36 protein-coding genes (1 of these 36 cut by a window edge) are annotated in these 57671 nt (G+C 72.7%); 20 read left to right on the forward strand and 16 right to left on the reverse strand.

All coding sequences use genetic code 11. The features are described from left to right. Window positions 1-76: 76 nt before the first annotated feature. Both GTY47_RS26465 and GTY47_RS26470 read right to left on the reverse strand, forming a co-directional pair. Window positions 77-1441 (reverse strand): HEXXH motif-containing putative peptide modification protein, encoded by a 1365-nt coding sequence (locus GTY47_RS26465; RefSeq protein ID WP_010044818.1) that lies wholly within the window; start codon window positions 1439-1441, stop codon window positions 77-79. After that, window positions 1438-2670, reverse strand: a complete 1233-nt coding sequence (locus GTY47_RS26470) for an FxsB family cyclophane-forming radical SAM/SPASM peptide maturase (RefSeq protein WP_010044820.1) — start codon at window positions 2668-2670, stop codon at window positions 1438-1440. Before GTY47_RS26470 ends, GTY47_RS26465 begins: the two co-directional genes overlap by 4 nt. 258 nt (window positions 2671-2928) lie before the next feature. Between GTY47_RS26470 and fxsA the strand changes: the two genes are divergently transcribed. The 3 genes from fxsA to GTY47_RS26485 all read left to right on the forward strand — a co-directional run bounded on the left by fxsA (window position 2929) and on the right by GTY47_RS26485 (window position 7980). Beyond that, a complete protein-coding gene (fxsA, locus tag GTY47_RS26475) occupies window positions 2929-3123 on the forward strand; it encodes an FxSxx-COOH cyclophane-containing RiPP peptide (protein WP_010044821.1) in 195 nt (64 codons plus the stop codon). A 124-nt stretch (window positions 3124-3247) separates the two neighbouring features. Continuing rightward, on the forward strand, window positions 3248-6907 hold the full coding sequence (fxsT, locus tag GTY47_RS26480; protein ID WP_010044823.1) for an FxSxx-COOH system tetratricopeptide repeat protein: 3660 nt from the start codon (window positions 3248-3250) through the stop codon (window positions 6905-6907). A 77-nt stretch (window positions 6908-6984) separates the two neighbouring features. Continuing rightward, window positions 6985-7980 carry a hypothetical protein gene (locus GTY47_RS26485; RefSeq protein ID WP_010044834.1) on the forward strand — a complete coding sequence of 332 codons (996 nt, stop codon included), beginning with the start codon at window positions 6985-6987 and terminating at the stop codon, window positions 7978-7980. Here the strand turns inward: GTY47_RS26485 and GTY47_RS26490 are convergent. The 5 genes from GTY47_RS26490 to GTY47_RS26510 form a co-directional block, all read right to left on the reverse strand. After that, window positions 7958-10228 carry a hypothetical protein gene (locus GTY47_RS26490; RefSeq protein ID WP_010044837.1) on the reverse strand — a complete coding sequence of 757 codons (2271 nt, stop codon included), beginning with the start codon at window positions 10226-10228 and terminating at the stop codon, window positions 7958-7960. The genes GTY47_RS26485 and GTY47_RS26490 overlap by 23 nt on opposite strands. Before the next feature lie 53 nt (window positions 10229-10281). Beyond that, window positions 10282-11379 (reverse strand): ATP-binding protein, encoded by a 1098-nt coding sequence (locus tag GTY47_RS26495; RefSeq protein WP_010044839.1) that lies wholly within the window; start codon window positions 11377-11379, stop codon window positions 10282-10284. Then, window positions 11376-12251, reverse strand: coding sequence for a hypothetical protein (locus GTY47_RS26500; protein WP_158688449.1), 876 nt, complete (start codon window positions 12249-12251; stop codon window positions 11376-11378). Before GTY47_RS26500 ends, GTY47_RS26495 begins: the two co-directional genes overlap by 4 nt. A 56-nt stretch (window positions 12252-12307) precedes the next feature. Further along, the gene (locus GTY47_RS26505; RefSeq protein ID WP_010044846.1) at window positions 12308-13561 is read right to left on the reverse strand and encodes a cation:proton antiporter; all 1254 of its coding nucleotides are present in this window, start codon (window positions 13559-13561) and stop codon (window positions 12308-12310) included. 511 nt (window positions 13562-14072) lie between these two features. After that, entirely contained in the window at window positions 14073-15158 is a 1086-nt protein-coding gene (locus GTY47_RS26510; protein WP_010044848.1) for a M12 family metallopeptidase, read from the reverse strand. A 95-nt stretch (window positions 15159-15253) separates the two neighbouring features. On the opposite strand from GTY47_RS26510, the gene GTY47_RS26515 reads away from it, so the two are divergent. Continuing rightward, a complete protein-coding gene (locus GTY47_RS26515) occupies window positions 15254-16978 on the forward strand; it encodes a LuxR C-terminal-related transcriptional regulator (RefSeq protein ID WP_010044851.1) in 1725 nt (574 codons plus the stop codon). Window positions 16979-17021: 43 nt separating this feature from the next. On the opposite strand, the gene GTY47_RS26520 is transcribed toward GTY47_RS26515, so the two are convergent. Next, on the reverse strand, window positions 17022-19589 hold the full coding sequence (locus GTY47_RS26520; RefSeq protein ID WP_050810305.1) for a CHAT domain-containing tetratricopeptide repeat protein: 2568 nt from the start codon (window positions 19587-19589) through the stop codon (window positions 17022-17024). A 178-nt stretch (window positions 19590-19767) separates the two neighbouring features. On the opposite strand from GTY47_RS26520, the gene GTY47_RS26525 reads away from it, so the two are divergent. The 3 genes from GTY47_RS26525 (at window position 19768) to GTY47_RS26535 (ending at window position 22318) form a co-directional block, all read left to right on the forward strand. After that, on the forward strand, window positions 19768-21198 hold the full coding sequence (locus GTY47_RS26525; protein ID WP_010044854.1) for a S8/S53 family peptidase: 1431 nt from the start codon (window positions 19768-19770) through the stop codon (window positions 21196-21198). A 62-nt stretch (window positions 21199-21260) separates the two neighbouring features. Continuing rightward, entirely contained in the window at window positions 21261-21836 is a 576-nt protein-coding gene (locus GTY47_RS26530) for a sigma-70 family RNA polymerase sigma factor (protein ID WP_010044855.1), read from the forward strand. 5 nt (window positions 21837-21841) lie between these two features. Continuing rightward, window positions 21842-22318, forward strand: a complete 477-nt coding sequence (locus GTY47_RS26535; protein ID WP_040903808.1) for a hypothetical protein — start codon at window positions 21842-21844, stop codon at window positions 22316-22318. Window positions 22319-22346: 28 nt separating this feature from the next. Here GTY47_RS26535 and GTY47_RS26540 read toward each other — a convergent pair whose 3' ends face one another. The 4 genes from GTY47_RS26540 to GTY47_RS26555 all read right to left on the reverse strand — a co-directional run bounded on the left by GTY47_RS26540 (window position 22347) and on the right by GTY47_RS26555 (window position 28453). After that, on the reverse strand, window positions 22347-23135 hold the full coding sequence (locus GTY47_RS26540; RefSeq protein WP_010044859.1) for an N-formylglutamate amidohydrolase: 789 nt from the start codon (window positions 23133-23135) through the stop codon (window positions 22347-22349). Between the two features lie 127 nt (window positions 23136-23262). Continuing rightward, window positions 23263-25482, reverse strand: a complete 2220-nt coding sequence (locus tag GTY47_RS26545) for an NADP-dependent isocitrate dehydrogenase (protein ID WP_010044861.1) — start codon at window positions 25480-25482, stop codon at window positions 23263-23265. Between the two features lie 743 nt (window positions 25483-26225). Further along, on the reverse strand, window positions 26226-27323 hold the full coding sequence (locus GTY47_RS26550) for a mechanosensitive ion channel family protein (RefSeq protein WP_010044862.1): 1098 nt from the start codon (window positions 27321-27323) through the stop codon (window positions 26226-26228). Window positions 27324-27553: 230 nt separating this feature from the next. Then, on the reverse strand, window positions 27554-28453 hold the full coding sequence (locus GTY47_RS26555) for a lysylphosphatidylglycerol synthase transmembrane domain-containing protein (RefSeq protein ID WP_029181522.1): 900 nt from the start codon (window positions 28451-28453) through the stop codon (window positions 27554-27556). Between the two features lie 296 nt (window positions 28454-28749). Between GTY47_RS26555 and GTY47_RS26560 the strand changes: the two genes are divergently transcribed. Continuing rightward, window positions 28750-30636 carry an ABC transporter ATP-binding protein gene (locus GTY47_RS26560; RefSeq protein WP_010044867.1) on the forward strand — a complete coding sequence of 629 codons (1887 nt, stop codon included), beginning with the start codon at window positions 28750-28752 and terminating at the stop codon, window positions 30634-30636. 159 nt (window positions 30637-30795) lie between these two features. Beyond that, a complete protein-coding gene (locus GTY47_RS26565) occupies window positions 30796-31242 on the forward strand; it encodes a hypothetical protein (protein WP_173937360.1) in 447 nt (148 codons plus the stop codon). Between the two features lie 2 nt (window positions 31243-31244). On the opposite strand, the gene GTY47_RS26570 is transcribed toward GTY47_RS26565, so the two are convergent. Further along, complete coding sequence (locus tag GTY47_RS26570) at window positions 31245-32228, reverse strand: tripartite tricarboxylate transporter substrate binding protein (protein WP_010044872.1); 984 nt, start codon at window positions 32226-32228, stop codon at window positions 31245-31247. 97 nt (window positions 32229-32325) lie between these two features. Between GTY47_RS26570 and GTY47_RS26575 the strand changes: the two genes are divergently transcribed. Both GTY47_RS26575 and GTY47_RS26580 read left to right on the forward strand, forming a co-directional pair. Beyond that, window positions 32326-33954: an ATP-binding protein gene (locus GTY47_RS26575; RefSeq protein WP_010044874.1), complete on the forward strand. Its 1629-nt coding sequence runs from the start codon at window positions 32326-32328 to the stop codon at window positions 33952-33954. Next, window positions 33951-34652 carry a response regulator gene (locus GTY47_RS26580; protein ID WP_010044876.1) on the forward strand — a complete coding sequence of 234 codons (702 nt, stop codon included), beginning with the start codon at window positions 33951-33953 and terminating at the stop codon, window positions 34650-34652. Before GTY47_RS26575 ends, GTY47_RS26580 begins: the two co-directional genes overlap by 4 nt. Window positions 34653-34659: 7 nt before the next feature. On the opposite strand, the gene GTY47_RS26585 is transcribed toward GTY47_RS26580, so the two are convergent. Continuing rightward, on the reverse strand, window positions 34660-34941 hold the full coding sequence (locus GTY47_RS26585) for a hypothetical protein (RefSeq protein ID WP_010044878.1): 282 nt from the start codon (window positions 34939-34941) through the stop codon (window positions 34660-34662). Window positions 34942-35075: 134 nt separating this feature from the next. Beyond that, window positions 35076-36023: a methionyl-tRNA formyltransferase gene (locus GTY47_RS26590; RefSeq protein ID WP_010044880.1), complete on the reverse strand. Its 948-nt coding sequence runs from the start codon at window positions 36021-36023 to the stop codon at window positions 35076-35078. A gap of 261 nt (window positions 36024-36284) precedes the next feature. Between GTY47_RS26590 and GTY47_RS26595 the strand changes: the two genes are divergently transcribed. From GTY47_RS26595 to GTY47_RS26630, 8 genes are all read left to right on the forward strand, one after another. Continuing rightward, the gene (locus tag GTY47_RS26595) at window positions 36285-37643 is read left to right on the forward strand and encodes a lysine N(6)-hydroxylase/L-ornithine N(5)-oxygenase family protein (protein ID WP_029181524.1); all 1359 of its coding nucleotides are present in this window, start codon (window positions 36285-36287) and stop codon (window positions 37641-37643) included. Window positions 37644-37757: 114 nt separating this feature from the next. After that, window positions 37758-38816 carry an iron ABC transporter permease gene (locus tag GTY47_RS26600; RefSeq protein WP_029181525.1) on the forward strand — a complete coding sequence of 353 codons (1059 nt, stop codon included), beginning with the start codon at window positions 37758-37760 and terminating at the stop codon, window positions 38814-38816. Then, entirely contained in the window at window positions 38813-39874 is a 1062-nt protein-coding gene (locus GTY47_RS26605; protein WP_010044884.1) for an iron chelate uptake ABC transporter family permease subunit, read from the forward strand. Before GTY47_RS26600 ends, GTY47_RS26605 begins: the two co-directional genes overlap by 4 nt. 38 nt (window positions 39875-39912) lie before the next feature. After that, window positions 39913-40752 carry an ABC transporter ATP-binding protein gene (locus GTY47_RS26610; protein ID WP_010044885.1) on the forward strand — a complete coding sequence of 280 codons (840 nt, stop codon included), beginning with the start codon at window positions 39913-39915 and terminating at the stop codon, window positions 40750-40752. A 114-nt stretch (window positions 40753-40866) separates the two neighbouring features. Continuing rightward, window positions 40867-41925, forward strand: a complete 1059-nt coding sequence (locus GTY47_RS26615; protein ID WP_010044887.1) for an iron-siderophore ABC transporter substrate-binding protein — start codon at window positions 40867-40869, stop codon at window positions 41923-41925. Between the two features lie 46 nt (window positions 41926-41971). Beyond that, complete coding sequence (locus GTY47_RS26620; RefSeq protein ID WP_010044888.1) at window positions 41972-43759, forward strand: ABC transporter ATP-binding protein; 1788 nt, start codon at window positions 41972-41974, stop codon at window positions 43757-43759. A 58-nt stretch (window positions 43760-43817) separates the two neighbouring features. Further along, window positions 43818-54740, forward strand: a complete 10923-nt coding sequence (locus GTY47_RS26625) for a non-ribosomal peptide synthetase (RefSeq protein WP_010044890.1) — start codon at window positions 43818-43820, stop codon at window positions 54738-54740. Further along, window positions 54727-56427 carry an ABC transporter ATP-binding protein gene (locus GTY47_RS26630; protein ID WP_029181526.1) on the forward strand — a complete coding sequence of 567 codons (1701 nt, stop codon included), beginning with the start codon at window positions 54727-54729 and terminating at the stop codon, window positions 56425-56427. Before GTY47_RS26625 ends, GTY47_RS26630 begins: the two co-directional genes overlap by 14 nt. Before the next feature lie 45 nt (window positions 56428-56472). Here GTY47_RS26630 and GTY47_RS26635 read toward each other — a convergent pair whose 3' ends face one another. Beyond that, window positions 56473-57570, reverse strand: coding sequence for an alpha/beta hydrolase-fold protein (locus GTY47_RS26635; protein ID WP_010044894.1), 1098 nt, complete (start codon window positions 57568-57570; stop codon window positions 56473-56475). An 87-nt stretch (window positions 57571-57657) separates the two neighbouring features. On the opposite strand from GTY47_RS26635, the gene GTY47_RS26640 reads away from it, so the two are divergent. Continuing rightward, a protein-coding gene (locus tag GTY47_RS26640) for an MbtH family protein (protein WP_010044896.1) crosses the window boundary here: on the forward strand, window positions 57658-57671 show its start. The gene runs 199 nt beyond the window's last position; only the first 14 of its 213 coding nucleotides appear in the window; it begins with the start codon at window positions 57658-57660; its stop codon lies off the right edge, out of view.

Here is a 57671-nt window from a genome sequence, read left to right on the forward strand (position 1 = left end):
TCCCGACGTGTGAGGCAGCAGATCAGAGGCCGTACCGGAGCTTTCCGGTGCGGCCTCTTGGTCGTTCCCGCGTCCGTCAGATCAGCAGCGCCTCCGGCACCCCGTTCCTGCGCACCCACTCCACCCGGTGCTCGGCGGCCAGGGCCAGGCCCCGGCGGCCGGCCTCGGCGGGCACCGGGAGCCGGCACAGGGCGTCGAGCGTGCGCAGCATCGTCTCGGCGAAGTGCCGCCCCAGTGCCGTGAGGCGGCCCGAGGACAGCAGGACCTCCGTGGCCTCCCGGGCGCCCGCGCGCCAGCGGGCGAACTGGGCGTGCGCCCGGGCGAGTTCCTCGGGATCCTGCTCCACGGCCCGGTGCCGGTTCCAGAACTGCGCCACCCCGAGGTGCGCGTACGCCCCGTGGAACAGGCCGAGCAGGGGCCGGGGGTCCGGGCGCCAGGGCGCGTAGTACCGCTCCTCGCCGCCGGGCTCGAACAGGTCGAAGAGGTGCAGGACGGCGGCGAACTTGCTGTGCTGCAACTCATGGGCGAGGGACAGGGCGAGAGCCCGACCGGTGCGCGGCCGGGACAGTGCCATGGAGCCGAACGCCTCCGCGCTGCTGCCGCTGAAGCTGCCCGTGCGGCCGAGGGGCACCAAGGTGCGTGGACCGGCGGCGAGTTCGGCGCAGGTCTCCGGATGGTGAGCCAGCAGCAGCCGGCAGGCCTCCCGGGCCGTCACCTCCCACCAGTGCAGATCGTCCGCCGTCAGACCCAGCGGCCGCTCGGGCACGCCGGGGAAGCGCAGCGGGTCCACGTCGTCCAGGAGCAGGGGCGCGCCGGTGTCCAGCACGACGAGCCGGTGCGCCGCCCGCCACCGTCCCGATGACTCGTACGGCGCCTTCGGCACGGCCACCGGGCCTGGAACGGAGCCCCGCCCTGCGACTCGGACCCTGGCCTCACCGGCGGCATCGATCTCCACCTCCGCCAGGTCGCCGGGCCCGGCACCGCGGAAGCGGGCGCCGCCGAGCGAGGGCAGGAAGACCTGGTCCGACGTCAGGGGCCACCGCACCCGTGCGGGTACGCCCGCGCGGACCGCGGCCGCCGCGGCGAGGGAGCTGAACGAGTGGACCGGCGGCTCACCCACCGCCCCGGCCTCACCCTCGACGACGCGGTCCAGCCGGGCCAGCAGGCCGACCAGCGCTGTCCCCGCCGACGGTTGCGCGAGGACCGCCGACACCGCCCGGGGATCGGCCCGATGGGCGGCCGCGAGGAGCTCCCAGGCCTGCCCGGCCGCCTCGGCCACGCCGCCGCCGATCTCACGGGCGGCCTCCGTGACCGCGTGCGCGCAGGCCAGGCGGCGGCTGTACTCGGCGCGGCCGAGCAGGCCCAGGGCCTCGGCCCCGCCGCCGCCCGTGGCGAGCGCGGTGAAGACCCTGCCGGGCACCCGGATCGGCCCGGGCCTCATGCCGCTTCCGCCGGGGCACCGCGCAGCCGGTCCAGGTCCCCGGCGAGCCGCTCCCTGACCCGCACGATCAGCGCGGCCAGGTCGGCACAGTAGACACTGGGGTTGGCGAAACCGGTGGCAGGGCGGTAGCGGTTGGCGTAGTGGCCGCCTCCGCACACCCGCCGCAGCCGGCAGTCGCGGCACTGCGCGGACAGACCGTCGGCGCCCCACTGGCGGGCCGCGACGCCCGGATGGCGCAGCAGCGCGTCGAAGGAGTCACGCTCGGCATGCAGGCCGGTCCGCGCGGCGCCGGGATAGGCCGTGCGCAGCGTGTCGTCCTGGGCGAGAGCGCCGTCCGTCTCCACCACGGCGTACCGCACGGGCGCCAGGCCCAGCGCCTCCGTCTCCGGGGTGCCGCCGAGCAGCAGCGTCATCATGTCCTCGAGCAGCCGCACCCGCGTGAGACGCCGTGGGGCCCCGTACCACCGCTCGAACACCCGCCACAGCCAGTCCGCGTACGGCGTGCCGGGCAGTCCGGGCCGCAGTCCGGGCGGGGGAGTGTGCCAGTTGCCCTGCGGCAGCAGGAAGTCCACCGCGGGCGGACGGTACGTCAGCAGGTGCTCGTAGCAGCGCACCGGATCGTTGCGGAGGTCGATGGTGCACAACAGGCCCGCGAACAGCTCGCGATGGGGCCCGTCGGCCAGCCGGTGCAGGGCGGCGGCGACCCGGGCGTGGCTGCCGCGTCCGTCGGCACCACGGCGGTGCCGGTCGTGTGCGGCGCGGTCGCCGTCCAGGCTGACCGAGACCCGGATGCCGTGCGCGGCACACAGGTCGAGCCAGCGTTCGGTCAGCCGTACGCCGTTGGTCTGGAGCGTGAGGTGCAGTCGTACGCCCGGACCGGCCGCGGCGCGCAGTACCGAGGCGGCCCGGCCGACGGCGGCCTCCCCGGCGAGCAGCGGCTCGCCCCCGTGCAGCACCACCCCGGCCTCGCGCACCCCGTGCGCCGCCAGGTGTTCGGCGATGCGCTCGGCCGTGCGGTCGAGCGTCTCCGGGGCCATGGTGCGCGGCTGTTCGCGCCAACTGCTGTCGTGCGAGCGGTACATGTAGCAGTACTGGCAGGCGAGGTCGCAGCGGCTGTGCACCTTCAGCACGAAGGAGTGGAACGGAACGGGCGTCCATCCGGCCGCTTCCCGCGCCGCGACGTCGGCCGCGACCGGCCACGGTGGCTCCGCATGGCGCAGTCGATTCATACGTACCCCCCGGTTCGCATGCCGACCGGCCCGGTGCCCGCCCGGCCGGCCCACGCCATTTGGCCCAGTATTCGGCGCCGGTGACAGACCGTCAACATCGAGATTCCGTCGTCCGGGCCGCCACCGCCCGAAAGTAGCCGTTTTCCCGGGCCGCCCCGTGGGGACGTCAACACTGGACACCACGTCCCCGGACACGGACGCGCAGGCGTGCGGGGCCGCCGCGAACGGCGGTCCGTCGGGCACCGCGGAGGATGGGCCATGGCAGAGCTCGAGGAAGCGGGTGCCGAGCAGGGCGAGGCGACCCTGGAGTCCGTCGTGCTGGACCTCACCGACGTGCCGCTGGACGACGTCGCCGCACTGCCGTCCTCGGTGCTCGGGGAGACCCTGCGCCGGCTGCGGACGGGGCGCACACCGGGCGACCCCTTCGTCACCGGGTTCAGCGAGAGCCAGTGACCGGCTCCGGGCACCGACGCCACCCTCGCGCGAAACCGCCTGATCAGGGGCAACCCGCCCTATACTGACCGTCCCTGACTGTCGTGCCCCACCGTCCAGCACCTGCCGTCGAAGCGGAGTGGCCATGCCCGACACCCACGCAGCCGACCGCCCGGGACGGTTCGCCCTCTTCTGCTCCACCGCGGAGAACCTCGGCGTCAGCACGACCGTGCGCAACGTCGCTGACCTGCTGGCCGCGGGCAACCGCAGCGTCCTGATCGTGGACGGCCGCGCCCCGGGCACACCGGCGCCCGATGCCGCCGGGGGTGTGCCGGCGGGAACCCCGACGCCCGTGCCGGAGCCCGAGCCCGGGCGGATCGCCCTCGTGGCACGACCGGACGCGGCCTCCCTCCTCGCCCTCGCCTCAGACACCGCCGCGCTGCGCTACGACCATGTGCTCGTCGAGGCGCCGCTGCCCGACGCGCCCGGCGCGCCGCCGGAGGGCAGGCTCGGCTCGTCGGCCGACTCGCTGGTGCTCTGCTTCGCGATGACGGCCTGGTCCATCGACGGCGCCGCCGCCCTGGCCGAGCAGATGAGCGGCGCCCGCTCCGGCCGGCCCGTGCGCCTCATGGCCCTCGGCCTGAAGAGCAACGTCGAGTCGCACGACCGGCTGCGCGGCGCCCGCGAACGGGTGCGCCGCAAGTTCGGCCCCCTCACCCGGACCTCCCACACGTCAGAGCTCGCCTTCCTGGAGATCCCGTACCACCCGCTCTACCTGGACACCCGGCAGCTCGCCGTGGAGAGCGAGCCGGAAGGCTCCGTGACCGGCCTGCGCCCCTACTACGAGCGGCTCGCCGACTGGCTGCGCAACCGGCGGCCGGTGCCGCTCAGCCGGGTCACCATCGTCCACTCCCAGCGCCACGCCCCCTGGGCCGCCTGGCTGGAGGACCAGTTCCGGCGCGGCGGCATCCGCACCGAACTGCGCGCCCAGGACGCCTACTCCGGCGACCGGCCCGCTCCCGGCACGGCCCTGCTGTTCCTCTCCCCGGCGGACATGGACCACACCGCGCTGGCCCAGCTCGCCGCGCTGTCCCACCCCGACGTCCGGATCGTGCTGGCCGACGAGCCCTTCCCGGACCCGGGGGCCGCACACCACGAGCGCATCGACCTGCGCGGGACCGACGAGGACGAGGCCGTGCGGCGGCTGTGGTCCGGACTCGGCCTCGGCACCCCGCCCCCGGCGGACGGCACGCCCGGCCCCCGGTTCCCGCGGCTGCCCGCCGTGACCAACGTGGCCCCCCGCTACAGCGGGTTCGTCGGCAGGGACGACGTCCTCGGCGCTCTCCTGGAGGAACTGCACGCGGCCGGCCGGGACCGCACCCCGCTGGTCGTGCACGCCGCGAGCGGCTGGGGCAAGAGCGAGACCGTGCGGGAGCTGTGCCACCGATTCGGCTCCGCCTACGACGTGGTCTGGTGGGTGCGCTCCTGGGAGATCCCGCGCGCCCGCCGCGGCCTGAAGCGGCTCGCCGGCCGGCTGGACCTGGTCACGACGGGCGACGGCGCCTCCCCGGAACTGTTCGACCACCTCTCCCGCACCGACACCCGGAGCTGGCTGCTCGTCTACGACGGCGCCGAAAGCCCGGACGGCCTGCGGGAGTTGCTGCCCACCCCGCACGCCCGCGGGCACGTCCTGATCACCAGTCGCACCGCCCCGGCCACGGCCGGCATGGCGGCGTTCGCCCTGCCACCGATGTCGCCCGCCGAATGCCGGGCCGTGCTGGGGGAGCAGCTCCCGGAGATCGACGAGGACCAGGCCGAGCGCGTCGGACAGGTCGTGGGCTTCGTCCCGCTCGCCGTGCGCATCGCCGCCCTCTGTCTCGCCGAGCGCGCCGCGGCGCACCGGCGCGACGACAGCATGGGCGACCGGGCCGCCGCCCGGGCGGCCGTCGGCTATCTCCTCGCCGAGTACCGCACCGCCCAGCAGGCCCTGCTCGAACGCGAGGGCACCGCCCCGCCCGTCGCGGTCATGGTGCGGGTGGCCCGGCAGACGGTGCTGCACACGCCGGGCGCCGCCGCCTGGCGTGCCGAGAGCCGCACCAGCGACGCCCTCGGCTGGCTGCTGAACGCGGCGTCCCTGCTCACCGGGCGCGGCATGGGGCTGGAACTGCTGCGTTCGAGACGCATCCTCGCCGAGCTGGCCGGCGACGGTACGACGGCCCGGAACCCCGGCGCGGCCCGGCCCCCGGCCGACCCGCGGCTGCCCGACGAGCACATGGTGAGCGTCGCCCTGTGGGCCCTGTCCCGGGTCGGGCTGCTGGACGTCGACTTCGACCGGCCCGACCAGCCCCTCGGACAGCACCACGCCGTACGGGACGCCGTCCGCGCCGGCATGGAACCGGCCGAGCGCGCCCACATCGAGCAGGTGCTGCGCGGCACCCTCGCCGAGTTCACCCCGGACGAGGACCGCGGCCTGTCCGCCGACTGGGCGCGCGAGGTGTACTCGCTGCGGCTGTGGGAGGACCACCGGCCCCGGGTCCGGCGCTCGCTGCTGCGCCACCTCAACGCCCTGAGCCAGCGCGGCGAGACCGCCGACCTGGCCCGACTGCTCGACATCTCCGACCGAGCCCGGGCGGCCTGGTGCCCGGAGGGCGACGACCCGTCACCGGAGTACCTGCGCCTGCTCAACCTCACCGCCCGGGCCCACCGCCTCGACGGCGCCTACGAACAGGCCCGCCAGCTGGCCGAACAGGCCCTGCGCGGCCACCGCAGACTGCTGGGCCCGCTGCACCCGAGAACGCTGCTGTCCGCCGACTCCTACGGCGCCGTCCTGCGCTCCCTCGGCAGGTTCTCCGACGCGCTGTTCCAGGCCCGCCCCGTGCTGGAGGGCCTGACGCTGCTGCTCGGCCCGCAGCACAGCGCGACCGTGCAGGCCGAGCACAACCTCGCGTTCACGGAGGCACTGAGCGGCCGGGCCCCCGACGCGCTGGCCCGGCTCCTCGCCCGGTTCCGCTACCGCCAGGCCGTCGGCGGCGAGGACGACCCGGCCGTCTGGCGGTCCGCCGACCTGCTCGCCTGGGTCTACCGGACGCTGGGCCGCGACGCGGAGTCCCAGGACCTGCTGCGGCAGTGGCTGCACCGGCACGGCGGCGTCGCGACGGGCACCCGGCTGAGCATCGAACGCGGCCTGGCCGTCAGCGAACGACGCATCACCTACAACTCCGCACGCTCGCACGAGACCGTCTACGGCTACGAGAAGGCCCTGGAGCGCGACCGGCGGCTGCTCGCCGAGTCCACCAGCCGGTTCGGCGCCGACCAGCTCGAGACCGTGCGCTGCCGCTTCAGCCTGGCGGCCGACCTGCACGCGCTGGGCAAGCACGACGAGGCCGAACACGAGGCCCGCCAGTGCAGCCGCGCGCTGGAAAACACACTCGGCGGCTGGCACCCCTACGCCGGACTGGCCGGGGTCCGGCACGGGGTGTACCTGCGGGCCACGGGCGCCGTCGAGGAGGCCGAGGCCACCGGCAGGGCCGCGCTCAATCTCCTGGAGGACCGGCTCGGCGACAGTCATGCCTGGGTGTCCGCCGCGGAGAACTCCCTCGCTGCGACCCTCGCGGCGGCCGGGCGGACCGAGGAGGCGGTCGTACTCGCCGAGCGCGCCCTGCGCCGTTTGCGGGACCTGGACATGGGGCATCGGCCCGACGGGCGGCGGGTGGGTGCGCACCACACCTGGCTCACCTCCCGGAGCACCGGATCCGCCCCACCGGCCAGGGACTTCGACATCGATCTGGAACTGCCCGGCATCTGAGCCCGACACCCGGGCGAAGGATCCAGGCCCGGCGCCGTCGCCCGGACGACGGTTCCCCGACGGAAAGGTGAGCGTACGTGGCAGCAGCCCCGCACCCGGAGACCGAGCTCTTCACCGAGTCCCACTGGTCCCCGGAGGCCCACGGCCGAATAACCGAGCTGTGCCAAGGGGCCTTCGCCGGCGTCCCCGCCCTCAGGTCGGTGTCCCACTACAGCAACGGAATCATCGACTTCGTCGTCCGCAGGGGCGACTGTCCCCCGCTGAGCAGTCTGGTCACCGAGCGCGGCGAGGACATCGCGAACGAGTCCCTGCCCGGCAGTCGGCTCCTGCTGTGCACCCAGGACCTGAACGCCCTGATGCGGCCGCTGGGCACGGGTGAGCTGATGCGCGTCGTGCTCGCCAACGCGCGCGGCGGCCTGTGGGGCGGTCGCGTCAAGGCGGGGGAGTACCTGTCCGCCCTCACCGACACGCCCGGCGGGATGCCCGCCGCGGACGAGGCCATGAACGGCCTCGTCTCCGCCATTCGCACCCGGGTGCACCACCTTCCCGACGAACTGCCCGGCGGCCTGGCGGGCCCTCCTGAACCGCTGCCGGAACACAAGGAGCGGCTGCGCATCGACTTCGGGACGGCGACGGCCGGACACGACGGACTGTCCGAGATGCGGCTGCGGGCCCTGTGGGGCGGCCACGTCAACAGCCTCGACCTCCAGTACGCCGCCTTCTACCGGGACTGGAAACTCGTCTGCGCGGGCGACGTCTTCGAGAACCCCGAGCTCGGCCCCCGCTTCCTCGACGTCAGCGTGCGCTCACGCCGTACCGGGTACCGCGACCTCGCCCAGAACCTGCGCGGCCATCTCGCCCGGCTCACCGACGCCCTGCGGCTGGTCGTGCAGCCGCCCGCCGATCGCCTGGTCCTGGACGTCCAGGAGGGCGCCGTGTTCGTGACCTGGCTGTCGCCGCGGGACTACGTCCTCGGGGTGACGCTGGACCAGCGGCAGGTCGGCCACGCGGAGAGCCGCCTGCACGAGCTGGCGGACGCCCTGCGCGAGCTCACGACGACCGAAGGGAACTGACCAGCGCGCCCCACACCTCGTCGGCGAGCGCCTCCACGGCGCGCGCCGCCGTGGGCCGGTGCGCCGGACCGGGGCTGCCGAGGGACTGGACGGGCAGCACCTCCACCGCCGTCTCGTACTCCCGGCAGACCCGGCGCAGCCGTGCCCACTGCTCCTCGGTCGGCGCGCCGGGCGCGGCCGAGCGGAACCAGGCGTCCGCGCCCGTACGGAACCGCTCCGTCAGCTGCCGGACCAGGGTGGCGCACCCCAGCGCCGTCAGATCGGCCCGCCCCGGCCGCGGCGGCGGTGCCTCGCCCGCCTCGGCCGGGCGGCCGGCCAGCCGCTCCACGGCCGCGTCGAGCAGCGCGAACACCTCCTCGAACCGCCCCTCGACGGGCTCCGGCAGCGCCGAACGCGCCGGACCGGGCGCAACCGCGACCAGATCGCGTCGGGCCAGATCGCTCACCGTCTGGCGCAGCTGGCCCAGTTGGGCGCTGTGCTCCCCGAGCGCACCGCGCAACTCACTGGTCAGATCCGCGAGATCGGCCTCCTGGCGCAGCTCCGTGAGACGGGCCCGCAACCGGTCCAGGGCCTCGTTCACGGCCCTCGGGAAGTCGCCCGGACGGTACAGCAGGGGCTGCGAGCCGAGCGAGCGCGCCAGCCGGTCCCGCATGGTCCGCGACACATGGCCGTTGACCACGAGCAGCACCTCGGCCTGGGCCGGATGCAGCGCGCTGCGCAGCGCCCGCACGCGCGCCGTGATGCGTTCCTGGTCGTCCGCGACGAGCACCGAACCGGTGACCACGATCGCGATGTAGGCGTTCGGGACGGGCTCCAGCCAGTACGCCACCACCAGCGACCCGTCGTCGGACGACGCCCGCGTCGGCACGGGGTCGCGCGACGCGATGCGCCACTGCCCGAGGGCCAGCGCGTCGTGGATCGTGGAGAGCACCTGGTCCTCGGACACGTTGTCGTGCAGCCCGCGTACGGCCCTCAGCACGGTCGCGGCGGTCACCTCCCGGACCGCGCCGCCGCGGTCCTCGCTCAACTGCCAGGCGTGGTGGCAGGTCTTGAGGATCTCTCGGGGCACTCCGCCGGTGAGTTCCTGAAGGATCGCCACCGACTCGGCGCCGAACGGCGCGGGCCACCGCTCGATCGCGTCCGTGCCCTGGGCGGAGACGGGACGAGCCCCCGAACCGACGTACTCGGCGACGAGTTCGGCGGTGAGCTCCGCGGTGAAGCGGGTCGGCCACAGCTGCACCACACGCTCGTGCAGGCTCGGGCGGAACGCGTTGAGCCCGCGCGGCGAGGTGCAGAACACCAGCAGACCGCCCCGGCTCACATAGACGTTGACCAGGCGCTCGAAGGCGTCGACGAACGTACGCCGGGACTCCTCAGGCCAGTCCAGCACCTTCTCCAGCGAGTCGATCAGCAGGACGTACGGTTTGCCGACCCTGCCGTGCAGGAAGCCCTGGACGGCCAGCGCGTCGAAGACCGGATCGATGCCCGTGACGGCGTCCTTGATGCCGCGTTCCTTCAGCTGCTGGGCGGGCTCGTCCCCGGTCAGCCACGCCCACACCATCGAGGTGAACCGCGGGTCCTGGAGCAGGGCGAGCGCGGTGGCGAACCTCCGGTGCTCCGTCACCTCGCCGAGCGTGACCCGCAGATCGGCGTGCAGCACCTCGGGGTCGTAGCGCAGGGCCGAGACGACCTTGTCCGGGTCGAGCACGCGGTCACGCAGCCCGGTGGCGATGTCGTCGAGGGCGATGTCGTCGAGCGGGACGTCGTCCGCCCGGCCGGGCCGCGGTCCGGAGCTCTGCTCGCCGACCCGGACCGCCGTCACATAGGCGTAGTAGTCCCGGACGAGTTCCTCGAACGCGGCGCGGCCCTCCGGGGTGTCCGCGGGACCGCGCAGCCGGTCGCGGTACATACGGCCGAAGTCCTGCGCCGGTTCGTCCACGATCCACATGGCCGGGCCGTCCGGACGGGCCAGCCCGTTGCACACCTCCCGTGCCGCGTGGCTCTTGCCGAGACCGAACTCGCCCACCACGGCGATGGCCCGGCCGCGCCGGCCGCCCCGGGGCCGGTCCCGGAGGTAGTCGCGCACCAGGTCCTGGAGTTCGTCCAGGATCCGGGTGGGGACGTGGGCGTTGCCCGAGTCCGCGGCCTCGACCGGGGCGTCACCGAGATCGGCCGAGGGGCCGAGCCGCACGACCGGCACCAGGGGGAAAGGGTTGCTGTACCAGGTGTCTGCGCTGCTTGCGGCCACGATGGCACTCCTTGCGGGTCCTGTCAGGCGCGGTCGGGGTGGCGTGGCGGGCGTCAGCCGCCGGGGCGGGGCCGGATCGGAGCACGGAGCAGGGCGTCGCGGCCCGTCCGCCGCGGCTCCCAGTGGGGTCTGAGCGCGTCGGCGTCGATCGGCCAGGGGTACGGGGCGCTGCGGAGCGCGTCCGCCGCCGAGTGGAAGACCTTCCGCAGTTCGCGGACGTCGCGGGGGTTCCATTCGCGGTGCGCTGCCATCAGAGAGCTCCTGTCCGGCTCGACCAGGACGTGCGGTGCGCCGTGGCCCGGCCGGGCGCTGCGGCTGAACCGCCAGATGTCCTCGCAGTTCAGCTCGCCCAGCGCGAGATGGGTGACCGCCGTCGATCCGCTGAGCCCGGCGGCCACTTCCTTCGCCGTCTCCGCCGCGCCCTGGCTCACTTCGACGAACAGTACGATCCTCGGGTGCGCATGGCTCAGACAGGTGCGCAGAAACGCCGCCCTGAGGTGTGCGTCGTTCCACCGTATGTGCGGGATCACGGCGAAGAGCAGCGCGTTGCGCTGGACCAGCAGATCGCTCATCTCGCCGTAGGCCAGGTACGGGTCCTCTTCGTCGATGATCGCCTTGACGCGGGACTCGGGGAAGTCGTGGAGCCGGAGCCTCTTCGCGACTTCGCGGCGTATGCGGGCGTTGATCAGCCGGGTCGGCGCGAACGACTCGCCGTCCGGGTCGACACTGATCCGGCGGCCGTCGTTCTCCAGCCCCGCCGTCGGCACGAACACGGGGAGCGGGTTCCCCACCGCGGCCCCGGCCGCCGCGACACGCTGCTTCACCTCGTAGAGGCACCGGTGGATGAGTGTCGTCTTGCCCATGCCCGGCGGGCCGCTGACGATCACGACACGGCCGTACCCCACGTTCGAGTCGAGGAGTTCACCGAGCTCGGGCCAGCTCCTGCCGAAGCGGTCCAGTGCCTCCCGGGAGTGGTCCACGTCCACCCACTGGTGCACGTGGTCCGGCTCCTTCCACGGCACCAGGGGATGGTCGGCGCTCAGCACGGCGGCACCGTTCGCGCCGTCCTCACCGCCGTGACCGTGGTTCATGCCGTTCGATCCGTACGGTTTGCGCACTCCGTAGGGGTTCGCCCAGTCGGAGCTGGTCATCCGTGGTGTCCTCCGGGGCTTGTGGGACGGCCGTTGCCGCGTATCCTCCGCAGCCACCACAGGGGCGCGGGGCGCAGCAGTTCCCCCACGTCCCGTGTCTGCCGGTCCAAGGTGGTGCGCACGGCACTCGCCTCGCTCTTTCTCTCGTGCGGTCCCAGGAGTCGCCCGTCCCGGCTGCCCGGCAGTGCCTCCGCCAGAGGCAGACGGTCGGCCAGCCGGCGGGCCGCTTCGCTGCGCGGAGCCGGGCCGGGCACCAGGGCCAGCAGGCCGGAGAGCGCCTCCCTGGCCCGGAGCGCCTCGGCGTGGTCCGCATCGGGATCCTGCTCGTACGCCGCGAGATACAGCCATGCGATCCTCCGGAATTCCCGCACCGCCGCCGCCAGTTGCCGGCTGCGCGTGCGCCGCTCCGCCGAGATCCGTTCCGTCATCTGCCCGACGAGGGTGAGCGCGGCTCCCGCCACGAGCAGGTACGCCCCGTCGAGGAAGCCGCTCTGACCTGAGCCGCCCTGGTCCGCCGACGCCCCCGGCGGATCGCCCGCGGCGGCCAGCAGCGCGTCGCAGACCCGCTCGAAGTCGCCCCGGTGCCGCTCGGCCCACTCGTCCAGCGACAGCACGCCGCCCTTCCGCCCGGGAACCTCGACGGCCTCGACACCGCCGCCGGTCCCCGGGGGCCGCCGCACCACACCGATCCGCAGCGCCGCGTCCCTGAGCTCGCCCCGGTGCTCGCCGGCCAGGCAGTACACCAGCCGGACATCGCTCCTGCCGGTGTCCGCGACGGCCGGCCCGGCGGTGACGGGAAGCAGCAGCAGGGCGAGGGCCGGGACGCCGAGCACAGCACGCCGCCCGCCTCCGCTCCCTCTCCGTTCGCCCATCCGGCCTCCCCGTGCCCCCTGGCCGCGGCCGCGTCCGGCCGCCGCACACCATCCGGTTACGCGGAGGACCGCAGTCCGTCGGCCGTGGCCGGAGGTGCCGGCGGCCCGTCGCCCTCGCCCGCCGGACGTCCGGGGAGACGCTCCAGCACGCCCCCGGGTTGCCGGTTCCTCCGGGACCTGTGGCGCGACCAGCAGCCGAACCCGATCTGTGCCCCGTAGTGCAGCAGGTTGACCGTCACCACGGCCGGGGCGACGATGCCGACCGTCTTCGGGAAGTCGCGTTCGAGGGTGAGGGCGAGCAGCACGGCCGTGAGGCCGTTCTGCTGGCCGATCCCCAGCAGGAACCGGTCCCTTCCCGACAGACCGCGGACGAAGAGGGGCATCAGCAGCACGGCCACCACCGCCTGCGCGACGAACGCCGTGGCACCGAGCAGCACCCCCGGGGCCGGCGACACTCCCTGGGCGACGAACAGCCCCAGCAGGGCGGTGGCGAGCAGGAAGGCACTGGAGACCGCCCGCGCGAGCGGCCGGGTGAACACCTTCGTACGCAGGAACAGCCCGGCGACGGCCACGGCGAGCATCAGCATGTTCGCGGCGGCGAGCACGAGCATGACCACGACCAGCAGTGCGGCGAGCGGCGTCGCCGGCCGCCGGGCCCCGCCGGCGTCGAGCTCCCGCCGGGCGGGCCACAGCCTGCCGCCCGCCCACCACAACAGCAGGGCACCGGCCAGCAGCAGCGCGTTGAGCGCCAGTCCGAGGGCGTAGCCGAGGGTGCCGCCGCCCACCACCGAGGGCGTGCCCGCGTGCCCGGCGGCCGTGTAGGCGTATCCGGCGACGTACAGCGTCAGCAGGACCGTCATCGGATCGTCGAACGACGCCCAAGCGGTGAGCAGGGACCGGGCGCGCTGCGACATGTGCCCGTCCCTGCTGAGCGCGGCCACCGACAGCGGGTCGATCTGCGCGACGACGATGCCGAGCACCAGGTACTCCGGGCGGTCGAAGGCCAGGACCATGACACCCGAGATGATGCCCGCCTTGAGGACCACCCCCAGGGTCACGGCCGCCACCACACCGCGCAGATCACGGCGCAGGTCGGCGAGGTCGATGCCGAACGTGCTGCCGTACAGGCCCACGGCGAGCAGCAGTCCGGTGGCGAAGACGTAGCCGGTGGTGCCGACCATGCGCGACGGATCCGTCACCAGGCCGATCACCGTCCCGAGGACCAGAGCGCCGAGCGCGCCGAGCAGGACGGCCGGAACCGCCTCCGGCAGTCTCGGCCGCCGGGCACGGTTGCGTCGGGACGTCTCCACTGGCTCCCCCCATCCCCCGGTGTTACGCCGCGAGCGTAGTCGGGCCGCCGGCACCTCGTGCGCTTTCTGGTACGGACGTGCAACCGCGAGAGCAATCAAGCGTAGGCGTCATCATCCGGACGGCGTAACGCCATTGCCAGCCGTTCCCTTGCACGATGCCCGGCGACGGCTGCCGTTGAACGCTCTTCACCCCTGGGGCGGAACCACGGCAGCGCGGCCGGTGCGCCCCGTGTCCGCCCCGCCGCCCTGGGCGGGCTCTCGACGCCGTTCCGTCCGTCGGCCGTGCGCCCCCCGCCCCGGCCGGACTTCGGCGTGAACGAGTGGATGGCGGCGCACGCGCGGGCGGGCCGCACACGGCAGTTCGACCCGCATGCGTCATCGGACGCACGCGCGCCATGGCCGACGGCACATGGCGTGGTCGAGGACGTCACCCACCCCCCGATGAGGCGACGTCCTCGACCGCTCCCCCGGCGCCGGACTGTGGCTCAGGTGTCCGCGCGGGTCAGTGCCGTCACCAGCACATCACCGCCGTCTCGCCGGAACCCCAGGCGGAGTACAGGCGTACGCGGACGAAATAACGGCGGCCCTTGACGAGCCGGGCGCTGATCGTGGCGTTGTGCGGAGTTCCCCCGTCGTCCTGCCCGGCGAGGTAGCGGGGTTCCCCGTCCCGCTCCTCGAAGACCACGACGACGGTGTCGCTGTCGCCGAAGGTGCCCAGGGTGTACGTGCGGGTCTCCGGCGGGTCGACGACGAAGTCGGCCTGCTCGCCGGGCCCGAGACCGAGCGGTGCCGAGCGGAACGGCACCAGCGCGGACGGACCCGGCCGATCCGCCGGCGGATACCAGCGGAGCACGAACTCCTTGTCGGCGGCGGACAGGGTGCCGGGCGGGTTCAGACCCGCGCGGTACTGCTCCGGCTCCAGGACCAGCCCCGACGAGAACGGATACTCCATGATCGACTGCGGGTCCCAGACGGAGCCGTTGACCTCGTCCGGGTCGAGCTTGCGCAGGATGTTGTAGTGCGTCCGCTCCCGGCTCCAGTGGTTGGGCGGGCCCGCCAGTTCGGCGTACACGGCCTCGTCGTCCCAGTGGATGCCGGCGAACGGGCTCTGGTGCTCGTGCAGCATGCCGAGCGCGTGCCCGATCTCGTGCAGGGCCGTCCCGCGCTCCCCGGGCGCGGTCAGGTCCCAGCCGAAGTTCATGGTGCGCTCGTGCCGGCCGGCCTGCAGCGCGTCCCGGCCCACCGCCGACCAGGAGCCGGCGCCGAGCTGGAACCCGATGCGCAGTTCTGCCTCCGAGCGGTCGTCGACCTCGGCGAAGGCGATCCCGATGCCGAGGTCCTGCCACTGCGTGAAGCACTCGCGCACCACGTCCCGCTGCTCCTCGGCACCGGCCCACGGCACCCGTCGCGTCATCCCCCTCCCCGGCACGGGGATGACGGACGCGTCGGTGTCACGGTCGAAGAAGCAGTAGTGCAGAACCGTGCCGTTGACCCACATCCGCCGCCCGCTCGCGAGCGCGCTCAGCCGCTCGGCCGCCAGCCCCGGTGCGAAGGCGGGCGCCGGCGCCTGTGCCAGCGAGCAGTAGCGTGCGGTCATGGCCACAGCCTGCCCCGCGGCCGGTCCCGGGCGCCTGAGTCGGGGGCTACTCAAGTCGCCCTGTATCAGAAGTGAGTAGCCGCGCTCATGTCTGTGTGACGACTTACGAGAGGGACGCGACGACGCTGGAGCTGCCCTGGCCGTTCGCCGGGCGGGAGGACGAACTGGAGCTGGTCCGCCGGTCCCTGGCCGGCGGGCGCCGCGGCATCGTGGTGACGGGCCCGGCGGGCTGTGGCAAGACCCGCCTCGTCACCGAGGCGATCCGCGGCTCCGACTGCGCCCGGGCGGCGGGTACGCCCGAGGGCCGGGCGATGCCCTTCGCCGCGTTCGCCCATCTGCTGCCCGAGTCGGTCACCCTGCACCGCGCCGTCCAGCTCCTGTCCGGCCTGCGCACGCTGCTGGTGGACGACGCGCACCTCCTCGACGACGCCTCCGCCGCCCTGGTCCACCAGCTCGCCGTGCACGGCCGCACCCGCCTGCTGGTCGTCGCGACCGACGGCACCCCGGTGCCGGGCGCGATCTCCCGGCTGTGGACCGGTGAGCTCCTGCCGCGTCTGGCTCTGGAACGGCTGCCCGGGGAGGAGACCGCGCAGCTGCTCACCGCCGGGGCCGGCCCTATCGAACCGCTCACCGTCAACCGTTTGCGGCGCCTGAGCCGGGGCGACCTGCGGCTGCTGCGGGACCTGCTCGGGGCGGTGCGGGGGCGGCTCACCCTCGTCCCGGACACCGGCGAACGGGCGTGGCGGGGCCCGGTGCCACTGACCACGGCCGTCCGCGAGCGCACCGCCCACGTCCTCGGCCGCACCTGCCCGCTCGAACGGGAGGCCCTCGACCGCCTCGCCTTCGCCGAGCCTCTGTCGCCGGCGCTGGACGATCTGGACCTCGGGGCCCTCGAAGTCCTGGAAACCGAGGGCCTGATCGAGGTCGACGACCTGGGCGGGGTCCGCCTGGCACACCCCCTCCACGGCCCGGTGCTCAGAGCCGCGGCGGGCCGGCTGCGGGCGCGCCGGCTGTCGCGGACGCCGGACGCGTACGCCGCCGCCCTCGACGCCGAGTCGGCCGCACTGGCCCGCCGGATCGACCAGGACGACGTACGGGCGATGCCCACACCGGTGGGGGAGTGGCTGGTCGCCGAGGGCGGCCCGCTGCCCGGCCGGTACGCCGCCGTACGTGCCCGGTTCGCCAGGCTGCGCGGGGAGCTGAGGGACGCGGCGGCCTGGGCGCGGGAGGGCCTCCGGGACGACCCCGAGGACGTGGCGTGCCGGGCGGAACTCGCCTGCGCCTGCGCACCGGTGGACCCCCGCGGGGACCTGGACCTCGACGCCCTCGCCGAGCCCTACGACGCCGTCCGTCTCGGCGCCCCCGAAAAGGTCATCGACCGGCTGACCGGCGTGTTCGCCCGGCACGCCGACGCGCTCACCCGTGCCGACGGGCCGGCCCTGGACGAGGTGGCCGAGGAACTGGAGCGGCGCGGTTTCACGCTGTTCGCCGCGGAGGCGCACGCCCAGGCCGTGCGCGCCCACCGCGATCCGAGCGCCGCCCGGCACTCCCGCACCCGGGCCGTCGCCCTGGCCCGGCGCTGCCAGGGCGCCCGCACACCCGCCCTGTCCGGGCTGGTCCTCGGCGAACTCACCGCCCGGCAACGGCAGATCGTCACGCTCGCGGCCGCGGGCCTGAGCAACCGGCAGATCGCCGAACGCCTCACCCTGTCCATCCGGACCGTCGGCAACCACCTGTACAGCGCCTACGCCCGGCTCGGCGCGAGCGACCGCGGCGCCCTGCCCTGGCTGTCGGAAGTCCCGGAGGCCCAGCCGGCCTAGGGGCCGCTCATGGACCGGCGGCCTGACCCGAACAGGGGACGGGTCAGGCCGCCCCGAACGCGGAGAACGCCCAGCCCGTGGCCTGGTGCAGCGCGTCGCCCGGCAGGGCGGCCCGGGCGTCGCGCAGCGCCTCCGCCAGCGACAGGCCGACCCCGAGGCCCTTGTGCAGGGCGAGCATCAGCGGCACCACCGCGGCGTCGTTGACGGGCGCGCTGCACGCCACCACCCCGGCCGTGCCGAGCGGCAGCAGCGCGGTGACCAGACCGAGCAGTTCGTCGGCGCCGACGGAGGCGAGGAGGGCGGTGTCGCAGCAGGACAGGATGATCCGGTAGGGGCTGCGGTCGAGGCGCTCGAAGTCGTGCACGACGATCGGGCCGTCGGCCATCCGCAGGGCGGAGAACAGCGGGCTGTCCGCGCGGAACGTGCCGTGCGCGGCGATGTGCGCCAGCGCGGCCCCGTCCAGCTCCTCCAGCACGCGCGGCACCCGCGCCTCGTCGCACTCCAGGACCGTCGCGCAGGCGTACCGGTCGGCCAGTTCGGGCACCTCGGCGCCGCCCGTCGCCAGACCCGGGCCGCGCACCAGCACATGGCGGCCGTCCGGGGGCGGCGCCGTCTCCCGGGCACGCAGCCAACTGCCCGCCGACGGCGACACGCTGAGCACCCGTTCGCGCAGCGACGGCAGCAGCGCCCACGGCACCCGGTGCAGCCGCCCCGGCGGCACGATCACCACCGGGCCGCCGCCCAGATGCGCCGCGGCCGGTCCGAGCAGCAGCTCCTCCAGCCGCCGCCCAGCGGCCTCCACCACCGCAAGCCGCGCCTCGGCCCCGGGGTGCGCCAGCCGCCGCAGTCCCGCCTGTACGTGCTCGGCCTCGGTCTCCGCGTCGGCCAGCAGCCCCGCCTCGAACCTGCGCACCCGCCCCTGCCCGCACAGCAGCACCTGCACGCGCCCGTCGAGCACGGCGAGTTCCACCAGCCGTACCTCGTCCCCCAGCCGCTCCAGCAGACGGCCGACGTCGAAGCGGTCGCCGCCCTCGGGGGCCTCGCCACGCATGTGCAGGGTCCGGGAGCGGATCTGCCGCTCCAGCCGCCGCTGTTCACGCTCCAGCGCCGGAACCGGCCGGCCCTCCATCCGGGCGGCGTCCGCCCGCGAGGCGATCTCGCGGAAGGCGGTCATGCCGCTGAGCAGCTCCGGGTCGGCGGGCGGCCGGGTCGGCGGGGTGGACAGCACCGTGGCCCGCCAGCGCTCGCTCCACACCAGCAGCCGCCGTGGCCCGCCGGAGACCAGGCTGGCCCGCTGCGCCAACGCCGCCAGTTCCGCGCCCTGTTCGGTGGCGCGGGCCCGCAGTTCCGAGGCACCCAGCGTCATCCGGTGGTCGTCGAGCACGTCCAGGCCGCGCCGGCACGCCTCCAGCACACCCCGGGTCGACCCGGCGGCCCGGGCCCGCAGTGCCTGTGCCGCCCAGCCCGTCATCCGCGCCAGCGGCGGGCCGGCTCGTCTGCTGCGGGCGGCGACGGCCAGATGCCGTTCGGCGTCCGCCGTCCAGCCCAGGCCCAGCGCGATCCGGCCCGCCAGCAGCGACGCCTCCGGCGCGGCCGGCGCGCCGAAGGCGGCCAGCTTCTCGGCCACCGCGGCGGCGTCGGCGACCAGCCGCCCCGAGCCGCGCCCGGCCGCGTGCCGCGCCTCGATCAGCACCAGCCGGGCGTGCGTCTCCCACCAGGTGCGCCGCTGCCCGGCGAACAGCCGCACCGCGAGGGCCGCCCGGGCGATCGCCGTGTGCGGGTCCCCGGCCAGCCGTGCGGCCCGCGCGGCGGCCAGCAGCAGCTCCGCCTTGCGGGTGGACTGCCCGCCGATCCCGTCCAGCCTCCCGATCGCCGCGTCCGCCTCGGCCAGCGCCTCGGGAGCCAGCCCGGCCGCCATCAGCACCTCGCAGCGCCGGATGTTCAGCATGAACGTCGGTGTACCGAGCCGGGCGTACCGCTCCTCCGCCTCGTCGAGCAGCCGCAGCGCCGCCGGCACGTCACCGGACCGGAACGCGGCGAGCCCCCGGCTCTCCACCGCGTCGGCCTTGTCGTGCTCCTGGCCCGTGGTGTCCCACAGCGCCTCGGCCGCGGTGAAGTCCGCCTCGGCCCGCTCCACCGCCCCCAGCGCCAGGTGGACGGTCGCCCGCAGGGTCAGCGCCCGCGCCGTCCAGATCACGTCCTCGGCCTGCCGCAGCACGGGAATCGCCCGGCGCACGTCCTCCAGCGCCTCGCGATGGTGACCGAGCACCCACCACACGTACGCCCGCCGGTACAGCACCCGCGCCCGCGTGTGCCCGCCGCCCCGCGCGACCCCCCGCTCGAACGCCGCCAGGCCCTCCCGGGTACGGCCCGCGTGCACCAGCGCCACGCCCAGGGTGGCCAGCACGTCCGCCTCACGGTCGGCCGAGTCCGCCCGCGCCGCGTACTCCCGGGCCCGCCGCAGGTGGTTCAGCGCGAGCCGCAGATCACCGAAGTCCCGCTGCCAGATGCCGATCACCTGGTGGGCGACGGACGCGTGCAGCGGGGAGGGACCGGCGTCGAGCAGCGCCCGGGCCCTCGTGAGAGCCTCGCCCGGGTCGGCGAACACCATCGGCAGCAGTTCCTGCACCGAATCGCTTCCCGCTGTCACTCCTCGGATGGTAGTGGCCCCCGAACCGCGCCACACAGGTTTGGCGCTGTATCAAAAGACCGCCCGGTGGCTCTTGTCGACGAGTACCGACGACCGTTCGCCGCACCGACCGACGCCGTCGCCCAGTGGGAGGACCCGCATGGCACCTCAGCGATTCCACGAGCAGTTCGATCAGATCCAGCGCTCGATGCCGGACGTCCCCCTGGCGATGGGACCGGACGACTCGGCCGAGTTCATGTACGAGAAGGGCGTCGTCCTCGTCCGCGACGGCGAGGAGGCCCGGATCGTCGAGGACACCGTACGGGCGCACTTCACGGCGGCACCCGACCTCGACCAGGACCAGGTCCGCCGGGCCGGTCCGCAGAGCAACCGCAGCGGCGTGACCCGGATCCGGGTCGGCGACCCCGGCGAGGGAAGCCGGGGGACGGACCGGGCCGTCGCGCAGGCGCTGCGGGCCGTGCGCGAGCGCGAGGCCCGGGCCGGGCACCGGATGGTCGCCCGCAACCACGTGGTGCACATCGCGGTCAACGCCTGCCCCGGCGACGAACCCGTTCCCGTCCCGGTGAGCGAGCCGCCCAACCCGGCCGCCGCGGACACGGCGTACGACCCGGACAGCGCCGTCGGCGTCCTCGTCGTCGACACCGGCCTCACGCACGACTACCGCTCCTGCGCACTCCTCGCCCACACCGACGGCGACGCCCAGGTCCAGGAGTGCGACGAGCAGGGGATCCTCCAGCAGTACGTCGGGCACGGCACGTTCATCGCCGGGCTCGTCGCCGCCGTCGCGCCCAGCACCGACATCACCGTGCGCGGCAGCCTCAACGACGCGGGCGCCATCCTGGAGTCGGAGTTCGGCGAGAAGCTCTTCGAGGCCGTCGACGCCGGTGGCTGGCCCGACGTCCTCAGCCTCTCCGCCGGCACCTCCAACGGCCGCACCGACGGCCTGCTCGGCGTGGAGAACTTCATGCGGGAACTGCGCGAGCAGCGCACCCTGCTGGTCGCCGCCGCCGGCAACAACGGCAGCGCCACCCCTTTCTGGCCCGCCGCCTACGCCGACCTGCCCGGCTGGGAGGACTCCGTGCTGTCCGTCGGTGCGCTGCGCAGCGACGGCGAGTCCGGCGCCTGCTTCACCAACCACGGCCCGTGGGTGAAGGTCTACGCCCCCGGCGAGCGCCTCACCAGTGCCCTCACCGGCTTCGAGACGCCCGTCCCGTACGTCTACCAGCACTCCACGTACGACGCCTGCCGCTACGGCTTCACCTACGGCTGTACCTGCCGGCACCCCCGCCACACCGGCGTGCTGAGCGACGAGAGCGCCGCCGCCAAGCCCGACCAGGTGATGTTCGAGGGGTACGCGCAGTGGAGCGGCACGTCCTTCGCCACCCCCGTGACCGCCGGCCTGGTCGCCGCCCACATGACGGCGCACCAGGAGACCGACCCGCGCGCGGCCCGGCGGCAACTGCTCGCCGCCGGCACCGGGTTCGCGGACATGCGCGGGGCACAGGTGCCCGCGCTGCGCCCGCCCACCTGGCGCCCTGTCCCGGTCGTGCGCCTCGGCCCCGGGCTGTGAGGGCCGAAGCCGCCCCCTCCACGGCGTACGATGACGTGCCGTACTCGAGGGGTGGGGCTGCCGTGGACCGTACTGATGCCGGCGCGCTCGTCCAGGCCGCCGCCGACGGCGACGCGGCGGCCTGGAAGGCGCTCGTGGAAGGGCTGAGCCCCTTGGTGTGGTCCGTGGTGCGGGCCCACCGGCTGTCCGACGCGGACGCCCACGAGGTGTACCAGACCGCCTGGTTCCGCTTCGCCCAGCACCTCGGCCGGATCAGGGAACCCGGCAAGGCGGGCGCATGGCTGGCGAGCACCGCGCGCCACGAGTGCCTGAAGGTCATCCGGAGCTCCCAACGGCTGACCCTGACGGACGATCCGCAGCTCCTGGACCGGGTCAGCGAGGACGGCACGCCGGAACAGTCGCTGCTCGACTCCGAGGAGGCCGCCGCCCAGAGCGAACGCGTACGGCGGTTGTGGCAGGAGTTCGAGGAACTGGGCGAGCGGTGCCGGCAGTTGCTGCGGGTGCTCATGGCCACGCCGCCGCCCAGCTACCAGGACGTGTCCGCCGCGCTCGGGATCGCGGTGGGCAGCATCGGGCCGCTGCGCCAGCGCTGTCTGCGGCGCCTGCGGGCCCGGCTCGAAGCGCGGGGGGCGATGTGAGCGACATGAACGACGACGTGTTCGACGAAGATGCCTGGGACGAGGGCGACTTCGACGCCGGGCCGCTGGAGGAGGAGCTCCGGCGGGCCGCCGCCGTCCTGGACCCCGTGCCGCCGGAACTCCAGCAGATCGCCGTCGACGCCTACGCGCTGCACGACCTGGACGCCCGCGTCGCGGAACTCACCTTCGACTCGCTGGTCGACGCCCTCCCGGTCCGGGGAGCAGGTGACGCGCCCCGGATGCTGACCTTCCGGGCGGGCGGGGTGACCGTCGACGTGGAGGTGACCGGCCACGGGCTGACGGGCCAGGTGCTGCCGCCGCAGCCGGCCCGGATCGAGGTCCTGTGCGGACCACGCCCCGGCACCTCGCTCACGGCCGACGACCTGGGCCGCTTCACCGCCGCCGCACCGCCGCCCGGCCCGTTCGCCCTGCGGCTGCGGACCGGCGGGGACGTGGTGGTGACGGAGTGGCTGCGGGCCTAGGACGAACCACGGGGCGGCGCCTGGCCGGTCAGCCGGACACGGCGTCGACCAGGCGGGCCAGCGCGGCGGCCAGCCGTTCCAGACCGGGACCGGCGGGACCGCCCGGCTCGGTCATGTAGGTGTCCCGGCGGATCTCCACCATGAGCGCCTCGACCCGCCGGTCGGTCCCGTAGAACTCCAGCGGCACATACGCCCCGCTGAACGGGCTGTCGAGCTCCGTCTCCGCGAAGGCCTGCCGCGCGGCGTCCAGCAGCCCGGGAGAGGTGTGGAAGGGGTCGGTGCCGAGACACACCGGCGGCCGGGCGCCCTGCCCGTGCAGCTCGTACGGCAGCCGGGCCCGGGGGTACGAGTGCACGTCGATGATCACCGCCCGCCCGGTGGCCGCCAGCCGGTCCGCCACAGCCTGTGTCATCGCCCGCGCGTACGGCAGGAAGTACCGTGCGACGAGCGGACCGGCCTCGACGTCCTCGGACCGCAGCACACCGCCGTGCGTGGTCCGGGTGTAGACCGCGCCCATGCCGACGGCCCGCATCTCCTCGCGTTCGTCGGGGAAGCGCTCGGGGTCGACGACCAGCCGCGACAGCCGGTTGACGAACCGCCACGGGACGACGCCGGCCGTCCGGGCCGCCGCCTCGGCGATCTGAGCCGTGTGCGCGTCGGTGATGTGGTCCAGCTCCCGCGCGAGCTCCTCGTCGCCGAGCACGATGTCCGCCCGTACGGACGGCGGTATCTCCCGCGCGGAGTGCGGGACGTGCAGGATCACGGGGGAGTGCCCGGCGCCGGGCAGGACGTCGAAGGACTGGGCATCGTCGGTCACTCGGCGGCTCCACGGGACGTGGTCGGGGGGGCTTCGCTCGAAAGCCCCGCCTCTTCGAACATAACTCCGCCCCGGCCGGGCGGTGCGCCGGCCGGGGCGGAGCGGATGGACCGATGGGCCCGGGGCGTCAGCTCAGGGACGCCAGCGCCTCGTTCCACGTGGCGGACGGGCGCATGACCTCGGCGGCCTTCGCCGGGTCGGGCTGGTAGTAGCCGCCGATGTCGGCCGGCTTGCCCTGGACGGCGGCCAGCTCTTCGACGATCTTCTGCTCGTTGGCGGCGAGCGTCTCGGCGATCGGGGCGAACGCCTTCGCCAGGTCCGCGTCGTCGGTCTGCTGGGCCAGCTCCTGCGCCCAGTACAGGGACAGGTAGAAGTGGCTGCCGCGGTTGTCGATGCCGCCGACGCGCCGGGCCGGGGACTTGTCCTCGTTGAGGAAGGTCGCCGTGGCGCGGTCGAGGGTGTCGGCGAGCACCTGGGCGCGGGCGTTGCCCGTCACCTTCGCGTACTGCTCGAGGGACGGCACGAGGGCGAAGAACTCACCCAGGGAGTCCCAGCGCAGGTAGTTCTCCTTGACCAGCTGCTGCACGTGCTTCGGCGCGGAGCCGCCCGCACCCGTCTCGAAGAGGCCGCCGCCCGCCATCAGCGGGACGACCGACAGCATCTTGGCGCTGGTGCCCAGCTCCAGGATCGGGAACAGGTCGGTCAGGTAGTCGCGCAGCACGTTGCCGGTCACCGAGATGGTGTTCTCGCCGCGGCGGATGCGCTCCACCGACAGCTTCGTGGCCTCGACCGGGTTCAGGATCCGGATGTCCAGGCCCTCGGTGTCGTGCTCCGGGAGGTACTGCTCGACCTTGGCGATCAGGTTGGCGTCGTGCGCGCGGGTCTCGTCCAGCCAGAACACCGCCGGGTCGCCGGTGGCGCGGGCGCGGGTGACGGCCAGCTTCACCCAGTCCCTGATCGGCGCGTCCTTGGTCTGGCAGGCGCGGAAGATGTCACCGGCCGAGACCGTCTGCTCGATGAGCGCGGTGCCGTGTCCGTCGACCAGGCGGACCGTGCCCGTGGTGGCGATCTCGAAGGTCTTGTCGTGGCTGCCGTACTCCTCGGCCTTCTGGGCCATGAGGCCGACGTTCGGCACCGTGCCCATGGTGGACGGGTCGAAGGCGCCGTTGGCCTTGCAGTCCTCGATCACGGCCTGGTAGACGCCCGCGTAGGAGGAGTCCGGGATGACCGCGAGGGCGTCGTGCTCCTGCCCGTCCGGACCCCACATGTGGCCGGAGGTGCGGATCATGGCCGGCATGGAGGCGTCGATGATGACGTCGGAGGGCACGTGCAGGTTGGTGATGCCCTTGTCGGAGTCGACCATCGCCAGCTCCGGGCCCTCGGTGAGCTCGGCGTCGAAGGACGCCTTGATCTCGGCGCCCTCCGGCAGGGAGTCGAGGCCCTTGTAGATGCCGCCCAGACCGTCGTTCGGGGTCAGGCCGGCCGCGGCGAGCTTGTCGCCGTACTTCGCGAACGTCTTCGGGAAGAAGGCGCGCACCACGTGACCGAAGACGATCGGGTCGGAGACCTTCATCATCGTGGCCTTCAGGTGCACCGAGAACAGCACGCCCTGGGCCTTGGCCTCGGCGACCTGCGCGGCCAGGAACTCGCGCAGCGCGGCGACCCGCATCACGGAGGCGTCGACGACCTCGCCCTGCTGGACGGGTACGGACTCGCGCAGCACGGTGGTGGTGCCGTCGTCGCCGACGAGCTCGATGCGCAGCGCGCCGTCCTCGGCGATCACCACGGACTTCTCGGTGGAGCGGAAGTCGTTCTGGCCCATGGTCGCCACGCTCGTCTTGGAGTCGGCGGACCAGGCGCCCATGCGGTGCGGGTGGGACTTGGCGTAGTTCTTGACCGACGCGGGGGCGCGGCGGTCCGAGTTGCCCTCACGCAGGACGGGGTTCACGGCGGAGCCCTTGACCTTGTCGTAGCGGGCGCGGATCTCGCGCTCCTCGTCGGTCTTCGGGTCGTCCGGGTAGTCCGGCAGCGCGTAGCCCTGGCCCTGGAGCTCGGCGATGGCGGCCTTGAGCTGCGGGATCGACGCCGAGATGTTCGGCAGCTTGATGATGTTGGCCGCGGGCGTCTTGGCCAGCCGGCCGAGCTCCGCGAGCGCGTCCGGGATGCGCTGGTCCTCGGTGAGGTACTCCGGGAACAGGGCGATGATGCGCCCGGCCAGCGAGATGTCGCGGGTTTCGACGGCGACACCCGCCTGCGAGGCGTACGCCTGGACCACCGGCAGGAAGGAATACGTCGCCAGGGCCGGGGCCTCGTCAGTGTGCGTATAGATGATGGTCGAGTCAGTCACCGGGTGCTCCGCTCCACGTCTGCAACATTGCTCGACATCAAGATATCTCCTGATCGACCTCGTCTCGACAGGGGTCCGTGCCCAGTTTCACGCCACCGATCACCCCGGGGTCCGTCTCCCGGGGGCAGCGCGGCGCGTGGCCGCCCTCCGACTGCCCCGGTCGGCGCGGCGGCGGCCCCGGCCGAAGACCGGCAGCTCCCGGCGAGCCCGCCCTCTCCGGCCCACAGCCGCGTCGCCCCGCCACCGCGCCCGCGCTTTGGCTTCCCGTGAACACCCGGGGCATGGATCCGGCGGGCCGCTGAGCGTCGCGTGGCTCCGGCCGGAAGGCCTGCCGCTCTTGGAGAGCTCGTCTTCTGCGGCTCGCAGTCGCGTCGGCCCGCCGCCTTCGCCTGCGCGTCGGCTTCCGGCGAACGCCCAGGGCATGGATGCGGCGGGCCGTTGTGCCGTCGCGGCGTGGCTCCGGCCGGAAGGCCTGTCGCTCTGGGCCAGCCTCTCTTCTCCGGCCCGCAGTCGCCTCGGTCGCCCGGCCACCCCCGCCGCCTTCGCCTGCGCGTCGGCTTCCGGCGAACGCCCCTGTCATGGTTCCGGCGGCCGCTGTGCGTCGGCGGCTCGCTCCGGTGCGCCCGGTATCCGACCGGCGAGCGGAGCGCCTGCGCACACCGTTCGGCCTCGCCGGTCACCGCCAGGGTGGTGCAGATCACGTCGGCCGACCCGAGGGCGTCGCAGCGGCGCTCAGCGAGGCCTCAGTCGAGCCGGGCCGAGGTGAGCTCGTTCGGCTCGATCTCGCCGGTCCGCTGCTGGGGGATGACGACCCCGCCCTGTTGGAGCGCCACCGTCCGGGCCGGGGCGGGGATGCGGATGCCCTCCGCGCGGTAGCGCTTGTGCAGCCGCTTGATGAACTCGTGCTTGATCCGGTACTGGTCGCTGAACTCGCCGACGCCCAGGATCACCGTGAAGCCGATGCGGGAGTCGCCGAAGGTGTGGAACCGGATGATCGGCTCGTGGTCCGGCACGGCGCCCTCGACCTCGGCCATGGTCTCGGCGATGACCTCGTTGGTCACCCGCTCCACGTGCTCCAGGTCGCTGTCGTACGCCACCCCGACCTGGACCAGGATGGTCAGCTGCTCCTCCGGCCGCATGAAGTTGGTCATGTTCGCCTTGGCGAGCTGGCCGTTGGGGATCACGACGAGGTTGTTGGACAGGTTGCGGATCGTCGTCTGCCGCCAGTTGATGTCCTCGACGTAACCCTCCTCACCACTGCTGAGACGGATGTAGTCACCGGGCTGGACGGTCTTGGACGCGAGGATGTGGATGCCCGCGAAGAGGTTGGCGAGGGTGTCCTGGAGCGCCAGCGCGACCGCCAGACCGCCCACCCCCAGGGCGGTGAGCATCGGGGCTATGGAGATCCCCAGCGTCTGGAGCACCACCAGGAAGCCGATGGCCAGGACCAGGATCCGGGTGATGTTGACGAAGATCGTGGCCGAGCCGGCGACCCCGGAGCGGGACTGGGTGACCGTGCGCACCAGGCCGGCAACCACCCGCGCCGCCGACACCGTCGCCACGAAGATGAGCAGCACCGTCAGCACCTGGTTGGTGTGGTGCTGCACCGTCCGGGTCAGCGGCAGCACCGCCGCCGCGCCCGCCACGCCACCCACCACCGCGGCCCACGGCAGCACGGCCCGCAGCGCGTGCACGATGACGTCGTCCCCGCTCCAGCGGGTGCGGTCGGCGTGCCCGCCCAGCCAGCGCAGCAGCAGGCGCAGCGCGAAGGCCGCCAGCAGGCCCGACGCCAGGGCGATGCCGGCGAAGACCAGATCGTCCGCGGTGAGCGCCCGGTTCACCTGACACCTCCGGGAAGAAGAACTGCGGCGAACGCCGTTGCCCGCCGCCTGATGTGAAGTTTCGTCACGTCGTCACCTGTTCGTCCTGCGGGATGTTCCGTCGTGCCCGGCCACCCTGACCTGCGGTCGGCACGACCGTTCATCCTGCCGCATTCCGTACGGGGTTTCGTACCGGGGAACGGGCCATACCCGGGCGTTCCCGGCCGGGCACTTCGGGGCCTGTCGGGCGGTCAGATGACCTTCAGCCGTACCAGCGCCCCGAGCGTCAGCGCGCCCGGCAGCAGGGGCAGCCAGACCGTGATGACGCGGAAGGCCAGGACCACGGCCGTGGCCACCGCGGCCGGGCCGCCCGCCGCCACCAGCGCCACGACCAGCGCCGCCTCCACCGAGCCGATCCCGCCCGGGGTGGGGACCAGCGCGACGGCGACCGTCGCCGCGAGGTAGGCCACCGCCATGTGCGCGGGCGGCACGTCCAGGCCCATCGCCTGGCCCACCAGTACCAGTACGGCCGCCTGCAACGCGGGGAAGGCGAAGGCCCCGCCCCACAGGGCCAGGGCCCGGGCCGGGCGGGTGTGCACCGAGCGGGCCTCGCCGAGCGCCGTCCGCAGGAAGGACAGCACGGCCGAGCGCACCCGCGGGACCAGGACCGGCACGGCCACCGCGATGACGAGCACCACACCGGCACCGGCCAGCAGCGGGCCGAACGCCGTCTCCGGGACCAGCGTGCCGAGCCGCAGCGCGCCGGGGAACGCGACGAGCAGGGCACCCAGCAGGGCCACCCGGCCGACGCTCTCCGCCAGCAGATACAGCGCGAGAGCCGCCGACGAACGGGCGAGCGGCAGCCCGCACACCGTCATGAACCGCAGGTTGACCGCGCTCGCGCCCAGCCCGGTCGGCAGCAGGTGGTTGGCCGCGCCCGCCGCGAACTGCGTGGCCAGCAGCCGCCGTCGGGGCAGCCGCTCGACGACCGCGCCCTGCCGGGTGCAGGCGGCGGCCACCCAGGTGAGACAGGTCGTGCCGGCCGCGGCCAGCAGCCACGGAAATTCGGCGTTGCCCAGATGCGCGAAACCCTCGGCGAGTACCGACCGGTGTCGCACCGCGACCACGGTGACCAGCAGGAGCGGAAGCAGACACAGGATCTGACGCAGGCGGCGGACCGGGACGCGACGGGGAAGTCGTCCCGGGCGGACTTCGGGGAGTTGTACCGCTGTCACGTCCGCAGAGGCTTCCCACGCCCCGCCAACGGCGGGTTGCGGACGGGCGGACGGCGTCTTACGTACGGGGAGCGGCTGGGAGGAGAGCGTCATCGGGGCCTTTGCGGGGGGACGGGAAGAGGGGGATCGGGCCGATTGTGCGGGATGTCGGGGCGATGTGCGAGCGCCTTGACCTCAAGATTGCTTGAGGTTCTACGGTCCTTCCCATGAGTATGGAGACCACAGCGTGGACACAACTGCACAGCGTCATGAACGCCCAGGAGGAACGCCGCCCCCTCGCCCGCGCCACCCTGCGCCGCATCGGCGTGTTCGCCCGCCCGCACCGGCGCCGCATCGCCTTCTTCGTCCTGCTGGGCGTGGGGACCGCCCTGCTCGCCGTGGCGACCCCCGTCCTGGCCGGGAGCGTCGTCGACGCGATCGTCTCGGACGGCACCGAGGGCACCGTCGTACGCCTGTCCCTGCTCATCGCGCTGATCGCGGTGGCGGAGGCGGCGCTCGGCATCCTCGGCCGGCGGCTGTCGGCGACGCTCGGCGAGCACCTCATCCTCGATCTGCGGACCGCCGTCTTCGACCATGTGCAGCGCATGCCGGTGGCGTTCTTCACACGCACTCGTACGGGCGCCCTCGTCTCCCGACTCAACAACGACGTCATCGGCGCCCAGCGCGCGTTCAGCAACACCCTGTCCGGAGTGGTCAGCAACCTCGTCACGCTGCTGCTCACCCTCGCCGTGATGCTCACGCTGTCCTGGCAGATCACCCTGCTGGCGCTGGTGCTGCTGCCGGTGTTCGTCATCCCCGCGCGGCGCATGGGCAGCCGTATGGCGCGCATGCAGCGGGAGGCGGCGACGCTGAACGCGGCGATGGGCACCCGCATGACCGAGCGCTTCTCCGCACCCGGCGCCACCCTGGTCAAGCTCTTCGGGCGCCCCGAGGAGGAGTCGGCGGAGTTCGCCGAACGCGCCCGCCGGGTCGCGGACATCGGCGTCCGGACGGCGACGGCCCAGGCCGCGTTCATCACCGCCCTCACCCTGGTCTCCGCCCTCGCCCTGGCCCTGGTCTACGGACTCGGCGGCACCCTCGCCCTGCGCGGCACGCTGGAGCCCGGCGCGGTCGTGTCGCTGGCGCTGCTCCTCACCCGGCTGTACGCGCCGCTGACCGCGCTCGCCGGGGCGCGGGTCGAGGTGATGAGCGCCCTCGTCAGCTTCGAGCGGGTCTTCGAGGTGCTCGACCTGAAGCCGCTCATCGAGGAGAAGCCGGACGCGCGCCGGGTGCCCGACGGGCCCGTGGCCGTCGAGTTCGACCACGTCCGCTTCGGCTACCCGTCCGCCGACAAGGTCTCCCTGGCCTCCCTGGAGGAGGTCGCCACGCTCGACGGGCGGGGCGGTGACGAGGTCCTGCACGGGATCTCCTTCCGCGCCGAACCGGGGCAGACCGTGGCGCTCGTCGGCTCCTCGGGTGCGGGCAAGTCGACCGTCGCGCAACTGCTGCCGCGCCTGTACGACGTCGACGAGGGCGCCGTCCGCGTCGGCGGCGTCGACGTCCGCGACCTGAGCGCGCGGTCCCTGCGGGAGACCCTCGGCATGGTCACCCAGGACGGGCACCTCTTCCACGACACCGTCCGCGCCAACCTCCTGCTGGCCCGCCCCACGGCCACGGAGAGCGATCTGTGGGACGCCCTGCGGCGGGCCCGTCTCGACGACCTCGTACGGTCCTTGCCCGACGGACTCGACACGGTGGTCGGCGAACGTGGCTACCGGCTCTCCGGCGGGGAACGCCAGCGCATGACCATCGCCCGGCTGCTGCTGGCCCGGCAGCGCGTCGTCATCCTCGACGAGGCCACCGCCCACCTCGACAACACCTCCGAGGCCGCCGTCCAGGAAGCGCTCGCCGAAGCCCTCGAAGGCCGCACGGCGGTCGTGATCGCCCACCGGCTCTCCACGGTCCGCACCGCCGACCAGATCCTGGTCGTCGAGGCCGGCCGGATCGTGGAAAGCGGCACGCACGAGGAACTCCTGGCGGCGGGAGGGCGGTACGCGGAGCTGTACCGGACCCAGTTCGGCGGGACGCAGAGCACGGCCGTGGACGGGGCGGCCGCGTAACACGCCCCGACCTGGGTGAACGGCTCCGGGCGCGCATCCGTACCCCTGACGAGTACTCCTGCCCGCGAGGGCAGGACAGTCCGCATCCGGAGAGGCGACGTGTCCCAGCAGCAACCGCACGCACGATCCAACCGCCGGCCCCTGTCCCGCTCCCCACGGCTGCGCGCCGCCGCGCCGGCCGTCGCGCTGGTCGTGCTCCCCCTGGTCACCGCCTGCGGTGGCGGTGACGACGCCACGCCGGCCGCCGCCGGCAGGACGGCGACGCCGAGCGGGTCCGCCGCTCCCCCCGCCGGAGTCGTCGCGCCGGCGAAGGTGGAGGTGATCGCCGGCCTGACCGGCTGCGAGGTGAAGATCCGCACGGAGGCCGACGAGTTGCGCGAGGGCGTGTGCCACACCGAGAAGGGGGACTACCTCATCACCACCTTCCCCGAGGAGAAGCTCAAGGAGACCTGGCTGGAGTCGGCCGGCGTGTACGGGGGCACGTACCTCGTCGGCATGCGCTGGGTGGTCAGCGCCAAGCCGGAGACGCTGGAGCCCCTCCGCGCGAAACTCGGCGGCACGATCCGGCAGTTGCGGGGCATCGGACCCGGCCCGAACGCCTCCTGACGTCACCGCGGCCCGAGCCGGCGGACGAGACCGGCGACCTGCTCGTCCTGCCGGGCGAGAAACGACTCGAAGGCACGGCCGGTCTCGAACACGTCTCTCCAGCCGTGCCGGCGGAGCTCGGCCCGCCACTGGCGGGAGTCGTGCAGCTCGGTCAGCGCCTCCACCCAGCGCCGCCGGTCGGTGTCGCTGATGCCGGGCGGGGCCACGATGCCCCGCCAGTTGTCGAAGACCAGGTCGATCCCCGAGGACTTCAAGGTCGGGACACCCGGCAGGACACCGACCGGTCGCTCACCGGTTACGGCCAGGACCCGCAGCCGGCCGCCGCGGATCTGGTCGAGGAACTCGCCGAACCCACTGGTGGCGATGTCGACCCTGCCCTCCAGCAGCGCGGGCAGCAGGTCGCCGCCCCCACCGTCGTACGGCACGTACGCGACCTTCCGCGGGTCGATGCCGACCGTTTGCGCCAGCCGCATCGGCAACAGGTGGTCGGGGCCGCCGACGGATGAGCCGCCGCCCACCCTGATGCTTCCCGGGTCCCTGCGCCAGGCGTCCACCAGCGCGCCGATCGTCCGGTACGGCGATTCCTTCCGGACGACGATCGCGCCGGACTCCTCGACGAGGCGTGCGATCGGGGTGGTTTCGGTGACGGTCACCTCGGACCCGGCCGCGTGCGCGGCGCCCACGACCCCGAGGCCCATCTGGAGGGCGAGATCGCCGTTGCCCTTCTCGTCGGCGAGACGCTTCAGGCCCACCGTGCCGCCGGCGCCGGGCAGATTGAACACCTGTACGTCGGAGGCGATCCCGGTCTCCTCCATGACCCGGGCCGCGGTACGGGCCGTGGTGTCGTAGCCGCCGCCAGGGGTGTTGGGCACCATGAGCCGCAGGTCCCGCGCGGGCCCGTCGCCCGGCCACCCACCGCACCCCCCGGCCGCCAGCAGGACCAGGGCGGCGCAGGCGCCGAGCACGGCGCGTGCGGGACGTCTCATGACACCTCACTTCCGGTTTTCCCTGGCCGGCGTCATGATTGTGCGACTCGGCACACGAGCCGCCCCACCTGTGTCGGCATTGAAGATTGAGTTCATTGTGGTCGCCACCTTTCGTCGCCATTCGCTCGCGGGCGAGATGCTGGTGCTCCAGCTCGCCATCGTCGTGGTGGTGCTGCTGGCGGTCGCCGCGGTCTCGCTCGCCCAGTCGCAGGCCACCTTCAACCGCGTCGAGGGGCGGCGGGTGAGCGCGCTGGCCGAACAGCTGGCCGCCAACCCCCTGGTGCGCAGCCAGCTGGTGCGTCCCGCGCCGGGGGAGACGCTCGCCCCGCTGGTGCACGCCACGCAGGCACAGTCCGGAGTGACCTCGGTGACGGTGGCCGACGCCTCCGGCCGGATCGTCAGCTCCACGAATCCCACGGTGGTCGGCGAGCGGCTGCCCCTGGAGCGCGGTGCCGAGCAGGCGCGGGGCTGGTCGGGGCAGCTGAGGCTGGACGGCAACCGCCAGCTGGCCGCCCAGGTCCCCGTCCTCGGGGCCACGGAGGAGAACCTCGGCCGGATCCTCGGCACAGTGATGATCGGCGAGGCCGACCCGACGGTGTGGCAGCGGCTCAACGGCGCCTCCTCGTACCTGCTCGCCTATCTGGGCATCGCCAGCGGGCTCGGCGTGGCCGGCTCCTGGCTGCTCGCGCGGCGGGTGAAGCGGCAGACCCTCGGGCTGGAGCCGGGGGAGATCGCGGGACTCGCCGAGCACCGGGAGGCGATGCTGTACGGGATCGCCGAGGGCGTCATCGCCCTGGACCCGCAGCACCGGCTCACCCTCGTCAACGACATGGGCCGCCGCCTGCTCGACCTGCCCGAGGACTGCGTCGGCCAGAGTCTGGACGGCCTGGGCATCGACGGACGGCTGCGCGACGTGCTGGCCGGCACCGCCGCCGGCAAGCGGGACGAGGTCGTCGTCCGCCACGGCCGGGTCCTGGTGATGAACCGGATGACCGTCACCAAGGACGGCCGGCTCCTCGGCTCGGTCACCACCCTGCGCGACCGCACCGAACTGGCCCGGCTGGAGCGGGAGATCGGTTCCTTCCGCAGTTCCTCGGAGCTGCTGCGGGCGCAGGCGCACGAGTTCGCCAACCAGCTGCACACCATCTCCGGGCTGATCCAGATCGGCGAGCAGGACGAGGTCGTGCGCTACATCCGCGCGCTGAACCAGCGCCGCCAGTCCCTGGACGTCACCCTCAGCCGCCGCGTCCGGGACACCGCGGTGGCCGCCCTGCTGATGGCGAAGGCGTCCCTCGCGGCCGAACGCAAGGTCAGCCTGCGCATCTCGGACGACACCGCGCTGGAGCGGCTCGCCCCGGAGGACGCCGCCGACGTGGCGACCGTGGTGGGCAACCTCGTGGACAACGCCGTCGACGCCGCGGCGCACGACGGGGACCGGTGGGTCGAGGTGGCGCTGCGGCAGGACGCCTCCAGCGTGGAGATCGTGGTCCGCGACTCGGGGCCGGGCGTGGCTCCCGAACTGGCCCGCGAGGTGTTCTCCCACGGCTTCACCACCAAGGCCGCGCGGGAGGGCGAGCGCGGCATCGGACTGGCCCTGACCAAGCTGGTCTGTGAACGGCACGGGGGAGAGATCTCGGTGGCCAACACCCCCGACGGGGCCGTGTTCACCGCACGCATGACCGTCAGCCACCTCCCCGAAGCGGTGACGGAAGGAGCGGCTCCATGACCGGAACGCGCGACAAGGCGGGCACGATCGACGTCCTGGTGGTCGACGACGACTTCATGGTGGCCCGGGTCCACCGCGCGTTCGTCGAACGCGTCGAGCCGTTCCGGGTCGTCGGCGTGGCCCACACCGGCGGACAGGCGATCGAGGCCGTGGAGGCACTGCGCCCCGACCTCGTCCTGCTCGACCTGTATCTCCCCGACCTCTTCGGCCTCGACGTCATCCCCCGGCTGCGCACCGCCGGCCACGACTGCGACGTCATGGTCATCAGTGCCGCGCAAGAGGCCGACACGGTCCGCGGCGCCGTCCGGCAGGGGGTCGTCGACTACCTCCTGAAACCCTTCGACTTCGAGGATCTGCGCCCCCGCCTGGAGCGCTACGCCGCGCAGCGGGGCCGGCTGCTCACGGCGGTGGTACGGGGCCAGGCCGACATCGACCGGGTGCTGGCCGGGGCGGGCGTCCCCGCACCGGCCCCCGCGCTGCCCAAGGGCATGAGCGTGGAGACCGCCGAACTCGTCGAGCGGGCCCTGCGCGAGGCGGACGGCACCCTTTCCGCCACCGAGTGCGCGGCGCTGACCGGCGTGTCCCGGGTGAGCGCCCGCCGCTACCTGGAGTACTTCCACGGCACCGGCAGCGCGGAGGTGACCCTGCGCTACGGCGTCGCCGGCCGGCCCGAACGACGGTACGCCTGGCGGGCGTGACGCCGCCCTACGGCGAGCCGTTGCCCTGCGGAGGGGCCGGGGCCGGCAAGGGGGAAGGCGCGGGGGCCGGGACGGAGATCGTCGAGGTGCCCGGCTTCTCCGTCGTGTCCTGCGCGATCCGCACGGTGTACAGGCCCGGACTCTGGTCCCGCCACTGCTCCGAGTCCGGGCCGGCGGCCGTGGCGGCGGTCAGGGGGAGCACCACGGCCCCGGTGAGCGCCAGGACCCAGCCGAGGACGGGGCTCAGGAATGTGCCGGCAGTCCGGTGGTACGTGTCGTGGTAGGCCAACTGTCGTCCCGGTGGTTCGACTTGACGTCATGTACTGCCCCCATGGGACTCACTGTCGCAGCAGCCGTCGGGAAAGGGAATCTTGAAACTTAAAGCCCTACGCGCTGCACAGAAGTTTCACAGCCGGCCCTCGGTCAGGGCTGGTTGGTCAGGTAGCCGCCCATGGCGGTGAAGTACTCGGTCGCGGGCAGTTCGCGGCCGTCCTCGGTCCGGACGCGCGTGATGGCCAGGCCGTGGTTGCGGCCGGTGCGGGCGTCGGCTCCGGCGACGATCACCACGCCGTCGCCCTCGCGGTAGAAGATGCGGCCGGGCGTGCCGCCGTACCGCCCCTCGGAGACGACGGCGGCCAGGACCTCCAGGCGCTTGCCCTTGTGGAAGGTGAAGGCGCTGGGGTACGGCTCGGACTGGGCGCGGACCAGTCGCTCCAGGTCCTCGGCCGGCCAGGTCCAGTCGATGCGGCTGTCCTCGATGGACCGCTTGTGGAAGAAGCTGGCCTGGGAACGGTCCTGCCGGGTGAACTCCGTCTGCCCGGAGGCGATGAGGTCGAGCGCGCCGATGGTGACCGGGGCGATGAGGTCGACCGTCTTGTGGAACAGGTCGGTCGCCGTGTCCGTCGGCCCGACCGCCACCGCCTCCTGCCGCACGATGTCGCCGGCGTCGAGCTCGTCGTTCATCATGTGCGCGGTGACGCCCACTTCGGGCTCTCCGTTGATCAGCGCCCAGATCAGCGGCGAGAAGCCGGCGTACTTCGGCAGGAGCGAGTCGTGCACGTTCAGCGTGCCGTGGCGCGGCAGTTCGAAGATGCGCGGCGGAATCCACGTACGCCAGTTGTTGGCCACGATGATGTCCGGGTCGGCCTCCTTCAGGCGCTCGAACAGCTCGTCGTCGTCGGGGCGGTTGCGGATCACGACCGGTACGCCGTTCTCCTCGGCGAGGTCGGCGACCGAGTCGCTCCAGATCTTCTCGTACGCGTGCTCGCTCTTGGGGTGCGTCACGACCAGGACCACGTCGTGCTCGGAGTCCAGGAGGGCTCGCAGGGTGCGGTGCCCCCAGGTCTGGTAACCGAACATGACGACCCGCATGGGGTTCCTCCTCGAAGCAGGGAATGGCCGTGGTCAGTAAAGCAAGGCTTACCTAAGTGGTCAACGGGGCCGGTTTGCGCCTGTGTTGACGATCGCCCCGCTCCGGCGCGTCCGTTTTGTCTATGGACAGCGTCATGGGATGAGCTTAGCCTTACCTAAGTTTTGGGTGGCCTTTTCGGCGTGCCCGACTTCCGTACTTCCCGATGCTCGACCGACGGCTGCCTGCCCAGAAGGGCCGCCGCACCGCACGATGGGAGTGACATGGCACAGGCTCGTCCTGGCGACGCCCCTTTGATCCACGACCTCATAGGCATCGGCTTCGGGCCGTCCAACGTGGCCATGGCGATCGCGCTCAGCGAGCACAACGCCCGCGCCGGTGGGGGAGAGGCGGTCTCCGCTCACTTCTTCGAGCAGCAGCCGCGCTTCGGCTGGCACCGAGGCATGCTGATCGACGACGCGACCATGCAGGTGTCCTTCCTTAAGGACCTGGTGACGCTCCGGAACCCGGCCAGCGAGTACAGCTTCCTGTGCTATCTCAAGAGCAAGGGACGGCTGATCGACTTCATCAACCACAAGAACCTCTTCCCGCTGCGGGTGGAGTTCCACGACTACTTCGAGTGGGCCGCGGGCCAGGTCGACGACATGGTCTCCTACGGCCACGAGGTCGTCGGCGTCATGCCCGTCGTGCGCGACGGTGTGGTGGACCACCTGGACGTGACGGTCCGGTCGGGCGAGGGCCTGGAGGTCCACCGGGCCCGCAACCTCGTCCTCGGTACCGGGCTGCGCCCCCTCATGCCGGAGGGCGTGGAACGCAGCGACCGCGTCTGGCACAACTCCGAACTGCTGGGCAGGGTCGACGCGTTGGAGGGCACCTCGCCCTCCCGGTTCGTCGTCGTGGGCGCCGGGCAGAGCGCCGCCGAGAACGTCGCCTACCTGCACCGGCGCTTCCCCGGGGCCGAGGTCTGCGCGGTCTTCTCCCGCTACGGCTACAGCCCCGCCGACGACAGCGCCTTCGCCAACCGGATCTTCGACCCCGAGGCCGTCGACGAGTACTTCGCGGCGCCGAAGGACGTCAAGCGCCGGCTGATGGACTACCACGGCAACACCAACTACTCCGTGGTGGACATCGACCTGATCGACGACCTGTACCGGCAGATGTACCAGGAGAAGGTCCTCGGCACCGAGCGCCTGCGCTTCCTCAACGTCTCCCGGCTCACCGGTGTCACGGAGACGCCGGACAAGGTCAGGGCCGCCGTCACCTCCCTCGTCACCGGCGAGGAGACCCTCCTGGACGCCGACGTCGTGGTCTTCGCCACCGGATACAGCCCCGCCGACCCCGTCGGTCTGCTCGGCGAGGTGGCCGACCGCTGTCTGCGTGACGACGACGGCCGCGTCCGCGTCGAGCGTGACTACCGCATCGCGACGGAGCCCGACCTGCACTGCGGCATCTACCTCCAGGGCGGCACCGAGCACACGCACGGCATCACCTCGTCCCTGCTGTCCAACACCGCCATCAGGGTCGGGGAGATCCTCGACTCGCTCCTCGACCGGGGCCGCAAGTCCGCCTCCGACGAGGCCCGGACCGTCGCCGACGGAACAACCGGCAGCGCCGCGCGTTAGCTCCGCTGGTGACGCAGTACTCGTCTGCGGGCCGACTGTGGCTGCTCGCGCAGTTCCCCGCGCCCCTTCGGGGCGCTGCCATTCCCGTTGATCAAAGGGATAACGTACGTCGACATGGGCACGATCGCAGTGGAGCGTCCCGCCTCCAAGGCCACAACTGAGGCCCCTCGGCGGCGAGTTGTGGGTCTGGTCACGCTGGTGCTGGTCCTCGTGGCCGCGGGGGCGGTGTCGTTGGCCGTCGGTGCGCGCGCGTTGAGCCCGGGCGAGGTGTGGCACGGGCTGTTCGCGGCACCGGAGTCCGACCAGCGGCTCACCGAGATCAGGCTCATCGTGCAGACCGTGCGGGTGCCCCGGACGGTGCTCGCGATCGTGGCGGGTATCGCCCTGGGGGTCGGCGGGGCGCTGATCCAGGGGTACACGCGCAACCCGATCGCCGACACCGGCCTGCTGGGGGTGAATTCCGGCGCCTCGTTCGCCGTTGTGACGGTGATCGCCGTGTTCGGGCTCTCCGACCCGTTCCAGTACCTCTGGTTCGCCTTCCTGGGGGCGGCGGTCGCCGGGGTCGTGGTCTTCGGGCTGGCGAGCATCGGCCGCGGTGCCGGGAACCCGCTGACGCTCGCCCTGGCCGGGCAGGGGGTCACGGTGTTCCTCGCGGCGATGACCACGGCGATCGCGCTGTCGGACCAGAAGTCGCTGAACGCGCTGCGGTTCTGGAACGCGGGCTCCGTGGCCGGCGTGGGATTCGGCGTCATCTGGCCGGTGACCGGGTTCATCGCGGCCGGACTGGTGCTTGCCCTGATCACGCTGCCCGCCATCAACCTGCTGAACCTGGGCGACGACGTGGCGCGCGGGCTCGGCGTGAACATCGCGCTGAGCCGGACCGTCGGCATCACCGCCATCACCCTGCTGGCGGGCGCCGCGACGGCCGCGTGCGGGCCCATCGCGTTCCTCGGGCTCATGGTGGCCCACGTGGCCCGCCATCTGACCGGCCCCGACTACCGCTGGCTGGTGCCGTACGCGGGTCTGCTCGGCGCCGTCGTCCTCCTCGTCTGCGACATCGTGGGGCGCCTGGTGGTGCGGCCGAGCGAGCTGGACGCGGGGGTCGTCGTCGCCCTGCTGGGCGCGCCGTTCTTCGCGGTTCTGGTGTGGCGCGGAAAGATCAAGAACGCATGAACAGGACAGACGTGAAGCCGTCGGTGGCGCCGGGCGTGCGGCTCGGCCGGGTGTCGTTCGTATGGCGGCCGTGGATCGTGTGCGTCTCGCTGCTGCTCGCGGCGGCGACGTTCCTGGTGCTCTGTCTGTCCATCGGCGTCGGCGACTTCCCCATCGGGCTGCCCCAGGTGATCGCCACGATCTTCGGCCGGGGAGAGCAGGTCGACGAGTTCGTGATCATGGATCTGCGGATGCCGCGGGCCCTGGCGGGGCTCGTCGTGGGTGTCGCGCTGGGGGTGTCCGGGGCGCTCACGCAGTCCATCGCCCGCAATCCGCTGGCCAGTCCGGACGTCCTCGGCATCACGAACGGCGCCAGCGCGGTCGCCGTGTTCCTGGTGACCGTGTCGGGCGGGACGGCCGCGGCGATCGTCAGCTCCGTCGGCCTGTCGGCGGCGGCGCTCATGGGCGGTCTCGGCACGGGCCTGCTGGTGTACTTCCTCGCCTGGCGGCGCGGGATCGACGGCCTCCGGCTCATCCTCATCGGCATCTCGGTGAGTGCCGTGATGGAGGCCCTCACGACCTGGCTGCTGGTCACGGCCGACATCAGGGACGTGGCCCAGGCCCAGGCCTGGCTGGTCGGCTCGCTGGACGACCGGTCGTGGGACGAGGTCCAGGTGGCCCTCTGGGGCACGCTCGTCCTCCTGGTCGTCGTGGCGGGCGCCGCGTTCCAGTTCAAGCCGATGCACCTCGGTGACGACGTCGCCGCGGGCCTGGGGGTCCGTTACGCGGCCGTGCGGGCGGTCCTCCTGCTGTGCGCGGTGCTGCTGGCCGGCGTTGCGGTGAGCGCGGCGGGCCCGGTTCCGTTCGTGGCGCTGGTGGCGCCGCAGGTGGCGATGCGTCTGGCGCGGTGCCCGACGCCGCCCATGGTGGCCTCCGCGCTGGTCGGTGCGCTGCTGCTGACCGGCGCGGACCTGGTCGCGCGCACGGCACTGCCCGTCAGTCTCCCGGTCGGCGTGGTCACCGCGGCGATCGGCGGCCCCTTCCTCGTCCATCTGCTGGTACGGGCGAACCGCAGATAGCTGATACAAAGTCAGGTAAGCCTAAGCAAGGGGGCCTTGTGGTCACTCAGTCCGTCACCGGGGTCGAGTCCCAGTCCGGTCACACCGCACGACTGGCAGCGAGGGGCGTCACGGTCGGGTACGGCGCCCGGACCGTCATCGACGATCTCGACGTGGCCGTACCCCCCGGCGTGATCACCACCATCATCGGCCCCAACGGCTGCGGAAAGTCGACCCTGTTGCGGACCCTGTCCCGGCTGCTCAAACCGTCCAGCGGGACGGTCGTGCTGGACGGGGACGACATCGCCCGGCTCAGGACCAGGGACGTGGCGAGGAAACTCGGCCTGCTGCCGCAGGCGCCGGTCGCGCCCGAGGGGCTGACGGTGGCCGACCTGGTCGCCAGGGGCCGCCATCCGCACCAGAGCTGGCTGCGGCAGTGGTCCTCGGACGACGCCGACGTGGTGGAACGCGCGCTGGCGATGACCGGGGTGTCCGACCTGGCCGACCGCCCGGTCGACGCGCTGTCCGGCGGGCAGCGGCAGCGCGTCTGGATCTCGATGACCCTGGCCCAGGGCACCGATCTGCTGCTGCTGGACGAGCCGACCACCTATCTCGACCTGGCGCACGCGGTGGACGTGCTCGATCTGGTCGACGATCTGCACGAGTCGGGGTGCACCGTGGTGATGGTGCTGCACGACCTCAATCTGGCCGCGCGCTACAGCGACAACCTCGTCGTGATGAGGGCCGGGTCGATCCTGGCGCAGGGGCATCCCCGTGACGTACTGACCGCCGAGTTGCTGCACGAGGCGTTCGGACTGCACGCCAAGGTCATCGACGACCCGGTGGGCGACCGGCCGCTCATCGTCCCGATCGGTCGCACGCACGTCCAACTCGACTAGTTCGCCAGAAAGTTACGTAAGTAAGGCTAGGCTTGCCTTACTTCCTTGCGATACGGTTTGCCTGCCCTTACCCGGGGGCGCAGTGGACAGTGCGAAAAGCAAGGGGATTGACGGATGCTCCTCCACAGAACGACGCGCAGGAAGCCATGGCGGCGGGTCGCGGCGCTGCTCTCCGCCGCGACGCTCGGCGTCGGCCTCCTCGCGGGGTGCGGTTCCGGATCGGACTCGGCGGACAAGGGCAGCGACAACTCCTCCACCGCCACGGGCGGCGCCTTCCCGGTCACCGTGGAGCACGCGTTCGGCACGACGAAGGTCACCGAGGCCCCGAAGCGGGTCGTCACCGTCGGCTACACCGACGACCAGAGCGTCCTGGCGTTCGGCATCAAGCCGGTCGGCATGACCGACCAGTACCCGAACCCGGCGGGCCGGAGCCCCGACATCAACACCCAGTGGCCCTGGGTGAAGGACAAGTGGGGCGGCGCCTTGCCCGAGGTCATCATGAAGAACGGTGACTCCGGCCCCAACTACGAGAAGATCGCCGCCCTGCGCCCGGACCTGATCATCGCGGTCTACTCCGAGATCGACCAGGCCGGTTACGACAAGCTCTCCAAGATCGCGCCGACGGTGGCCCGCACCAAGGCCGAGAAGGAGCCGTTCAGCGCCCCCTGGCAGGACAACGCCCTGCACATCGCCAAGGCACTCGGCAAGGCCGAGGAGGGCGAGAAGATGGTGCAGGACATCCAGGCCAAGCTCGACGCGGCCAAGAAGGCACACCCCGAGCTCGCGAACCAGACCGCCGTCGCACTGTCCTGGTACGAGAACTCGGTGGCGCCCTTCACCTCCACGGACGTGCGCGGCCGGCTCGTGACGGGCATCGGCTTCACGTACCAGACCGAGATCGACAAGGTCGCCGACGGCAGCTTCTACACCAAGCTCTCGCCCGAGCGCATCGACCTGGTCGACGTCGACCACATCTTCGTGATCAACGACAAGGCCGACACGGAAGCACTGAAGAAGTTCAAGCTGTTCGCCAACCTGGACGCCGTGAAGAAGGGCAACGTGTCCTACCTGCTGGACAGCGAGGGCCCGGCGGTCGGCGCGGCCATCTCCCAGGGCACCCTGCTGTCCATGCCGTACGCCGTCGACGAGCTCGTGAAGTCGGTGGCCGAGTAGCGATGCCGGTCACCCTGTCCTGTCCCCCGCCCACCCGGGTCGCGGTGTGAGCGCGACCGCCACCCGCCCCGCCCCGGCGGCCCTGCACACGGCGACCGGACGCGAGGCCACCCGATGGGTCGCGAAGCACTGCCGCGAGGTGCCCTGGCTGACGGCCGCCACCGTGCTCACCACGGTGGCCGGCGCGGCGCTCCAGGTGCTTCCGGTCCTGCTGCTCGGCCGGGTGGTCGACGGCGTGGTCGAGGGCGAATCGCGCTCCGTCCTGGTCACCATCGGGGTGCTGACGGGTGCCGCCGCGCTGCTCGGCGCGGCGGCCACCGCGGTGTCGACCTATCTGATCGGCCGGCTGGGCGCCGACCTGCTCGCGCGGCTGCGGGAAGGGGCCGTGCGGGCGGTGCTGGGCATGCCGAGCGCCCGTATCGAACAGGTCGGCCGGGGAGACGTGCTCTCCAGGGTCGGCGACGACGTGGCCGTCATCTCCAAGGGCATCCGTACGGCCATCCCCACGGTGTTCTCGGCCGGAGTGCTGGTCGCCATCGCCACGTTCGGCATGTTCGGGCTGGACTGGCGGCTCGGACTGGCGGGCGCCGGCGCCCTGCCCGCGTACGCGCTGGCCCTGCGCTGGTACCTCCCCCGCTCCGCCCCGCTCTACCGCAAGCAGCGGGTGGCCCAGGCCGACCGCGCACAGGCGTTGATCAGTGGTCTGAACGGCATCGACACGGTGCGGGCGTACCGCCTGGAGGGCGCCTTCCGCGAGAAGGTCACCAGCGAGTCCTGGCGGGTGCGCGATCTCGGTATCGAGGTGTTCCGGTTCTTCGGCCGGTTCGTCGGCCGGGAGAACCGCGCCGAGTTCATCGGGCTGGTCCTGATCATCGTCGTGGGGTACGCCCTGCTGGAGGCCGACGCCGCCACCCTGGGCGAGGTGTCGGCGGCCCCGCTGCTGTTCCACCGGCTGTTCGGCCCCCTGGGCCTCATCATGTTCACCTTCGACGAGGCGCAGAAGTCGGGCGCGAGCCTGACCCGGCTGGTCGGCGTGCTGGGGGAGGCCGCAGAGGGGCGGCTGGTGGGTGACCCGGCCGTCGCGCCGGCGGACGCCGAGCCGTTGCCGGTGACGGTGCGGGGGCTGACGTTCCGTTACCCCGGTGCCGAGGAACCGGTGCTGAGGGACGTCGATCTGACGATCCCGGCCGGTGGTTCGCTCGCGCTCGTGGGTGCGACGGGTGCGGGCAAAACGACCCTGGCCGCGCTGATCGCGGGCATCGGGACTCCCGAGGCCGGGTCGGTGTGCATCGGCGCGACCGACCTGGCGGGTCTCGACGAGGCCGGGGCGCGGGCCCTGGTGAGCATTCTGACGCAGGAGACGCACGTGTTCTCCGGCCCGCTCGCCGACGACCTGCGGCTGTCCGCGCCGGGGGCGACCGACGCCGAGCTGGCGGAAGCGCTGCGCACGATCGGCGCCGACGCATGGGTCCAGGCGCTGCCCGACGGGCTGAACACCACGGTCGGCGAGGGCGGTGAGCGCCTGGACGTCACCAAGGTCGCCCAGATCGCCCTGGCCCGGCTGGTGCTGGCCCGGTCGCCGGTGGTGGTGCTCGACGAGTCCACCGCGGAGGCCGGCAGCGAGGGCGCCGCCGAGCTGGAACGCGCGGTGCTGGCCGCGTGCTCGGGCCGGACCACCCTGTTCGTGGCGCACCGGCTGACCCAGGCGATGGCGGCGGACCGGATCGCCGTGCTGGACGCGGGGCGCGTCGTCGAGCAGGGCACACACGACGAGTTGGTGGCTCTGGGCGGCCGGTACGCCCGGCTGTGGCAGGCATGGCGCGAGGGTAGTTAGGCAAGCCTGAGTCAGGCTGGGCTTACTTTGGTTTCCTTGAAAGGGTGCTGAGTCTTCGATGATGGAACCGAGCGCTCGTCTCGTACGGCTTTCTCCCGCACGCCTGGACGGCGTACGCCGGCGGACCGGCGACTACTCCGACAGGACCATCACCGAAGCGTGCGCCATCGCGCTGTCGTACTGGACGACGGGCCGGAGCCCCGACGGCATCGACCTCACCCCCGGCACCCTGTTCGCCGACGTCCTCGGATGGGTCGACAACGGCGGGGCCGGGCTCGGCGGTTGGGAGGTCGGCGCGGACGGCCGGAGCGTCACCGTGCCCGACGCCGTCGAGCCGGCCGACGCACAGCTCGCGCTGGACGACCTGGCCGACTTCCCGGACCGGCCCCTCGGCACCGTCGGCCCGTCCAGCGTGGCGGCGAGACTCGAACTCCTGGCCCGCTGGAACGACACCGACGCCGACCGCGTCCGCCCGACCATCGTGGAGATGTTCCGCGAGCAGGCGCGGACCAGGCCGGACGCCGTCGCCATCGTCGACGAGCGCCGATCACTGACCTACCGCCAGGCAGCCGAGCACTCCAGCCAGCTGGCCCACCACCTGATCGAACGCGGCCTCGGTCACGAGCAGGTCGTCGGCGTCTCACTGGGCCGTTCCGCCGAGATGGTCGTCGGGCTGCTCGCCGTGCTCCAGGCGGGGTGCGCGTTCGTGCCGCTCGATCCCCAGTGGCCCGCCGCACGCCGGGCCGTCGTCATCGAGGACGCCCGGGTCGTCGTACAGCTCAACGACTTGGGCGAGCACGACCCGGCCGAACCGCCGGCCGTGGCCGTCGACCTCGACGACTGGCGCCACGGTTCCCAGCCCGCCGAAGGGACCGGCGTCACCGTCCACGGCGACGCCCTCGCGTACGTGATCTTCACGTCCGGCTCGACGGGACGCCCCAAGGGCGCCATGATCCGGCACGAGGCGATCAGCGAGCGCCTGCTGTGGCAGGTGAACGAGATCCTGGGCTTCGGTCACGACGACGCCTCGCTGTTCAAGGCGCCGTTGTCCTTCGACATCTCCATCAACGAGATATTCCTGCCGCTGGTGTCCGGCGCCCGGCTCGTGGTGCTGCGGCCCGGCGGCGAACGCGACCCGCACCACCTGCTGAGCGTGATCGCCGAACAGCGCGTCACCTTCACCTACCTGGTGTCGTCCATGCTGGACGTGCTGCTGGAGATCGCCGGCGACTCCGGCCGGCTCGACAGCCTCCGGCACGTGTGGTGCGGCGGCGAGGTACTGACCCCGGAGCTGTACGAGCGGTTCCGCACCAAGCTCGACATCCCCATGTACCACGGCTACGGCCCGGCCGAGACGACCATCGGCGTCTCCCACGTCATCTACCGGGGCGCGGCGGAACGCCTGTCGACATCCATCGGCAAGGCCAACCCCAACACCCGGCTCTACGTCCTGGACGAGGAACTGCGCCCGGTCCCCGTCGGCGTCGGCGGCGAACTGTACGTGGGCGGGTTCCTCCTGGGACGCGGCTACGTCAACGCTCCCGGTCTGACGGCCTCCCGGTTCGTCGCCAACCCCTTCGCCGACGACGGCTCCCGCCTCTACCGCACCGGTGACCTCGCGCGCTTCGCCCCGGACGGATCACTGGACTTCCTCGGCCGCGCCGACAACCAGATCAAGATCCGCGGTATGCGGCTGGAGATCGAGGACGTCGAGGTCGGTCTCGCCGAGCACCCCGGCGTACGGCACACCTGCGTCGTCGCGCGGAAGAACGCGGCGGGCGGCACCTACCTGGTCGGCTACGTCATCCCGGCCGCCGGGAACGAGGACCTGCGGGCGGACGCGGTCAAGGCGTGGGCCGCCGAGCACATGGTCGAGTACATGGTGCCCGCACACATCGTCGTGCTGACGGAGTTCCCGCTCACCGCCAACGGCAAGCTCGACCGCAACGCCCTGCCGGAGCCCACCACCGGCACCGGCACCCTCGTACGGCCCACCACCGAGAGCGAGCGCGCGGTCTGTGCGGCGGCCGCGGCGGTGCTGCGGCTCGAAGAGGTCGGCGTCGACCAGGACTTCTTCCAGCTCGGCGGAGACAGCATCCTGGCCATCTCGCTGCTGACCGCGCTGCGCGACGCGGGCCTCTACGTCACGGCACGGCAGATCTTCACCCACAGCACCGTGGGGGCCCTGGCGTCGGTCGCGAGCCGGGAGGACGTCTCCACGGTCGACCACCGCGATGTCGCGACCGGGCCCGTCGTGGGATCGCCCATCGTGCAGTGGCTCGGCGAGACCACCGACGCGATCGACGGATTCGTGCAGTCGGTCGTGCTGAACACCCCGCCGGACCTGACCCCCGGCGCTCTCGACGAGATCCTCACCGCCGTGGTCCGCAGACACGACATGCTGCGCGCCAGGCTGGTGCGCGCGGACCGCTGGAGCTTCGACATCCCGGAGCCGGACCGGGCCGTCGCCGGATGGGAGGAGAGCGACCGGCCGCTCGACGCCTGCGTCGCACTCGCCACCGACGCCCTGGACCCCGGCGACGGCGTGATGCTGCGCGCCGTCTGGCGGCGCGCGGCGCGGCAGCTGGTCCTGGTCGCCCACCACGTGGTGATCGACGGCGTGTCCTGGCGGATCCTGATGGACGACCTGGCCACGGCCTGGCGGCAGTTCACCTCCGGTACCCCGATCGAGCTGCCCCCGGTGGGCACGTCCTTCCGGCGCTGGACGCACCTGCTGGAGCGCGCCGCGTTCGACGCGGACAGCTCCTACTACTGGCGCCCCCTGCCCGGAGAGGACCGACCGGTGGGCAGGCGCGCGCTGTCCGAGGCGGACACCGTCGCCACGGAGCGACTGCGGACCGTCTCGGCAGGCCCGGCCATCACGGCCGCGCTGCTGGGCGAGATCCCCGCGAGGTTCCACGCGGGCGTCAACGACGTCCTGCTGACCGGTCTCGCCGTCGCGCTCGCCCGATGGCGCCGCGACCTGGGCCAGGACCAGACCTTCGCGCACATCGAACTGGAAGGCCACGGCCGCGAAGCACGGTTCGTGGCGGACTCCGCCGGCTTCGAGCCCGAACTGTCCCGAACCGTCGGCTGGTTCACCACCCTCTTCCCGGTGACCGTCGACCCCGGCACGGCGACCGACCTCACCGCACCCGCATACCTGACCGCCGCCCTCAAGGCGGTCAAGGAGGACCTCGCCCGGGTGCCGGACAACGGCGTCTCCTACGGTGCCCTGCGGTATCTGACCGACACCGAGTTCGACGCGCCCGCACCCCAGGTGCTCTTCAACTACCTGGGCCGCTTCGCCGCGGGCGAGCCCGGCGACTGGCAGCTCGCCCAGGCGACCGGCCAGTTGGGTGAGAAGCGTGATCCGAGGATGCGGCTGCCGCGCGCCCTGGAGTTCAACGCCATCGCCGAACCGGCGCCCACCGGCGAGTACGAGCTGGTCACCACCATCTCCTGGCCCGACGGCATGTTCACCGACGAGGACATCGAGACCATCGGCGAGTACTTCCTGAGCACCCTGGCCGGACTGGCCGCACTCGACCCGCACGGCGGCCACTCGCCCAGCGACTTCGGCCTCGTGCCGCTGACCCAGGCGGACGTCGACGCCCTGGACGGCCCGGCGCTGCGGGACATCCTGCCGCTGACGCCGCTGCAGGAGGGCCTGTACTTCCACTCCGTCTTCGACGACGACTCGGCCGGAGCCTACGTCGAGCAGCAACTGCTCACCCTGGACGGCGAGGTGGACGTCGACCGGCTCGCCGCGGCGGCCACCCGGCTGCTCACGCTGTACCCGAACCTGGCCGCGCGGTTCGTGGCCCTCGCCGACGGCCGCGTCGTTTCCGTACTGGAGAGCGGCGTCGAGGCGCCCTTCACGACCCTGGACCGCCCCGGCATCACCGACGCCGAGCTGCGCGACCTGGCCGAGCGGGACCGCCGCGCCGGATTCGACCTCGCGACCGGCCCGCTGATGCGGTACACCCTCGTCCGCGGTGGCCCCGGCCGGAACGTCCTCGTGCAGACCGTGCACCACATCATCGCCGACGGCTGGTCGGTACCGCCGATGCTCCGCGCCCTGCTCGCCGAGTACCACGCGCCCGGGACCGTATACCCGATCGGCGGCTTCGCCGACTACGTGGCTTGGCTCGCCGGGCACGACGCCGACGAGAGCGACCGGGTGTGGCGAGAGCAACTCGCGGGCCTGCCCGGCCCGTCGCTGGTCGCCGAGGGACACACCCCGTCCGACCGGTTCGCCGACACCGCCGTGCGGCCGGAGCACGACATCGACGCGGCCGCACGGTCGGCCGGCGTGCCGCTGAGCGTGGCCGTGCACAGCGCCTGGGCGGTGACGCTGGGCGGCGTCCTGCACGGCAGGGACGTCGTGTTCGGCTCCACGGTGTCCGGCCGCGACGCGGATGTGCCCGGCATCGAGGACATGGTGGGTCTGTTCATCAACACGATCCCCGTACGCGCCCGGTGGACCGGCACCACCACCGCGCGGGACCTGCTCGCCTCGGTGCGGGAACACCAGGGCGCGGTCCTGCCCCACCAACACGTCTCACTGGCCAGGATCGGCCGCCAGGCCGACGCCGGCTCCCTGTTCGACACCCTGGTGGTGTTCGACGTCGCGACCGACGTGGACGCACTGCGGCGGCCCGGCGACACGCTGCTCGTCACCGACGTCGTCAACGAGGGCGCACCGCACTACCCGTTGACCCTGGTCGTGGAACGCGCGCCCGACGGCCGCCCGCGCTTCAACCTGATCTACGACGGCGCACTGCTGCGGGAGACGACCGCCCGGGCGATCCTGCGCACGTTCACCTCGGCCCTCACCGCCCTCCTCACCCGACCGGACACCCTGGTCGACGACCTGGCCTCCGAGGGCGACAAGCGTCCCGCACACATCACACCGACGACCCTCGGCGCCCTGTTCGACGCCGCCGCGGGGCGCGACCCGGCCGCCACCGCCGTCACCCAGTGCGGTCTCGACGGCCGTACCCGGTCCCTGACCTACGGCGAACTCGCGGAGGCCAAGAACGAGCTGGCCTCCGCTCTGCGCGCCGCCGGGGTCGGCCCCGGCCGGCGGGTCGCCGTCGCCGTCCCGCGGTCCGTCGAGCAGGTCGTCGCCCTGGTAGCGATCGTCGGCGCGGGCGGCGCGTACGTACCGCTGGACCTGGCGTACCCGGACGAACGGCTGGAGTACATCCTCGTCGACGCCGCTCCGCAGGTCGTCCTCGTGGACCGCGAGCAGCGCGACCGCTTCACCCACCTGCTGGCCCGGACGGGCGTGCAGGCCCGCGTGCTCGTCCAGGGCGACCAGATGCTGCCGCAGGCCACCACCGAGCAGCCCCGCCCCGAGGCCGGCCGGCACGACCCCGCGTACGTCATCTACACGTCCGGATCGACCGGCCGGCCCAAGGGCGTCGTCGTCCCGCACTCCAGCGTGGTGACGTTGCTCGCCAACACCCAGCCCCACATGGACTTCGGCCCGCACGACGTCTGGGTCCAGTTCCACTCCTTCTCGTTCGACTTCGCGGTCTGGGAGCTGTGGGGAGCGCTGGCGTACGGCGGTGAGCTGCTGGTGCCGGAGTACGGGCTGACCCGCTCCCCGGTCGACTTCCACCGGCTGGTCCGCGAGCGCGGGGTGACGGTGCTCAACCAGACACCGTCCGCCTTCTACCAGTTCATCGAGGCCGATCGGCATGCCGGCGAGCCCCTGCCCGCCCTGCGCCGCATCATCTTCGGCGGCGAGGCACTGGATCTCGGGCGGCTGCGCGGCTGGGTCGAACGGCACGGCACCGGCTCGCCCGAGCTGGTCAACATGTACGGCATCACCGAGACCACCGTCCACGTCACCCACCGTGTGCTGACCGCGGAGGACTTCGGCCCCGATGACGACGTCAGCCCGATCGGCGGCCCCATACCCGGCCTGGTCACCCACCTCCTCGACGACCGGCTCCGCCCGGTGCCGCCGGGCCGGGTGGGCGCCATCTACGTCGCCGGCGATCAGGTGTCGCTCGGCTACCTGGGCAGGCCCGGGCTCACCGCGGGCCGATTCGTGGCGAACCCCTTCGCGGGTGACGGCTCCCGCATGTACCACACGGGCGACCTCGCCCGCCGCACCCTCGACGGCGAGCTGGAGTTCGTCGGCCGCGCCGACGACCAGGTCCAGCTCAAGGGCTTCCGCATCGAGTTGGGAGAGGTGGAGTCCGCCATCCGGCAACTCGACGGCGTGATCGACGTCGCCGTGACGGTGGCGGACAGCGGGGACCACCTGGTGGCGCATGTGGTGGGCCACGTACCCGACGACCTCACCTCCCGGCTGTCCGAGAAGCTGCCCGTGCACATGGTGCCGGGGCAGGTGCTCACGATCGACGCCCTACCGCTGACGGTCAACGGCAAGCTGGATCGCAAGGCACTGATGGAACGCGCCCCAAGGGGCGCGGGGAACTGCGCGACCAGCCACGACGCACCCGCAGACGAAAACTCAGCTGTAGTCGCACTCGTCGACATCTTCTCCCAGACACTGCCCGGCACCACTGTCGATGCCGGCACCGACTTCTTCCGTGCCGGAGGCGACAGCATCATCGCCATCACGGTCGTCAACCGCGCCCGTGCACTCGGCCTGCCGATCGCCCCCCGGGATGTGTTCCTGCACAAGACACCCCGCGCACTCGCCGAACACCTGGCGACGACCGCACCACAGACGGCCGCCCCCACGCACCGCGAGGACGGCCCGCTCCCCCCGACGCCGATCATCCTGCGCCAACGCGAACTGCGCGGCTCACTCACCCGGTTCGCGCAGGCCAGGACGCTCCAGGCCTCGGACGGCACCGGTTTCACGGACGCCCAGCGCGCGGCCAACGCCGTAGTCGCCGCGCACCCGACCCTGCGCCTGCGCCTGCGCACCGAACACGGGGTGTGGACCCTCCGTACCGAACCCGCCCACGAGATCACCGTCCTGCGCCCGGACACCACCGACCCGACGACCGCCGCCAACGAGGCCGCCGGACGGCTCGACCCCGAGTCGGGGGAGGTCGTCGCCTTCGCGTGGCTGGAGGCGAGCCGGACCCTGGTGGTCACCGTGCACCACCTCGCCGTCGACTCGGTGTCCTGGCTGATCCTGCTCGACGACCTGGCCACGGCCCTGCGCGGTGAGCCGTTGGCCCCGCCGACCACCCCCTACGCCGAGTACGCCGAAGCACTGACGCTCCAGTCGGCCCAGGCCGTCGACGGCCTCGGACACTGGGTCACCACCCTCCGGGCCCCCGCGCTGGTGCCCGCGGTCGAGGGGCTGCGCGAGACCACGGTCGTCCTCCCGCCCGAGCTGACCGACCGCCTGACCCGCACCGCCCCCGCCGCACTCGGCATCGGCCTGACCGAGCTGCTGTGCGGAGCCCTGCGCACCGCGCTGACGCACATCCAGCCGTCACCCACCGACCTCGCGATCGACCTGGAGCGGCACGGCCGGGTCCCGGTGCTCGAGCAGCACGACTACGCCCGTACGGTCGGCTGGTTCACATCCATCGCACCCGTACGGCTCACCGCGCACACCGACCCCGTCGCAGCCGCACGCGAGGTCGTCGAACGCCAGCCGGACGAGCGCGCCCACGTCGCCTACGGGCAGCTCAGGTACCTCAACCCGCAGACGGCCCCACTGCTCGGCACCGCCCGCCCGCAGGTCCTGTTCAACTACCTCGGCCGGGGCAGCGAGTCCCAGGCGGTACACCTCACCGGCGGCGACCAGGGCAGCCCGTACGCCGTCGAGGTCAACGCCTGGCTGGACGAGACCACCGGCAGCCTGCACACGGCCTTCACCCTCGCCGAGGGCATCCCCGACGAGATCACCGAGTACTGGCGCGGCGCACTGGAGCGGCTCGCGGACGCCTCCGTCACGGCCGAGCGCACGGCACCGGTCACCCCGCTCCAGCGGGGCCTGTTCTTCCAGGCCCAGATGGCGGGCTCGGCCGGGCACTACGTCGCGCAGAACTGGTTCACCTTCGACCGGCGCCTGGACACGGGCGCGCTGGCCGATGCGATGGCGTACGTGATCGCCCGGCACCCGGTCGTGGGCGCCGGCTTCACGACCGACTCCGACGGCAGTCCGGTCCAGGTCCTCAAGGCCGGCCGGCGGGTCGACGTCCGCACGATCGAGCTGTCGACGGACGCCGAGGTCGACGTCCTGCGGGCCCGGGACCGCGACACCGGTTTCGACCCGGGCGAGCCACCGCTGATCCGGCTGACCGTGGTGCGGCTGCCCGGCGACCGTGACGGCCTGCTGCTCAGCTACCACCTGCTGCTGTGGGACGGCTGGTCCCGCGAGATCATGCTGCGGGACCTGTTCGACGCCTACGAGGCCGCCGTCGCGGGCGACCCCCTCGACGCGGCCCCTGCCACGCCGAGCTTCGAGGACTACGCCCGGGCGCTCGACGCCAAGGACCCCGCCGTCTCCGAGCGCTTCTGGGCGGAGCACCTGGCGGGCCTTCCCGGCCCCACCCTGCTCGCCGGACCGGCGCCCTCCTTCTCGGACGACCTGCCGCGCGCGCTCGTGCACACCCTGTCCGCCGAACAGTCCGACCTGCTGCGGGAAGCGGCCAGGACACACGGCGTCACCCTGAACTCCGTGCTGACCGGAGCCTTCGGCCTCCTCCTCGGTGCCCATACGGGCCGCGCTGACGCCGTGTTCGGCGTGACCGTCTCCGGCCGGGAGGGCGAGGGGCTGTCCGGCATCGTCGGCGTGCTGCTCAACACCGTGCCCATGTGGACGCGGCCACAGCCGCACGACACGGTCCGCGACTACCTGTCGGCCGTGCAGGCGGCCAGGGTCGAGGCGATGGAGCACGAGCACCTGGGACTCGGCGAGATCCAGCGGGCCAGCGGGCACGACACCCTGTTCGACAACCTGTTCGTGCTCCAGAACTTCCTGGACATGGACGCCTTCGCCGAGATGAACGCCCGGCACGGCATCACCTCGGTGCAGGCCGACGACTCCACGCACTATCCGTTCACCTGGGTCGTCACGCCCGGCGACCGCCTCACCGTCAAGCTGGAGTACCGCGACGAGGACACCGACAACGCCCGTCGCCTCCTCGCCGACTACCTGCGCGTGCTGGAGGACCTGGCCCGGTCGACCGGCCCGGTGGGCGCGCTGCGGGGCCTGGGCCCGGAGCCCTCGCGGGGGGAGCGCACGGACGTCGGCACGGACACCGTCGTCGACCGGTTCGACCGGGCGGCGGACCGCGCACCGGAGCGGATCGCGCTCGTCGCCCACGGTTCGACCATGACGTTCGCCGAACTCCGGGACCGCAGCCGCGCGGTGGCGGGTGTGCTCGCCGGGCGCGGCATCGGCCCCGAGACGAACGTGGGTCTCGCGATCCCGCGCTCCCTCGACTCGATCGTGGCCCTGTTCGCCGTCCTGCGGGTCGGCGCCGCGTATGTGCCGCTGGAGCTGGACCACCCGGACGAGCGGATCGCCGCGATCGTCGAGGACGCCCGCCCGGAGGTGATCCTCACCGTGAGCGCCGTGTCGCCCCGGCTGACCTCGCTGGACGGTGACCTGATCGAGCTGGACCGCCCGCTGCCCGAGGCGGAGCCGTATGTGACGTTCGCACCGGACGACCCGGACCGCCTGCGGCACCCCGCGTACACGATCTACACCTCGGGGTCGACCGGCAAGCCCAAGGGCGTGGTGACCGAGTACGCCGGACTCACCAACATGCTGATCAACCATCAGCGCCGGATCTTCGAACCGGTGCTGGCGGAGCACGGCCACCGGATCTTCCGGATCGCGCACACCGTGTCGTTCGCGTTCGACATGTCCTGGGAGGAACTGCTGTGGCTCGCCGACGGGCATGAAGTGCACGTCTGTGACGAGGAGTTGCGCCGCGACGCGCCCCGGCTGGTCGAGTACTGCCTTCAGCACGGGATCGACGTCGTCAATGTGACGCCGACCTACGCACAGCAGCTGGTGGCCGAGGGCCTGCTCGACGACCCGGACCGCCGGCCGCCGCTGGTGCTGCTCGGCGGCGAGGCCGTCACGCCGACGCTGTGGCAGCGGCTCGCCGAGACCGGGGGAACGGTCGGCTACAACCTGTACGGACCCACCGAGTACACCATCAACACCCTCGGCGTCGGCACCTTCGAGTGCGAGGACCCGGTGGTGGGCGTGGCGATCGACAACACCGATGTCTACGTCCTGGACCCGTGGCTGCGGCCGCTGCCGGACGGCGTCCCCGGTGAGCTCTATGTGTCGGGCATCGGCATCGCGCGCGGCTACCTCGGGCAGCCCGCCCAGACGGCGCACCGCTTCGTCGCCTGCCCGTTCGGGGAACCCGGCGAGCGCATGTACCGCACCGGGGACCTGGTGGTCCGCCGGCCCGACGGCAACCTGATGTACCTGGGCCGCACCGACGAGCAGGTCAAGATCCGCGGGCACCGCGTCGAACTCGGCGAGGTGGAGGCCGTGTTCGCGGCGCACCCGGCGGTGCGGTTCGCCGCCGCGGTCGCCCAGCCGGACCCGCAGGTCGACGGCGCGTACCGGCTGGCCGCCTATCTCGTGCTGGACGGCGCCGAGCTGGCCACGGTCGCCGCGGAAGTCGGCGCCGGGCTGCCGGACTTCCTGCGGCCCACGCACTACGCCCAGGTCGACAGCATCCCGCTGACGGTGAACGGGAAGGCGGACACCAAGGCGCTGCCGGAGGCCAAGCCGCTGGGCGCGCTGACCACGGTGGGGGAGCGGGGACCCGAGACCGAGACCGAGGCCGTGGTGTGCGAGTACTTCGCCGAGGCCCTGGACCTGGACGACGACGAGGTGAGCGCGGTGAGCGACTTCGTGTCCCTCGGAGGACACTCCATGCTGGCGGTGCGGCTGATCGGGCTGCTCCGCCGCGAGTACGGTCCCGTGATCACCATCCGAGATCTGTTCACCCTGCGCACCCCGGAAGCGATTGCCCGCCACCTCGATGACAACTCCTGACACGCAGCGACCCCGCTCGGGGTCCGACATCCTGCGCACCGCACTGCGCCGCAACGTCGGCGCCATGACCGGCGGCACCCTCCTCATGGGCCTGTACCAGGCGGGCGAGACGGCCTTCCCCATCGCGCTCGGCCTGATCGTCGAGCACACGATGCGGGACCGGAGCCTCGGCGCGCTCGGCCTCTCGATCGCCGTACTGGCCGTGATCATCACGACCGTGTCGCTGTCGTGGCGGTTCGGGATGCGCATCCTTCAGAAGGCCAACACGACGGAGGCGCACCGCTGGCGCGTGAAGGTCGCGGCCTGCGGGCTCCAGCCGGTGGCCCGGGACGTCGACCTCAAGTCCGGCGAAGTGCTGACCATCGCCACCGAGGACGCAGACCAGACCGCCGACATCATCGAGGTGGTGCCGCTGCTGATCAGCTCGCTGGTCGCGGTGGTGGTCGCGGCGGTCGCGCTGGGCCTGGCCGACGTCCGGCTCGGCCTGCTGGTGATCGTGGGAACCGTCGCGATCCTGTCCTGCCTGAGTGTGCTGTCCAAGCGGATCGGCACCAGCACCCGGGAACAGCAGGCCCGGGTGGCGCGGGCGGGCGCGAAGGTCGCCGACCTGATCACCGGCCTGCGCCCGCTGCACGGCTTCGGCGGCAACCACGCGGCGTTCCGGTCCTATCGGAAGGTCAGCACGGAGGCGAAGGTCCAGGCGATCACCGTCGCCAAGGTGAACGGCGCGTACGCGGGCACCGCGCTGGCGCTCAACGCGGTACTCGCCGGCGCCGTGACGCTGACGGCGGGCTGGCTGGCGTTCGACGGCCGGATCAGCATCGGCGAACTGGTCATGGCCGTGGGCCTGGCGCAGTTCATCATGGAACCGCTCAAGCTGTTCTCGGAGATGCCGAAGTACGTGATGATGGCGCGCGCCTCGGCCGAGCGCATGGCGCTGGTGCTGACCGCGCCACCGGTGATGACGCCGGGGTCCGGACGCCCGGCCGAGAACGGGGACGTGGAGATCGACTGCGTCCGGTACGGAACCCTGCGCAGGCTGAAGTTCCAGGTGTCAGCCGGGGAGTTCGTGGCGATCGCCGCCTACCAGCCGCGCGCGGCGGCCGACCTCGCGTCGATCCTGGCGGTGAACGTCCCACCCGGCGCGTACGAGGGAACGGTGCGGGTCGGCGGGCGGGGCCTCGCGGACCTGTCCGTCGAGGCGGTCCGCGAGCACGTCCTGGTGAACCCGTACGACGGGGAGATCTTCGCGGGAACGCTCCGCTCGAACATCGACCCGTCGGGCACCAGCCGCATGGTCCCCGAGGCCGTCGAGGCGTCCATGCTGACCGACGTCGTCGCCCTGCACCGCGAAGGCCTCGACTACGGCGTCCGCGACCGCGGGGCGAACCTGTCCGGGGGACAGCGCCAACGGCTCTCCCTGGCCCGCGCCCTGGCCGCCGACAGCGACGTCCTGGTCCTGCACGATCCGACGACGGCCGTCGACGCGGTCACGGAACAGCTCATCGCCCGCAACGTCGCGAAGCTGCGCCGGGGCCGCACCACCATCGTCATCACCAGCAGCCCGGCCCTGCTGGACGCCGCCGACCGGGTCCTCGTCCTGGACGACGGAGTCGTCACGGCTGAGGACACCCACCGGAACCTGCTGGCGACGGACGAGAACTACTGCTCGGCGGTGGCTCGTTGACGGGCCCTTCAGGGGCGCGACCAGCCCCCGCCGGCCCGCTGACAATCACGCAGACTCCAGTGCCCAGGCGACATCCCTCAGCAGGGCATGACGCCACCCCGCCCGGTCATGGCCAAAGGCGCCGCGCGAAACCCGCACCGTCGCCCCGGCCTGCTCGGCCAAGACCTCCACGACCTCGCAATGCGGCAGCATCCGCGTCTCGTGTTCCCCCACGTCGAACGCGACCCGCGCCCCCGACAGATCCGCCCCCTCCCGCAGCCGCGCGGCGATCACACCACCCACCGCACCTCCCAACGGGTCCGCCGAACCCATCGCGTCGGACGTCCACCAGAACGACCCCGACTGACAGGCCACACGCGACACCAGCCCCGGAAACTCCAGCGCCGCGTACACCGCGCTCAGCCCACCGAGGCTCTGCCCGGCGACCACCAACCGGTCGAGGTCGGCGGGGACCCCGCACTCCGCCACCAGCGGCAGCAGTTCGTCCCGGACCGCCTCCCACAGCTCGGGCCGGCACGCGAACTCCGCCTTCCTGTCCCTGGCCGGCAGGAAGACGAGGGTGACCGGCGGCATCTCACCACCGGCGACCGCCGAGTCGAACGCGCTCATGGCCGGGTGCAGAAACAGCCAGTCGTCCCCGTCGAGCAGCAGGACCACCGGCCCGCCGCCACCCGCCGGATGCACGCGCACGGTCCGTCGCCCGCCCAGCCTTTCACTGGCCCAGCGGATCCGGGTACGGGGCAGAGGCAGCACGCCGTCGGCTCCGACAGCGGGCCAGTGCGGCTGGGCGGGCGCGTCCGGCGTCGCGGCGATGGACCGGTCACCACCCGCAGCGACCGGGTTGAAGGGGTCCGCGTGCGCCTCCTCTCCCACGCGGAACTGGTACGTCACCCGCAGCCGCGCGGGCATGCGCACTTCGGCGTACCAGCAGTCCGTGTCACCGAACCGGCGCAGGGGAACCGGCTCGGACCAGCTCTCGAAGTCGATGGTCGCCGCGCTGGACCCACGCCACAGGAAGAGGGTCCTCCAGCCGTCGCCGTCGGGTATCGACGCGGGTGTCCGCGCGGCCGCCCAGAACGCGTCGGTGCCGGGTGCCCCGGGCAGTCCGAACCCGGCGAACGTGTCGTCCCCCACCAACCTCATGGAACGTCTCCTTGTGGAGCGGAAAGCGAGAAGGCTAAGCTCACTTGCGATTAGGCGAGCCTAACCTAATATGGGAGGCACCGGCACATGAGCACCAACCC

The organism is Streptomyces sp. SID5464 (assembly GCF_009862985.1).
In the GTDB taxonomy this organism is placed as follows: Bacteria; Actinomycetota; Actinomycetes; order Streptomycetales; family Streptomycetaceae; genus Streptomyces; species Streptomyces chartreusis_D.

Bases quoted from the DNA above. Each gene is read 5' to 3' on its own strand.
- GTY47_RS26520 (WP_050810305.1), bottom strand. From the start codon at position 19,589: ATGGTGTTCGCCGACCCGGGCGAGGCTCTCACGAGGGCCCGGGCGCTG.
- GTY47_RS26605 (WP_010044884.1), top strand. From the start codon at position 38,813: ATGAACAGGACAGACGTGAAGCCGTCGGTGGCGCCGGGCGTGCGGCTC.
- GTY47_RS26615 (WP_010044887.1), top strand. From the start codon at position 40,867: ATGCTCCTCCACAGAACGACGCGCAGGAAGCCATGGCGGCGGGTCGCG.
- GTY47_RS26495 (WP_010044839.1), bottom strand. From the start codon at position 11,379: ATGACCAGCTCCGACTGGGCGAACCCCTACGGAGTGCGCAAACCGTAC.
- GTY47_RS26635 (WP_010044894.1), bottom strand. From the start codon at position 57,570: ATGAGGTTGGTGGGGGACGACACGTTCGCCGGGTTCGGACTGCCCGGG.
- GTY47_RS26590 (WP_010044880.1), bottom strand. From the start codon at position 36,023: ATGCGGGTCGTCATGTTCGGTTACCAGACCTGGGGGCACCGCACCCTG.
- GTY47_RS26625 (WP_010044890.1), top strand. From the start codon at position 43,818: ATGATGGAACCGAGCGCTCGTCTCGTACGGCTTTCTCCCGCACGCCTG.
- GTY47_RS26525 (WP_010044854.1), top strand. From the start codon at position 19,768: ATGGCACCTCAGCGATTCCACGAGCAGTTCGATCAGATCCAGCGCTCG.
- GTY47_RS26570 (WP_010044872.1), bottom strand. From the start codon at position 32,228: ATGAGACGTCCCGCACGCGCCGTGCTCGGCGCCTGCGCCGCCCTGGTC.
- GTY47_RS26535 (WP_040903808.1), top strand. From the start codon at position 21,842: ATGAACGACGACGTGTTCGACGAAGATGCCTGGGACGAGGGCGACTTC.
- fxsA (WP_010044821.1), top strand. From the start codon at position 2,929: ATGGCAGAGCTCGAGGAAGCGGGTGCCGAGCAGGGCGAGGCGACCCTG.
- GTY47_RS26630 (WP_029181526.1), top strand. From the start codon at position 54,727: ATGACAACTCCTGACACGCAGCGACCCCGCTCGGGGTCCGACATCCTG.
- GTY47_RS26595 (WP_029181524.1), top strand. From the start codon at position 36,285: ATGGCACAGGCTCGTCCTGGCGACGCCCCTTTGATCCACGACCTCATA.
- GTY47_RS26560 (WP_010044867.1), top strand. From the start codon at position 28,750: ATGGAGACCACAGCGTGGACACAACTGCACAGCGTCATGAACGCCCAG.
- GTY47_RS26500 (WP_158688449.1), bottom strand. From the start codon at position 12,251: ATGGGCGAACGGAGAGGGAGCGGAGGCGGGCGGCGTGCTGTGCTCGGC.
- GTY47_RS26580 (WP_010044876.1), top strand. From the start codon at position 33,951: ATGACCGGAACGCGCGACAAGGCGGGCACGATCGACGTCCTGGTGGTC.
- GTY47_RS26600 (WP_029181525.1), top strand. From the start codon at position 37,758: ATGGGCACGATCGCAGTGGAGCGTCCCGCCTCCAAGGCCACAACTGAG.
- GTY47_RS26465 (WP_010044818.1), bottom strand. From the start codon at position 1,441: ATGAGGCCCGGGCCGATCCGGGTGCCCGGCAGGGTCTTCACCGCGCTC.
- GTY47_RS26510 (WP_010044848.1), bottom strand. From the start codon at position 15,158: ATGACCGCACGCTACTGCTCGCTGGCACAGGCGCCGGCGCCCGCCTTC.
- fxsT (WP_010044823.1), top strand. From the start codon at position 3,248: ATGCCCGACACCCACGCAGCCGACCGCCCGGGACGGTTCGCCCTCTTC.
- GTY47_RS26470 (WP_010044820.1), bottom strand. From the start codon at position 2,670: ATGAATCGACTGCGCCATGCGGAGCCACCGTGGCCGGTCGCGGCCGAC.